The 57,306-nt window shown below is 72.2% G+C and carries 49 protein-coding genes and 3 pseudogenes (2 of these 52 running past the window's edge); 36 read left to right on the top strand and 16 right to left on the bottom strand.

Annotated elements, in window-relative coordinates; translation table 11 throughout:
* Positions 1-32, top strand: partial view of a geranylgeranyl reductase family protein gene (locus OO54_RS07575; protein ID WP_017239449.1) — the final stretch only. The gene continues 1,255 nt to the left of window position 1, outside the view; the window shows 32 of its 1,287 coding nt (coding positions 1,256-1,287); its start codon lies off the left edge, out of view; it ends in the stop codon at positions 30-32.
* 39 nt (positions 33-71) lie between these two features.
* Here the strand turns inward: OO54_RS07575 and OO54_RS07570 are convergent, their stop codons facing one another.
* A complete protein-coding gene (locus OO54_RS07570) occupies positions 72-1,004 on the bottom strand; it encodes a hypothetical protein (RefSeq protein WP_033202061.1) in 933 nt (310 codons plus the stop codon).
* Positions 1,005-1,041: 37 nt separating this feature from the next.
* Entirely contained in the window at positions 1,042-1,455 is a 414-nt protein-coding gene (locus OO54_RS07565) for a hypothetical protein (protein WP_017239451.1), read from the bottom strand.
* A gap of 254 nt (positions 1,456-1,709) precedes the next feature.
* Between OO54_RS07565 and OO54_RS07560 the strand changes: the two genes are divergently transcribed.
* The 3 genes from OO54_RS07560 to OO54_RS07550 are packed head-to-tail and all read left to right on the top strand — an operon-like array spanning position 1,710 to position 5,178.
* On the top strand, positions 1,710-3,107 hold the full coding sequence (locus OO54_RS07560; RefSeq protein WP_033202060.1) for a peptidoglycan-binding domain-containing protein: 1,398 nt from the start codon (positions 1,710-1,712) through the stop codon (positions 3,105-3,107).
* Positions 3,104-3,880 carry an ABC transporter ATP-binding protein gene (locus OO54_RS07555; RefSeq protein WP_033202059.1) on the top strand — a complete coding sequence of 259 codons (777 nt, stop codon included), beginning with the start codon at positions 3,104-3,106 and terminating at the stop codon, positions 3,878-3,880. The genes OO54_RS07560 and OO54_RS07555 overlap by 4 nt, the downstream gene beginning before the upstream one ends.
* A complete protein-coding gene (locus tag OO54_RS07550) occupies positions 3,877-5,178 on the top strand; it encodes an ABC transporter permease (RefSeq protein ID WP_051786765.1) in 1,302 nt (433 codons plus the stop codon). The genes OO54_RS07555 and OO54_RS07550 overlap by 4 nt, the downstream gene beginning before the upstream one ends.
* A 69-nt stretch (positions 5,179-5,247) precedes the next feature.
* Here the strand turns inward: OO54_RS07550 and OO54_RS07545 are convergent, their stop codons facing one another.
* Positions 5,248-6,105: a C40 family peptidase gene (locus OO54_RS07545; RefSeq protein ID WP_033202058.1), complete on the bottom strand. Its 858-nt coding sequence runs from the start codon at positions 6,103-6,105 to the stop codon at positions 5,248-5,250.
* A gap of 668 nt (positions 6,106-6,773) precedes the next feature.
* On the opposite strand from OO54_RS07545, the gene OO54_RS07540 reads away from it, so the two are divergent.
* From OO54_RS07540 to OO54_RS07465, 16 genes are all read left to right on the top strand, one after another.
* Positions 6,774-7,133 (top strand): NADH-quinone oxidoreductase subunit A, encoded by a 360-nt coding sequence (locus OO54_RS07540; RefSeq protein ID WP_019888619.1) that lies wholly within the window; start codon positions 6,774-6,776, stop codon positions 7,131-7,133.
* A 17-nt stretch (positions 7,134-7,150) separates the two neighbouring features.
* Positions 7,151-7,705 (top strand): NuoB/complex I 20 kDa subunit family protein, encoded by a 555-nt coding sequence (locus OO54_RS07535; RefSeq protein ID WP_017239455.1) that lies wholly within the window; start codon positions 7,151-7,153, stop codon positions 7,703-7,705.
* Entirely contained in the window at positions 7,702-8,433 is a 732-nt protein-coding gene (locus tag OO54_RS07530) for an NADH-quinone oxidoreductase subunit C (protein ID WP_033202057.1), read from the top strand. Before OO54_RS07535 ends, OO54_RS07530 begins: the two co-directional genes overlap by 4 nt.
* The gene (locus tag OO54_RS07525; RefSeq protein WP_033202056.1) at positions 8,433-9,755 is read left to right on the top strand and encodes an NADH-quinone oxidoreductase subunit D; all 1,323 of its coding nucleotides are present in this window, start codon (positions 8,433-8,435) and stop codon (positions 9,753-9,755) included. The genes OO54_RS07530 and OO54_RS07525 overlap by 1 nt, the downstream gene beginning before the upstream one ends.
* Positions 9,752-10,492, top strand: coding sequence for an NADH-quinone oxidoreductase subunit NuoE (gene nuoE / locus OO54_RS07520; protein ID WP_033202055.1), 741 nt, complete (start codon positions 9,752-9,754; stop codon positions 10,490-10,492). The genes OO54_RS07525 and nuoE overlap by 4 nt, the downstream gene beginning before the upstream one ends.
* The gene (gene nuoF, locus OO54_RS07515; RefSeq protein ID WP_193384184.1) at positions 10,489-11,841 is read left to right on the top strand and encodes an NADH-quinone oxidoreductase subunit NuoF; all 1,353 of its coding nucleotides are present in this window, start codon (positions 10,489-10,491) and stop codon (positions 11,839-11,841) included. The genes nuoE and nuoF overlap by 4 nt, the downstream gene beginning before the upstream one ends.
* Positions 11,838-14,333, top strand: a complete 2,496-nt coding sequence (locus tag OO54_RS07510) for an NADH-quinone oxidoreductase subunit G (protein WP_033202054.1) — start codon at positions 11,838-11,840, stop codon at positions 14,331-14,333. Before nuoF ends, OO54_RS07510 begins: the two co-directional genes overlap by 4 nt.
* Positions 14,330-15,694 (top strand): NADH-quinone oxidoreductase subunit NuoH, encoded by a 1,365-nt coding sequence (gene nuoH / locus OO54_RS07505; protein WP_033202053.1) that lies wholly within the window; start codon positions 14,330-14,332, stop codon positions 15,692-15,694. The genes OO54_RS07510 and nuoH overlap by 4 nt, the downstream gene beginning before the upstream one ends.
* Positions 15,669-16,265 (top strand): NADH-quinone oxidoreductase subunit NuoI, encoded by a 597-nt coding sequence (nuoI, locus tag OO54_RS07500; protein ID WP_033202052.1) that lies wholly within the window; start codon positions 15,669-15,671, stop codon positions 16,263-16,265. The genes nuoH and nuoI overlap by 26 nt, the downstream gene beginning before the upstream one ends.
* Positions 16,262-17,089, top strand: coding sequence for an NADH-quinone oxidoreductase subunit J (locus OO54_RS07495; RefSeq protein ID WP_033202051.1), 828 nt, complete (start codon positions 16,262-16,264; stop codon positions 17,087-17,089). Before nuoI ends, OO54_RS07495 begins: the two co-directional genes overlap by 4 nt.
* Positions 17,086-17,385 carry an NADH-quinone oxidoreductase subunit NuoK gene (nuoK, locus tag OO54_RS07490; protein WP_017239464.1) on the top strand — a complete coding sequence of 100 codons (300 nt, stop codon included), beginning with the start codon at positions 17,086-17,088 and terminating at the stop codon, positions 17,383-17,385. The genes OO54_RS07495 and nuoK overlap by 4 nt, the downstream gene beginning before the upstream one ends.
* Before the next feature lie 10 nt (positions 17,386-17,395).
* Positions 17,396-19,291, top strand: a complete 1,896-nt coding sequence (gene nuoL, locus OO54_RS07485; RefSeq protein WP_033202050.1) for an NADH-quinone oxidoreductase subunit L — start codon at positions 17,396-17,398, stop codon at positions 19,289-19,291.
* Positions 19,292-19,296: 5 nt separating this feature from the next.
* Complete coding sequence (locus OO54_RS07480; RefSeq protein ID WP_033202049.1) at positions 19,297-20,868, top strand: NADH-quinone oxidoreductase subunit M; 1,572 nt, start codon at positions 19,297-19,299, stop codon at positions 20,866-20,868.
* Complete coding sequence (gene nuoN / locus OO54_RS07475) at positions 20,865-22,514, top strand: NADH-quinone oxidoreductase subunit NuoN (protein ID WP_033202048.1); 1,650 nt, start codon at positions 20,865-20,867, stop codon at positions 22,512-22,514. Before OO54_RS07480 ends, nuoN begins: the two co-directional genes overlap by 4 nt.
* A 182-nt stretch (positions 22,515-22,696) precedes the next feature.
* On the top strand, positions 22,697-23,641 hold the full coding sequence (locus tag OO54_RS07470; protein WP_033202047.1) for a helix-turn-helix domain-containing protein: 945 nt from the start codon (positions 22,697-22,699) through the stop codon (positions 23,639-23,641).
* A 42-nt stretch (positions 23,642-23,683) separates the two neighbouring features.
* Complete coding sequence (locus tag OO54_RS07465; protein WP_033202046.1) at positions 23,684-24,505, top strand: dioxygenase family protein; 822 nt, start codon at positions 23,684-23,686, stop codon at positions 24,503-24,505.
* Here OO54_RS07465 and fahA read toward each other — a convergent pair whose 3' ends face one another.
* Positions 24,506-25,732 carry a fumarylacetoacetase gene (gene fahA, locus OO54_RS07460; protein ID WP_033202045.1) on the bottom strand — a complete coding sequence of 409 codons (1,227 nt, stop codon included), beginning with the start codon at positions 25,730-25,732 and terminating at the stop codon, positions 24,506-24,508.
* A 293-nt stretch (positions 25,733-26,025) separates the two neighbouring features.
* On the opposite strand from fahA, the gene OO54_RS07455 reads away from it, so the two are divergent.
* On the top strand, positions 26,026-27,360 hold the full coding sequence (locus tag OO54_RS07455) for a COG1361 family protein (RefSeq protein ID WP_033202044.1): 1,335 nt from the start codon (positions 26,026-26,028) through the stop codon (positions 27,358-27,360).
* A 59-nt stretch (positions 27,361-27,419) separates the two neighbouring features.
* On the opposite strand, the gene OO54_RS07450 is transcribed toward OO54_RS07455, so the two are convergent.
* Positions 27,420-29,417 carry a CocE/NonD family hydrolase gene (locus OO54_RS07450; RefSeq protein WP_033202043.1) on the bottom strand — a complete coding sequence of 666 codons (1,998 nt, stop codon included), beginning with the start codon at positions 29,415-29,417 and terminating at the stop codon, positions 27,420-27,422.
* Between the two features lie 60 nt (positions 29,418-29,477).
* Positions 29,478-29,750 (bottom strand): annotated as a pseudogene (locus tag OO54_RS44940) (peptide MFS transporter); the annotation flags it as partial.
* Between the two features lie 198 nt (positions 29,751-29,948).
* On the opposite strand from OO54_RS44940, the gene OO54_RS07440 reads away from it, so the two are divergent.
* Both OO54_RS07440 and OO54_RS43345 read left to right on the top strand, forming a co-directional pair.
* Positions 29,949-30,959, top strand: coding sequence for a polyprenyl synthetase family protein (locus OO54_RS07440; RefSeq protein WP_033202041.1), 1,011 nt, complete (start codon positions 29,949-29,951; stop codon positions 30,957-30,959).
* Positions 30,960-31,113: 154 nt separating this feature from the next.
* Positions 31,114-32,286 (top strand): annotated as a pseudogene (locus OO54_RS43345) (LolA family protein); the annotation flags it as partial.
* Here OO54_RS43345 and OO54_RS07435 read toward each other — a convergent pair.
* Positions 32,287-33,387, bottom strand: a pseudogene (locus OO54_RS07435) (M28 family metallopeptidase); the annotation flags it as partial.
* A gap of 225 nt (positions 33,388-33,612) precedes the next feature.
* On the opposite strand from OO54_RS07435, the gene OO54_RS07430 reads away from it, so the two are divergent.
* A complete protein-coding gene (locus OO54_RS07430) occupies positions 33,613-34,719 on the top strand; it encodes a hypothetical protein (RefSeq protein WP_033202040.1) in 1,107 nt (368 codons plus the stop codon).
* Positions 34,720-34,840: 121 nt separating this feature from the next.
* Here the strand turns inward: OO54_RS07430 and OO54_RS07425 are convergent, their stop codons facing one another.
* Positions 34,841-35,299, bottom strand: a complete 459-nt coding sequence (locus tag OO54_RS07425; protein WP_033202039.1) for a VOC family protein — start codon at positions 35,297-35,299, stop codon at positions 34,841-34,843.
* Positions 35,300-35,528: 229 nt separating this feature from the next.
* On the opposite strand from OO54_RS07425, the gene OO54_RS07420 reads away from it, so the two are divergent.
* The gene (locus OO54_RS07420) at positions 35,529-36,182 is read left to right on the top strand and encodes an NADPH-dependent F420 reductase (protein ID WP_033202038.1); all 654 of its coding nucleotides are present in this window, start codon (positions 35,529-35,531) and stop codon (positions 36,180-36,182) included.
* Here OO54_RS07420 and OO54_RS07415 read toward each other — a convergent pair.
* Complete coding sequence (locus OO54_RS07415) at positions 36,125-36,772, bottom strand: DUF4291 domain-containing protein (RefSeq protein ID WP_033202037.1); 648 nt, start codon at positions 36,770-36,772, stop codon at positions 36,125-36,127. The genes OO54_RS07420 and OO54_RS07415 overlap by 58 nt on opposite strands.
* Before the next feature lie 154 nt (positions 36,773-36,926).
* Between OO54_RS07415 and OO54_RS07410 the strand changes: the two genes are divergently transcribed.
* Entirely contained in the window at positions 36,927-37,244 is a 318-nt protein-coding gene (locus OO54_RS07410; RefSeq protein WP_033202036.1) for a DUF6401 family natural product biosynthesis protein, read from the top strand.
* 93 nt (positions 37,245-37,337) lie between these two features.
* Here OO54_RS07410 and rarD read toward each other — a convergent pair whose 3' ends face one another.
* Both rarD and OO54_RS07400 read right to left on the bottom strand, forming a co-directional pair.
* Positions 37,338-38,291: an EamA family transporter RarD gene (gene rarD, locus OO54_RS07405; protein WP_418953282.1), complete on the bottom strand. Its 954-nt coding sequence runs from the start codon at positions 38,289-38,291 to the stop codon at positions 37,338-37,340.
* Positions 38,292-38,446: 155 nt separating this feature from the next.
* Positions 38,447-39,313, bottom strand: coding sequence for an NmrA family NAD(P)-binding protein (locus tag OO54_RS07400; protein WP_033202034.1), 867 nt, complete (start codon positions 39,311-39,313; stop codon positions 38,447-38,449).
* A gap of 100 nt (positions 39,314-39,413) precedes the next feature.
* Here OO54_RS07400 and OO54_RS07395 point away from each other — a divergent pair, with 100 nt between their 5' ends.
* From OO54_RS07395 to OO54_RS07380, 4 genes are all read left to right on the top strand, one after another.
* Positions 39,414-39,830 (top strand): winged helix-turn-helix transcriptional regulator, encoded by a 417-nt coding sequence (locus OO54_RS07395; RefSeq protein WP_200146756.1) that lies wholly within the window; start codon positions 39,414-39,416, stop codon positions 39,828-39,830.
* A gap of 65 nt (positions 39,831-39,895) precedes the next feature.
* Positions 39,896-40,762 (top strand): hypothetical protein, encoded by an 867-nt coding sequence (locus OO54_RS07390; RefSeq protein WP_234439522.1) that lies wholly within the window; start codon positions 39,896-39,898, stop codon positions 40,760-40,762.
* Positions 40,759-43,014, top strand: coding sequence for a bifunctional serine/threonine-protein kinase/ABC transporter substrate-binding protein (locus OO54_RS07385; RefSeq protein ID WP_051786763.1), 2,256 nt, complete (start codon positions 40,759-40,761; stop codon positions 43,012-43,014). Before OO54_RS07390 ends, OO54_RS07385 begins: the two co-directional genes overlap by 4 nt.
* 3 nt (positions 43,015-43,017) lie before the next feature.
* Positions 43,018-45,198, top strand: a complete 2,181-nt coding sequence (locus tag OO54_RS07380; RefSeq protein ID WP_033202032.1) for a bifunctional serine/threonine-protein kinase/ABC transporter substrate-binding protein — start codon at positions 43,018-43,020, stop codon at positions 45,196-45,198.
* A 50-nt stretch (positions 45,199-45,248) separates the two neighbouring features.
* Here the strand turns inward: OO54_RS07380 and OO54_RS07375 are convergent, their stop codons facing one another.
* From OO54_RS07375 to OO54_RS07365, 3 genes are all read right to left on the bottom strand, one after another.
* On the bottom strand, positions 45,249-46,310 hold the full coding sequence (locus OO54_RS07375; RefSeq protein WP_033202031.1) for a 2-oxoacid:ferredoxin oxidoreductase subunit beta: 1,062 nt from the start codon (positions 46,308-46,310) through the stop codon (positions 45,249-45,251).
* Positions 46,303-48,240: a 2-oxoacid:acceptor oxidoreductase subunit alpha gene (locus OO54_RS07370; RefSeq protein ID WP_026058265.1), complete on the bottom strand. Its 1,938-nt coding sequence runs from the start codon at positions 48,238-48,240 to the stop codon at positions 46,303-46,305. Before OO54_RS07370 ends, OO54_RS07375 begins: the two co-directional genes overlap by 8 nt.
* Positions 48,241-48,509: 269 nt before the next feature.
* On the bottom strand, positions 48,510-49,169 hold the full coding sequence (locus OO54_RS07365; protein ID WP_026058266.1) for a response regulator transcription factor: 660 nt from the start codon (positions 49,167-49,169) through the stop codon (positions 48,510-48,512).
* 218 nt (positions 49,170-49,387) lie between these two features.
* On the opposite strand from OO54_RS07365, the gene OO54_RS41410 reads away from it, so the two are divergent.
* Positions 49,388-50,665: a pentapeptide repeat-containing protein gene (locus OO54_RS41410; RefSeq protein WP_157856436.1), complete on the top strand. Its 1,278-nt coding sequence runs from the start codon at positions 49,388-49,390 to the stop codon at positions 50,663-50,665.
* Between the two features lie 62 nt (positions 50,666-50,727).
* Here OO54_RS41410 and OO54_RS07355 read toward each other — a convergent pair whose 3' ends face one another.
* Positions 50,728-52,011, bottom strand: a complete 1,284-nt coding sequence (locus tag OO54_RS07355) for a sensor histidine kinase (protein ID WP_033202030.1) — start codon at positions 52,009-52,011, stop codon at positions 50,728-50,730.
* 331 nt (positions 52,012-52,342) lie between these two features.
* Positions 52,343-53,524: a sensor histidine kinase gene (locus OO54_RS07350; protein ID WP_033202029.1), complete on the bottom strand. Its 1,182-nt coding sequence runs from the start codon at positions 53,522-53,524 to the stop codon at positions 52,343-52,345.
* Between the two features lie 135 nt (positions 53,525-53,659).
* Here OO54_RS07350 and OO54_RS07345 point away from each other — a divergent pair, with 135 nt between their 5' ends.
* The 5 genes in view from OO54_RS07345 to OO54_RS07325 are tightly spaced (at most 2 nt apart) and all read left to right on the top strand, a layout consistent with a single transcriptional unit that may run on beyond the window.
* Positions 53,660-54,088 (top strand): NADH-quinone oxidoreductase subunit A, encoded by a 429-nt coding sequence (locus OO54_RS07345; protein ID WP_017239492.1) that lies wholly within the window; start codon positions 53,660-53,662, stop codon positions 54,086-54,088.
* Positions 54,079-54,654 carry an NADH-quinone oxidoreductase subunit B gene (locus OO54_RS07340; protein ID WP_017239493.1) on the top strand — a complete coding sequence of 192 codons (576 nt, stop codon included), beginning with the start codon at positions 54,079-54,081 and terminating at the stop codon, positions 54,652-54,654. The genes OO54_RS07345 and OO54_RS07340 overlap by 10 nt, the downstream gene beginning before the upstream one ends.
* Positions 54,651-56,201: an NADH-quinone oxidoreductase subunit C gene (locus tag OO54_RS07335; protein WP_037944289.1), complete on the top strand. Its 1,551-nt coding sequence runs from the start codon at positions 54,651-54,653 to the stop codon at positions 56,199-56,201. Before OO54_RS07340 ends, OO54_RS07335 begins: the two co-directional genes overlap by 4 nt.
* Complete coding sequence (locus tag OO54_RS07330; protein WP_033202028.1) at positions 56,198-57,166, top strand: complex I subunit 1/NuoH family protein; 969 nt, start codon at positions 56,198-56,200, stop codon at positions 57,164-57,166. The genes OO54_RS07335 and OO54_RS07330 overlap by 4 nt, the downstream gene beginning before the upstream one ends.
* A 2-nt stretch (positions 57,167-57,168) precedes the next feature.
* Positions 57,169-57,306, top strand: the beginning of a protein-coding gene (locus tag OO54_RS07325; RefSeq protein WP_033202027.1) for a NuoI/complex I 23 kDa subunit family protein. It continues 432 nt past the right edge of the window; the window shows 138 of its 570 coding nt (coding positions 1-138); it begins with the start codon at positions 57,169-57,171; its stop codon lies off the right edge, out of view.

Below are 57,306 nucleotides of genomic sequence, written 5' to 3'. Positions count from 1 at the left end.
ACGGCCTGTCGAAGGTCGCGCCGAAGGCCTGAGTCCGGGGCCGCCGTGCGCGGTGGCGGCGGCCGGGCCGGTCAGCCGTTCCGCGCCGCCGCCAGCCTGATCCGGGTGTCGAGTTCGGACCTCGTCCGGGTCAGGGTCTCGGCGTGCTGCTCGACGGCGCGCTCCTGGAACCCGACCTCGGCGGCGTACCAGACGCCGACGAGGCGGGTGCGTTCCTTGCAGGCCACGTCCTGCACGGCGGCGGCGACGGCCCGCGGGCCGCCGGCCGCGTCCGCGGACAGTCCGAGGTCCTGCTGCGGGCTGACCGGGTCGTCGGTCCGGTAGCCCTTCTCCGCCATGCAGCGCGACCACTGCTCGACGGCCTTCGCCACCCGCGCGTCCTGCCGGGCCCGGGAGAAGGCCTCCGCTTCGAGGCGGAAGACGAACAGGGCGTCGACGGCGCCCTCCCGGGGCGCGTACATCCGCAGGAAGCCCTCGCGGCCGCAGCCGCCGACGGGCACCTTCACACCGTTGACCCTCCTGCCGCTGTCGGTCCGTTCCGACTCCGCCAGGCTCATCGGTATCCGGCCTTCGACCGGCGGTCCGCCCAGGGCCAGTTCGCCCGCGGGGCCGAGGTCCTGCGCCGGGGCTTTGCCCGGCGGTCGCGCGCCGCCGCGCGGGGCGTAGCCGTACCGGGACGCGGTCAGGGCGTCGGTGAGCCCGTAGCGGGAGGCGGTGCCGGCGCCGGCCGGCCGGGGCTGCTCCGGCGGCCGGTACGCGAAGCCGAACCGCTTCATGCAGTCGGCGGTGAGCAGGGCCTGTGCCCGCTCGATGCCCCGGCTCTCCTCGTCGGTGGGCTTGTAGCCGTCCAGCGGGTACGTGAGCCGCGCCGCGTCCGTCACCGCGGCCGGTGCCGCGGGGGCGGCCGGGGTGACGGGCCCGGTCTCGCCGGGGGCGCAGGCGGTGAGGAGCACCGCGCCCAGCAGGAGGAGGGCGGCGGAGGTGTGCGGGGCGCGGGGGCGCATGGGCTCTGCTCCGGTGGGCTGGCGAACGGCGTTGGGGTCAGCGGGCCTTGTAGTGGTACGCGGAGGAGACCTGGTTCTTGAACGTCAGGGAGGCGTTGCCGTAGTAGCCCGCCGGGATGCTGCCCTCGATGCCGCCGGCGTACGAGCCGGTGTACACGAACCAGACGACCCGGTCGCGGTTGAAGTACGAGGCGGCGTTGTTGTCCACGATCTCCCCCTGGCCGGAGCCGTAGCCGGGGAAGCGGTCGTCGGCGAGGTTGGAGTCGGCCAGGTACAGGTCGAAGACCGATCCCATCAGGGAGGAGTTGTAGAACAGGCCGAACTCGCGGTACTCCAGCTCGCCGTCCTTGTTCGCGGCCGCGGCGGTGCCGCCGCCGGCCAGGACGCCCGCGCCGAGGGCGGTGAGGGCGATCGCCGTGCTGATGGCGCGCCGGACGAGCGTGCTCTGCATGCCGTTGCCTTTCGGGGCGGGGACCGGGGCGAGGGGGGAGCGGGGTACGGGGCGGAACCGTGTGGCGCGTGGGGCCCGTGCGGGCCGATTGAGAAGTACACGTCATGAAGGGGTTCCGGTCTACGGCCCTTCGAGCCAGAGAATCCAAACCATCGGGCCCACAACTGGCGTGATTTCACTGTCTGTTGATCTCGCCACGGAGCCTCCCCGGGAATGGCTAGGGTTCGCGGGACCCTCCCCGGAAGGACCGCACGATGAGACGCCCCCTGGCCGCCCCGCTGCTCCTCGCCGCCCTCGTCGTCGGGGCCGTGTTCCTCACCGGCGCCGGCGTCGTCGCCGGGACGCTCGTCACCTCCCCGGCGCAGCTCGCCGCGAACGCCGCGCCACCGCCGCCCGACGTGCTCACGGCGCCCGTCGAACACCGCGTGCTCCACGAGACCGTCGTCCTGCGCGGGACGGTCGTCGCCGGGCAGACCGTGCGGGTCGCACCCCCCGCCCCCGGCGGCGAGGGCGCGTCCGTCGTCACCAAGGTGCCGTTCGCCACCGGCGCGACCCTCCGCCCCGGACAGGTCGTCCTGGAGGTGTCGGGCCGCCCCGTCGTCGTACTGAAGGGCCGGCTGCCGGTCTACCGCGACCTGAGGCCCGGCGCGACCGGCGACGACGTCGCCCAGCTCCAGGACGCGCTGGCCGCCCTCGGACACGACCGGGGCGACGACCCCCGGGGCACCTTCGGCGCCGGGACCAAGGACGCGGTGACGGACTTCTACTCCGCCGCCGGGTACGTCCCCCGGCCGGCCGTGGCCGACGACGGGGCCGCCGTCGACGGCGCCAGGGCGGCGGTGACCGCCGCCGAACGGGCCGCCGAGGACACCCGGGACGCCCTGCTCGACAACCGCGACGCCACCCGGACGAAGGACCTCCGCAAGGCTCGCGGCCGGGCCGCCGCCGACCTGGCCGACGCCCGGACCGCGCTGGCCCGTGCACGGGCGGCCGCCGGACCCATGGTCCCGGCCGGAGAGGTCGTCTTCGTGGAGCGCTTCCCCGCCCGGGTCGCCTCCGTCGGCGTCGTGCCCGGCTCCCCGGTGACGGGCTCCCCGATGACCCTCTCCTCCGGACGGCTCGTGGCCCAGGGCCACCTCCACGACCACCAGAAGGGCATGGTCCGGCCCGGGCAGAAGGTGCGGATCCTGGACGAGGAGACCGGCGACGAGGTCACCGCCGACGTCGTGACGGTCGCCGACCGGGCCACCCCGCGGCACACCGGCCCGCCGGGGGACGCCGGCACCGGCGGGGGAGGGGGCGACGCCGAACAGCCGCCCGGCGACGTCCCCGTCGGCTACCTCCTCACCGCCGCGCCCGGCGAGGACCTCCCACCCGGCCTCGCCGGCCGGGAGGTCCGGCTGACGGTCGAGGCCGCCTCCACCGACGGCGAGGCCCTCGTCGTCCCCGTCACCGCCGTGTCCGCCGGCGCGGACGGCCGCACGGTCGTCACCGCCGTCCGCGCCGACGCCCGCCAGGACCGCGTCGAGGTGCGCACCGGCACCCTCGGCGACGGCTACGTGGAGGTCGTCCCGCTCGCCGCGGGCCGCCTCGCGGCCGGCGACGAGGTCGTGACCGGCGTGGCCCCCGCCGTGCCCCGGGAGACGCCGTGATCCGGTCCGTACGGGAGCGGGCGCGCCGGACACGGCGGCCGGACCCCGCGACGGGCGGCCCCACGGCCGCCGAGGTCCCCGTCGTCGAGTTCCGCGGGGTCGGCCTCACCTACCCCGGGCCACCGCCCGTCCAGGCCCTGAGCCCTTGCGAACTCACCATCCGTAGGGGTGAGTTCGTGACCGTCGTCGGTCCTTCGGGCTCCGGCAAGTCCACCTTCCTCAACGTCATGGGCCTCCTCGACACCCCCACCGAGGGCACCTACCTCCTCGACGGCGTCGACACCGGTGCCCTCCGCGACGGCGACCGCACGGCGCTGCGCGGCCGCCGCATCGGCTTCGTCTTCCAGGCGTTCCACCTGATCCCGCACCGCAGCGCCGCGGAGAACGTCATGCTCTCGGCGGTGTACACGGCGGTGCCCCGTGCCGAGCGCCGCGCCCGGGCCATGGACGCCCTCGACCGCGTCGGACTCGCCGACCGGGCCGACGCCCTCCCGGCCCGGCTCTCCGGCGGGGAGCGCCAGCGCGTCGCCGTCGCCCGCGCCCTCGCCGGCCGTCCGTCGCTGCTGCTCTGCGACGAACCGACGGGCAACCTCGACTCCGACAACGCGGACGCGGTCCTCACGCTCCTCGACGGACTCCACACCTCCGGCATGACCGTCGTCGTCATCACCCACGACCGCGACGTCGCCGCCCGCGCGGACCGCACGGTGACCATCCGGGACGGCGTACTCGACGAACACCTCCGACCGGCACGGGAACGGACCACCCGGTGAAGCCCGCCCGGACCCGCCTCCCGCGCCCCCGGACCCGCCTCCCGCGCCCCCGGACCCGCCTCCCGCGCCCCCGGACCCCCCATCTCGTCGAGCCGTCCCGCTTCGCGCCCGGCGACGTCCTCTCCGAAGCCGTCGCCGGCATGCTGCGCCGCCCCGGACGGTCGGCGCTGACCGCGCTCGGCACGGTCCTGGGCGTCGGTGCCTTCGTCGCGGTCCTCGGGCTGACGGCGACGGCGTCCTCGCGGATCGACGCCCGGTTCGACCTTCTGACCGCCACCGAGGTCACCGTCGAGGACATCGCCCGGGAGCGGGACGAGTTCGCCGGCCCCGGCTTCCCCGCCGACGCGGACGCCCGGATCGGGCGGCTCGGCGGGGTCACGGACGCGGGCGTCCTCTGGACCGTCCGGCTCGCCCCGGGCACCACCGTCCGCGCCGCGCCGGTCGGCGACGGCGCGGACGGCGAGCCGGTCGACGTCGTCGCCGCCTCGCCCGGTGCCCTGCGCGCCGCCGTCCCCCGGCTCGCCCAGGGCCGCCTGTACGACGAGTTCGCCTCGTCGACGGCGCAGCCGGTGGCGGTGCTGGGGGCCTCGGTCGCCGCCCGGCTCGGCATCACCACCCTGGAGACGCGGCCCGCGGTGTTCATCGGGGACGAGCCGTTCGTGGTGGCGGGGATCGTCGACGACGTACGGCGCCGCGCGGACGTCCTGATGTCGGTCACGGTGCCGCGGACCACGGCCGAGCGGCTGTGGGGCCCGCCGGAGAGCGGCGCGGCGACGATGCTCGTCGCGACGGAGACAGGAGCCGCCCGGCAGATCGCGGCCGAGGCGCCGGTCGCCCTCCGCCCGGACCACCCGGAGTACCTCAGGGCGGTCCCGCCGCCGGACCCGAGGACCCTCCGGGCCGGAGTCACCGGCGACCTCGACCGGCTGTTCCTGCTGCTCGCCGCGGTCTGTCTGGTGATCGGGGCGGTCGGCATCGCCCACACCACCCTGGTCGCCGTCCTGGAGCGGACCGGCGAGATCGGCCTGCGCCGTGCACTGGGGGCCAGGAGCCGCCACATCGCCGTCCAATTCCTGGCGGAATCAGGCGTTCTGGGCGGTGTCGGCGGGCTCGTCGGCGCGGCGACGGGAGTCTGCGCGGTGGTCGGGGTGGCGCTGTTCCGGCACTGGACCCCGGTCCTCCATCCCGCGACCGTGGCCGCGGCCCCGGCGATCGGCCTCGCCACCGGCCTGCTGGCCGGCCTCTACCCGGCGGTGCGGGCCGCCCGGACCGAGCCCGCGGAGGCGCTGCGCCACTGAGCCGCGCACGACGAAGGGCCGTCTCTCCCCCGAGGAGTGACGGCCCTTCGTCGTACGGCTGCGGAGCGGTCAGAGGATGCGGACGGCGCCCGAGGGCATGTCCCAGTCCAGGGAGCGCTCGACCACACCGGTGGAGGAGTTCTGCGCGCCGACGTACTTGCCGCCGCCGACGTAGATGGCGACGTGGTACGAGCCGCTGCGGCTGCCCCAGTAGAGGATGTCGCCCGGCTGGAGGTTGCTCAGGGAGACGGACGTGCCCATGCTCGACTGCTGGTACGAGATGCGGGGCAGGTCGATGCCGGCCTGGCGGTACGCGGCCTGGACGAGGCCCGAGCAGTCCCAGGAGTTGGGGCCGGTGCCGCCGGTGACGTAGGCGTCGCCGACCTGGGCGCGGGCGAAGGCCACGATCGCGGCGGCGGAGCCGGAGGGAGCCTGCGTCTGCTCGTTCGTCGAGGAGCCGCCGGTCGAGTCCGAGGAGTCGTCGCCGGTGCTGGTGAGCTGGGTGCGCACGCTGTCGCGGGACGCGCGGGCGGCCGCGTCCTTGCGCTCCTGCTCGGCCTTGGCGCGGGCCTTCTCGGCGCGCTCGGCCTCGGCCTTGCGGTCCGCCTCGGCCTTCGCCGTCCTGGCGTCCTTGGCGGCCTTCTGCAGGGCCAGGTTCTCCTGGGTCTGGAGGCTCTGGTCGAGGGCCTCCTGCTGCGACGCCTCGGCGGAGGCGGCGACGGCGCTCGCGAGGCCGGCGCCGGCCTCGAGCGAGCCCAGGGTGGGCATTTCGATGGTCTCGGTCACCGGCTCGGCATTCGCCGGCCCGGCAGCACCGGCCACCGCGATGGTGCCGAGGACGCCACCGGCAACTCCTGCCCGCAGGGCGAGTTTCGAGGCGCTGCGGCGGGGCTTCCGGTGGCTGGGTATGTGAGCGGTGTGGGACATGGGAACAACCGCTATCAGGGGTTCGTGGTTCCCATCAAGAAACGTGGGTTGCGCCACAGTTACGTTCGGAACCGCTCAATCCGCTTCTCTGTCGCCCTTATTGACGCCGTAACGGGCAAATCGGGCACGGCCCATCTGGCCCTTGATCACGGGTTTTCATTGAAACGCCCGAATTGCCCGACGCTTACCACCTCTTGACGCCGATGGCCAAGCCCCGCTTTTTCGTGACCTCCACGGTGTGGCGCAGGTCACATCTCCGTCTCACGGACGCTCGTGAACGCGTGCACGCGTCCATCTCCGTACGCCGGACCCCTCGACCGGGCGACGGGCGGTTCCTTTATCACCCGTACGCGTCCATCACCAATTTGCTTGCATGGGACATCGCTTGATAGTGCGGCACCCCCTCCGAGCAGCGACTTCCGGTCCGGATGTCACATCTGGTGATCACCTGGGCGCTTCGCGCGACAAGATCACCGCTCATCCGACTTCATGATCCTTCGTCAGGTGGTGGAGATCACAAACTCCTTGCCGTACCCCGTGTCGCAGATCACAGAGGGGCGGGCATAAGATGCGGGGCAGCCGGGCTTGTGAACTGCCTCACATGGGGGCGATCTTTCACACCGGCGGTGCGGTCCAACGGTCAAGGACGACTGGAAGGAGCGAGGAGCGTGAATGCGTACGCGCCCGTCCTCGTGCTCGGTGCCCTGGGTGCGGGGTTTGCGATCTTCTCCGTGGTCATGGCCACGCTTATCGGGCCAAAGCGGTACAACAGGGCAAAGCTTGAGGCGTACGAGTGCGGCATCGAACCGACGCCCACTCCCGCCGGAGGCGGTCGCTTCCCGATCAAGTACTACCTGACGGCGATGCTCTTCATCGTCTTCGACATCGAGATCGTCTTCCTCTACCCCTGGGCCGTCACCTTCGACGCCCTGGGGCTTTTCGGGCTCGTGGAGATGCTGCTCTTCGTGCTCACCGTCTTCGTCGCCTACGCGTACGTGTGGCGGCGCGGCGGCCTGGAATGGGACTGAGGGGCTGAGGGGCACCTATGGGACTCGAAGAGAAACTCCCGAGCGGCTTTCTGCTGACGACGGTCGAACAGGCCGCGGGCTGGGTGCGCAAGGCGTCCGTGTTCCCCGCGACATTCGGCCTCGCCTGCTGCGCCATCGAGATGATGACCACCGGAGCCGGCCGGTACGACCTGGCCCGCTTCGGCATGGAGGTCTTCCGCGGCTCACCGCGCCAGGCCGACCTGATGATCGTCGCCGGACGGGTCAGCCAGAAGATGGCACCCGTCCTGAGGCAGGTCTACGACCAGATGCCCAACCCCAAGTGGGTCATCTCCATGGGCGTCTGCGCGTCCTCGGGCGGCATGTTCAACAACTACGCGATCGTGCAGGGCGTCGACCACATCGTGCCGGTCGACATCTACCTGCCCGGCTGCCCGCCCCGCCCCGAGATGCTGCTCGACGCGATCCTCAAGCTCCACGAGAAGATCCAGGGCTCCAAGCTCGGCGTGAACGCCGAGGAGGCGGCCCGCGAGGCGGAGGAGGCGGCGCTCAAGGCGCTGCCGACCATTGAATTGAAGGGTCTGCTCCGGTGAGTGACGAAACTCCGAACCCCGAGAAGGAGCTGAGCGCGCAGAACCTGCCGGGCCAGCGCGGGGACCACGGCGAGGAGGTACGCCTCCAGCGTGGCATGTTCGGCGCGAACAACGGCGGCGACACCACGGGATACGGCGGCCTCGTCCGCTCCGTCCGCCTCCCCGGCCCGGCCGTCCGCCCGTACGGCGGCTGGTTCGACGAGGTCGCCGACGAACTCGAAGGCGCCCTCGAGGAGCAGGGACTGCTTCCCGAGAACGCCATCGAGAAGACGGTCGTCGACCGCGACGAGCTCACCTTCCACATCGAGCGCGAGCACCTCGTCCGCGTGGCCCGCACCCTGCGCGACGACCCGGCGCTCCGCTTCGAGCTCTGTACCGGCGTCTCCGGCGTCCACTACCCCGGTGACAAGGGCCGCGAGCTGCACGCCGTCTACCACCTGCGCTCGCTCACCCACGGCCGGCTGATCCGCCTGGAGGTCTCGGCCCCCGACGCCGAGCCGCGCATCCCGTCGCTCGTCGCCGTCTACCCGACGAACGACTGGCACGAGCGCGAGACGTACGACTTCTTCGGCATCGTCTTCGACGGCCACCCCGCCCTCACCCGGATCATGATGCCGGACGACTGGCAGGGCCACCCGCAGCGCAAGGACTACCCCCTCGGCGGCATCGCGGTCGAGTACAAGGGCGCCCAGATCCCGGCTCCGGACCAGCGGAGGTCGTACAGCTGATGTCCACCTCAGAAGCGTCTCCCCGCGAGACGACCGAAGGCACCGTCTACACGGTGACCGGCGGCGACTGGGACGAGGTCGTCCAGTCCGCGGCCAAGGCCGACGACGAGCGGATCGTCGTCAACATGGGCCCCCAGCACCCGTCCACCCACGGCGTGCTCCGCCTCATCCTGGAGATCGACGGCGAGACCGTCACCGAGGCCCGCTGCGGCATCGGCTACCTCCACACCGGCATCGAGAAGAACCTCGAGTACCGGACCTGGACGCAGGGCACCACCTTCGTCACGCGCATGGACTACCTGACCTCGTTCTACAACGAGACGGCGTACTGCCTGGGCGTGGAGAAGCTCCTCGGCATCACCGGGCAGATCCCCGACCGGGCCACCGTCATCCGGGTGCTCCTCATGGAGCTCAACCGGCTCTCCTCGCACCTGGTGTGCATCGCCACCGGCGGCATGGAGCTCGGCGCCACCACGATCATGATCTACGGCTTCCGGGACCGCGAGATGATCCTGGACCTGTACGAGCTGATCACCGGCCTGCGCATGAACCACGCGTTCATCCGCCCCGGCGGCCTCGCCCAGGACCTCCCGCCCGGCGCCGTCGACGCCGTGCGCGAGTTCGTGAAGACCATGAAGAAGAACCTGCCGGAGTACGACAAGCTCGCCACCGGCAACCCCATCTTCAAGGCCCGCATGCAGGACGTCGGCTACCTCGACCTCACCGGCTGCATGGCCCTCGGCGCCACCGGACCGATCCTGCGCTCCGCGGGCCTCCCGCACGACCTGCGCAAGACCGACCCGTACTGCGGCTACGAGGACTACGACTTCGAGGTCCCCACCACCGACACCTGCGACTCCTACGGACGCTTCCTCGTCCGCCTGGAGGAGATGCGCCAGTCGCTTCGGATCGTCGAGCAGTGCCTCGACCGCCTGGAGCCCGGCCCCGTCATGGTCGGCGACAAGAAGATCGCCTGGCCCGCGCAGCTCGCGCTCGGACCCGACGGCCTCGGCAACTCGCCCGACCACATCGCGAAGATCATGGGCACCTCCATGGAGGCCCTGATCCACCACTTCAAGCTGGTCACCGAGGGCTTCCGGGTCCCCGCCGGACAGGCGTACGCGGCCGTCGAGTCCCCCAAGGGCGAGCTCGGCGTGCACGTCGTCTCCGACGGCGGCACCCGCCCCTTCCGGGTCCACTTCCGCGACCCGTCCTTCACCAACCTCCAGGCCATGGCCGCGATGTGCGAGGGCGGCCAGGTCGCCGACGTCATCGTCGCCGTCGCCTCCATCGACCCCGTGATGGGAGGCGTCGACCGATGACGGAGAACGTCAGCCTGGGGATGCCCCGGCTCCCCGCCCCCGCGTACCCCGCAGAGGTCCGCGCCCGCCTGACGGAGGACGCCCGGGAGATCATCGCCCGCTACCCGGACTCCCGCTCGGCGCTCCTGCCGATGCTGCACCTCGTGCAGTCGGAGGAGGGCCACGTGACCCGCACCGGCATGGCGTTCTGCGCCGAGACCCTCGGCCTCACCACCGCCGAGGTCACCGCCGTCGCCACCTTCTACACGATGTACCGCCGCAAGCCCTCCGGCGACTACCAGGTCGGCGTCTGCACCAACACGCTCTGCGCGGTCATGGGCGGCGACGCCATCTTCGAGGAGCTCAAGCAGCACCTCGCGGTCGGCAACAACGAGACCACCGACGACGGCAAGATCACCCTCGAGCACATCGAGTGCAACGCCGCCTGCGACTTCGCGCCGGTCGTGATGGTCAACTGGGAGTTCTTCGACAACCAGACCCCCGCCTCCGCCAAGCAGCTGGTGGACGACCTGCGGGCCGGCCGGACCGTCGAACCCACCCGCGGGGCCCCGCTCTGCACCTTCAAGGAGACCGCCCGCATCCTCGCCGGCTTCCCCGACGAGCGCCCCGGCGCCGTCGAGGCCACCGGCGGGGCGGGCCCCGCCTCCCTCGTCGGCCTGCGTCTGGCCAAGGGCGAGCAGCCGCACCACCGAATCGTCCACCCGCGTGGTGAGACCTCCGGTCAGGAGGGGGAGTGATGACCTTGGCCGCCGAGATCGACAACAGCAGCCCCGAGAAGCTGCTCGCACCCGTCCTCTCCGCCTTCTGGGACCAGCCCGACTCCTGGACCCTGGCGACCTACGAGCGCCACGAGGGATACCAGGGGCTCAAGCGGGCCCTCGCGATGAGCCCCGACGACCTCATCGCGTACGTCAAGGAATCCGGGCTCCGCGGACGCGGCGGCGCCGGCTTCCCCACCGGCATGAAGTGGCAGTTCATCCCGCAGGGCGACGGCAAGCCGCACTACCTCGTCGTCAACGCCGACGAGTCCGAGCCCGGCACCTGCAAGGACATCCCCCTCCTCTTCGCCAACCCGCACTCCCTCATCGAGGGAATGATCATCGCCTGCTACGCGATCCGCTCCGAGCACGCGTTCATCTACCTGCGCGGCGAGGTCGTCCCCGTCCTGCGCCGCCTCCACGAGGCCGTCCGCGAGGCCTACGCGGCCGGCTACCTCGGCCGGAACATCCTCGGCAGCGGCCTGAACCTCGAACTCACCGTGCACGCCGGCGCCGGCGCGTACATCTGCGGTGAGGAGACCGCGCTCCTCGACTCCCTCGAAGGGCGCCGCGGCCAGCCCCGGCTGCGTCCCCCCTTCCCCGCGGTCGCCGGTCTGTACGCCTGCCCCACCGTGGTGAACAACGTCGAGTCCATCGCGTCCGTTCCCGCGATCCTCAACCGGGGCAAGGAATGGTTCACCTCGATGGGCAGCGAGAAGTCCCCCGGCTTCACGCTCTACTCGCTGAGCGGGCACGTCGCCTCGCCCGGCCAGTACGAGGCACCCCTCGGCATCACCCTGCGCCAGCTCCTCGACATGAGCGGCGGCATGCGCCCCGGCCACCGCCTCAAGTTCTGGACCCCCGGCGGCTCCTCCACCCCGATGTTCACCGACGAGCACCTCGACGTGCCCCTCGACTACGAGGGCGTCGGCGCCGCCGGCTCCATGCTCGGCACCAAGGCGCTCCAGTGCTTCGACGAGACCACCTGCGTCGTCCGGGCCGTCACCCGCTGGACCGAGTTCTACGCCCACGAGTCCTGCGGCAAGTGCACCCCGTGCCGCGAAGGCACCTACTGGCTCGTCCAGTTGCTCCGCGACATCGAGGCCGGCCGCGGACAGCTGTCCGACCTCGACAAGCTCAACGACATCGCCGACAACATCAACGGCAAGTCGTTCTGCGCCCTCGGCGACGGCGCCGCCTCGCCGATCTTCTCCTCGCTCAAGTACTTCCGCGCGGAGTACGAGCAGCACATCACCGGCCGGGCCTGCCCCTTCGACCCGGCCAAGTCGACCGCCTGGGCGGACAACCACAAGGAGGTGACCGCATGACCGTCATCGCGTCCACTCCCAGTGGCGGCGGCAGCGCGCCGGTGTCGCCCGGGGCCCCCGGCCAAGACATGGTGACGCTGACCATCGACGGCGCCGAGATCTCCGTCCCCAAGGGGACGCTGGTCATCCGCGCCGCCGAACAGCTCGGCATCGAGATCCCGCGGTTCTGCGACCACCCGCTCCTCGACCCCGCCGGCGCCTGCCGCCAGTGCATCGTCGAGGTCGAGGGGCAGCGCAAGCCCATGGCGTCCTGCACCATCACCTGCACCGACGGCATGGTGGTGAAGTCGCAGCTCACCAGCCCCGTCGCCGAGAAGGCCCAGCACGGCGTGATGGAGCTGCTGCTCGTCAACCACCCGCTGGACTGCCCCGTCTGCGACAAGGGCGGCGAGTGCCCCCTGCAGAACCAGGCCATGTCCCACGGACAGGCCGAGTCCCGCTTCGAGGGCGTCAAGCGGACCTACGAGAAGCCGGTCCCGATCTCCACCCAGGTGCTGCTCGACCGCGAGCGGTGCGTGCTCTGCGCCCGCTGCACCCGCTTCTCGAACCAGGTCGCCGGCGACCCGATGATCGAACTGATCGAGCGCGGCGCGCTCCAGCAGGTCGGCACCGGCGAAGGCGACCCCTTCGAGTCGTACTTCTCCGGCAACACCATCCAGATCTGCCCCGTCGGCGCCCTCACCTCCGCCGCCTACCGCTTCCGTGCCCGCCCCTTCGACCTGGTCTCCTCGCCGTCGGTCTGCGAGCAGTGCGCCGGCGGCTGCGCCACCCGCACCGACCACCGGCGCGGCAAGGTCATGCGGCGGCTCGCCGCCGACGACCCCGAGGTCAACGAGGAGTGGATCTGCGACAAGGGCCGCTTCGGCTTCCGGTACGCACAACAGCGCGACCGGCTCACCACCCCCCTCGTCCGCGACGCCGAGACCGGTGAACTGGAGCCCGCCTCCTGGCCCGAGGCCCTGGAGGCCGCCGCCCGCGGTCTCGTCCGCGGCCGCACCGGCGTCCTGACCGGCGGCAGGCTGACCGTCGAGGACTCCTACGCGTACGCCAAGTTCGCCCGGGTCGCCCTCGACACCAACGACATCGACTTCCGGGCCCGGATCCACTCCGGCGAGGAGGCCGACTTCCTGGCCTCCGCCGTCGCCGGACGCGGCCGCGACCTGGACGGCACGGGCGTCACGTACACCTCGCTCGAAGCGGCGCCGACCGTACTCCTCGTCGGCCTGGAGTCCGAGGAGGAGGCCCCCGGCGTCTTCCTGCGGCTCCGCAAGGCCTGGCGCAAGCACGGCCAGAAGACCTACGCGGTCGCCGCCTTCGCCACCCGCGGCCTGGAGAAGTCCGGCGGCACCCTGCTGCCGGCCGCCCCCGGCACCGAGACCGAGTGGCTGGACGCCCTGACCTCCCGGGTCGGCCTGGACGGCGACGGCCTCGCCGCCGCCGAGGCCCTCCGCCGGGAAGGCTCCGTCATCGCCGTCGGCGAGCGCCTCGCGGGCGTACCCGGCGCGCTGACCGCCGCCCTGCGCGCCGCGACCGCCACCGGCGCCCGGCTCGTCTGGATCCCGCGCCGCTCCGGCGAACGCGGAGCCGTCGAGGCGGGCGCCCTCCCGACGCTGCTCCCCGGCGGCCGGCCCGCGACCGACCCCCGCGCGCGCGAGGAGGTCGCCGCCGCCTGGGGCGTCCGCGAACTCCCGCACCGCTACGGCCGCGACACCGGCCAGATCGTGGAGGCCGCCGCCACCGGCGAACTCGGCGCACTGCTCGTCGCCGGCGTCGACGTGACCGACCTGCCGGACCCGGCACGCGCGCGCGAGGCCCTCGACGCGGCCTTCGTCGTCTCCCTGGAGCTGCGGCCCGGCGAGGTCACCGAGCGGGCCGACGTGATCCTCCCGGTCGCCGCCGTCGCCGAGAAGGCCGGCACCTTCCTCAACTGGGAGGGCAGGGCACGGCTCTTCGAGGCCGCGCTCAAGCCCGAGCAGATGACCAGGCCGCTCGCGCCGAGCGACGCCCGCGTGCTCCACATGCTGGCCGACGCCCTCGACGCCCACCTCGGCCTGCCCGACCTGCGGTCGGCCCGCCGGGAGCTGGACCGGCTCGGCGGCTGGACCGAGGAGCGGGCCGGCGAGCCCGCCGAACCCGGCCAGGCCGCGCCCCGGCCCGGCGACGGCGAGGCCGTCCTCGCCGGACACCGCCTCCTGCTCGACCTCGGCAGGCTCCAGGAGGGCGACACCGCTCTCGCCGGCACCCGGCACGCCGCCGTCGCCCGGCTCTCCGCCGTCACCGCCGCCGACACCGGCGTCAAGGACGGCGACGTCCTGGAGGTGGCCGGCCCCGCCGGCTCCGTGGCGCTCCCGCTCCAGGTCACCGAGATGCCCGACCGCGTCGTCTGGCTCCCGCTCAACTCGACCGGCCGCGGCGTCCTCTCCGACACCGGCGCCCACCCCGGCGACCTGGTCCGCATCGGCCCGGCGACCCCGCAGGAGGTGCAGGCATGACCGCGAACGTCCTGGCGGCCGAAGACCTGTCCATGTTCGGCACGGACCCCTGGTGGCTCGTCCTGATCAAGGCCGTCTTCTGCTTCGCCTTCCTGATGGTCACCGTGCTCTTCTCCATCGTGTGGGAGCGCAAGGTCGTCGCGTGGATGCAGCTGCGCATCGGCCCCAACCGGCACGGCCCCTGGGGCATGCTGCAGTCCCTCGCGGACGGCATCAAGCTGATGCTCAAGGAGGACGTGATCGTCCGGCGGGCCGACAAGGTCGTGTACGTCCTCGCCCCGATCATCGCCGCGATCCCCGCGTTCATGGCGATCGCCGTGATCCCCTTCGGCCCGGCCGGCAACGAGGTCTCGATCTTCGGCCACCGGACCGCGATGCAGCTCACCGACCTGCCGATCGCGATGCTGTACGTCCTCGCGGTCGCCTCCGTCGGCATCTACGGCATCGTCCTCGCGGGCTGGTCGTCCGGCTCCACGTACCCGCTGCTCGGCGGGCTCAGGTCGTGCGCGCAGATGATCTCGTACGAGATCGCCATGGGCGCGGCCTTCGCCTCCGTCTTCCTCTACTCCGGGTCGATGTCGACCTCGAAGATCGTCGAGGCGCAGGCGGACCGCTGGTTCGTGATCCTGCTGCCGGTCTCGTTCATCATCTACATCGTCACGATGGTCGGCGAGACGAACCGCGCCCCCTTCGACATGCCGGAGTCCGAGGGCGACCTCGTCGGCGGCTTCAACACCGAGTACTCGTCCATCAAGTTCGCGATGTTCATGCTCGCCGAGTACGTGAACATGGTGACGGTCTCGGCCGTCTCGGTGACCCTCTTCCTGGGCGGCTGGCGGGCCCCGTACCCCGTCTCCACCTTCTGGGAGGGCGCGAACCACGGCTGGTGGCCGATGCTCTGGTTCGTCCTCAAGGTGCAGCTGCTGCTGTTCTTCTTCATCTGGCTCCGCGGCACCCTGCCCCGCGTCCGCTACGACCAGCTGATGAAGCTCGGCTGGAAGGTCCTCATCCCGGTCTCCGTGGTCTGGCTGATGCTGGTCGCCACCGTCCGGGCGATGCGGAACGAGAACATCGCCTTCTCGAACATCGTCCTGTACGTGGCCGGAGCCGTCCTCGGACTGCTGCTGCTCTCCTTCCTCGTGGACCTGTTCCGCGACCGGAAGGCGAAGGCCGCCACGGCAGCCCCCGAGACCGCGCGGGCCTTCGACGCGATGGCCGGCGGCTTCCCCGTACCGCCCAAGCCCGGGCAGTCCCTGCCGCCCGTGCCGCGGCGCAGGCCCCGGCACGACCGGGACCTCGTTGTCAGTGGCGCCCCCGATACTGCTACTGCGAGTGATGGAAAGGAGACGGACGGTGTCTGACTTCCAGAACCCGGTGGCCGGTTTCGGCGTGACCTTCAAGGCCATGTTCAAGAAGCGGCTGACCGAGCAGTACCCGGAGCAGCAGAAGACGACGGCGCCCCGCTTCCACGGCCGGCACCAGCTCAACCGTCACCCCGACGGTCTGGAGAAGTGCGTCGGCTGCGAGCTGTGCGCCTGGGCCTGTCCCGCCGACGCCATCTACGTGGAGGGCGCGGACAACACGGACGAGGAGCGCTACTCGCCCGGCGAGCGCTACGGCCGCGTCTACCAGATCAACTACGCCCGCTGCATCCTGTGCGGCCTGTGCATCGAGGCGTGCCCGACGCGCGCGCTGACGATGACCAACGAGTTCGAACTGGCCGACTCCTCCCGCGAGAACCTGATCTACACCAAGGAGCAGCTCCTCGCGGGTCTCGAGGAGACCATGGTCGACTCGCCGCACGCGATCTTCCCCGGCATGACCGAGCAGGACTACTACCGGGGCCTCGTCACCGAGGCCGCGCCCGGCACCGTCCAGCAGGTCGCCGTCTCCAAGGGCGAGAAGGGCGAGCCGGAGGGGGCGGAAGCATGAGCGCCAACCTCGCCGCCTACGCCACCTCTTCCGGTGAGGCCTTCCAGTTCTGGGTCCTCGGCACCGTCGCCGTCGCCGGCGCCCTCGCCACGATCCTGATGAAGAAGGCCATGCACAGCGCCCTGTCGCTGGCAGGCACGATGATCGTCCTCGCGGTCTTCTACCTCGCCAACGGCGCGTACTTCCTCGGCATCGTCCAGATCGTCGTCTACACCGGCGCGATCATGATGCTCTTCCTCTTCATCGTCATGCTGGTCGGCGTCACGGCCGCGGACTCGCTGAAGGAGACCATCAAGGGGCAGCGCTGGTGGGCCGCCGCCTGCGGCCTCGGCTTCGGCATCCTGCTCATCGCCGGCATCGGCCAGGCCTCGCTCACCGAGTTCGCCGGCCTCGGCGCCGCCAACGCGGCGCACGGCGGGAACGTCGAGGGCCTCGCCGCCCTCATCTTCACCAAGTACGTCTTCGCCTTCGAGATCACCGGCGCGCTCCTCATCACCGCCGCCGTCGGCGCGATGGTGCTCACCCACCGCGAGCGCACCGAGCGGGCCCGCACCCAGCGCGAGCTCTCCGAGCAGCGCGTGCGGGAAGGCAAGCACCTGCCGCCGCTGCCCGCACCCGGCGTCTACGCCCGGCACAACGCCGTGGACATCGCCGGTCTGCTGCCCGACGGCACCCCGTCGGAGCTCACCGTCATCTCGACCCTGCGCAAGCGGGGCCAGGTCCGGGACGTGTCCACCGAGGCGATGGCCGACCTCAAGGCCCTGGAGCAGCGCTCCGAGGAGCGGCTCGGCCGGGACCGGGACGAAGAGGAGGCCACCCGGTGAATCCCGTCAACTACCTGTACCTCGCGGCCCTGCTGTTCACCATCGGTGCGGCCGGGGTGCTGATCCGGCGCAACGCGATCGTGGTCTTCATGTGCGTCGAGCTGATGCTCAACGCCTGCAACCTCGCGTTCGTCACCTTCTCCCGCATGCACGGCAACCTCGACGGCCAGATCATCGCGTTCTTCACGATGGTCGTCGCCGCCGCGGAGGTCGTCGTCGGGCTCGCGATCATCGTGTCCGTCTTCCGTGCCCGCCACTCGGCCTCGGTCGACGACGCCAGCCTGATGAAGCTGTGAGGGGCTGACCGTGGAAAATCTCATTGCGCTGCTCGTCGGGGCGCCCCTGCTCGGAGCGGCGGTGCTGCTCTGCGGCGGACGTCGGCTCGACAAGTCCGGGCACTGGCTCGGCACGCTCCTCGCGGCCGTCTCCTTCTTCATCGGCCTCGCGCTCTTCGCCGACATGCTCGGCAAGGGCGCCGAGGACCGGGCCATGCACCAGCGGCTCTTCACCTGGATCTCCGTCGACGGCTTCCAGGCGGACATCGCCTTCCAGCTCGACCAGCTGTCGATGACGTTCGTCCTGCTGATCACCGGGGTGGGCACGCTCATCCACGTGTACTCCATCGGCTACATGGAGCACGACGAGCGCCGCCGCCGGTTCTTCGGCTACCTCAACCTGTTCGTCGCGGCGATGCTGCTGCTCGTCCTCGCCGACAACTTCCTGCTGCTGTACTTCGGCTGGGAGGGCGTCGGCCTCGCCTCGTACCTCCTGATCGGCTTCTGGCAGCACAAGCCCACCGCGGCGACCGCCGCGAAGAAGGCCTTCCTGGTCAACCGGGTCGGCGACATGGGCCTCTCGATCGCGATCATGCTGATGTTCACCACCTTCGGCACCTTCGCCTTCGGGCCGGTGTTCGCGGCGACGGACGAGGCGAGCGAGGGCAAGCTGACCGCGATCGGTCTGATGCTGCTCCTCGCGGCCTGCGGCAAGTCGGCCCAGGTGCCGCTGCAGTCCTGGCTCGGGGACGCGATGGAGGGCCCGACGCCGGTCTCGGCCCTCATCCACGCGGCGACCATGGTCACCGCCGGCGTCTACCTGATCGTCCGCTCCGCCGACATCTTCAACGCCGCCCCGGACGCCCAGCTGGTCGTCACCGTGGTCGGCGCGGTCACGCTCCTCTTCGGTGCGATCGTCGGTTGCGCCAAGGACGACATCAAGAAGGCGCTCGCCGGTTCGACGATGTCGCAGATCGGCTACATGATCCTGGCGGCCGGCCTCGGCCCCATCGGGTACGCCTTCGCGATCATGCACCTGGTGACCCACGGCTTCTTCAAGGCCGGGCTGTTCCTCGGCGCCGGTTCGGTCATGCACGGCATGAACGACGAGGTCGACATGCGCAGGTACGGCGGCCTGCGGAAGTACATGCCGGTCACCTTCGCCACCTTCGGCCTCGGCTACCTCGCGATCATCGGCTTCCCCGGCCTGTCCGGCTTCTTCTCCAAGGACAAGATCATCGAGGCGGCCTTCGCCAAGGGCGGCACCGAGGGCTGGATCCTCGGCTCGGTCACCCTCCTCGGCGCGGCCATCACCGCGTACTACATGACCCGCGTGATGCTCATGACCTTCTTCGGCGAGAAGCGCTGGCAGCCCGATGCCGAAGGCCACGCGCCGCACCCGCACGAGTCGCCGAAGTCCATGACGATCCCGATGGTCCTGCTGGCCTTCGGGTCCGTGTTCGCGGGCGCGTTCTTCGGCATCGGCGACCGGTTCGTCGCCTGGCTGGAGCCGGTGACGAACTTCGAGCACGGCCACCCGCCGATCAGCGCCGGGGCCATCACCGGCGCCACCGTCGCCGTCATGGTGATCGGCGTCGGCATCGCGTACCTCCAGTACGGACGCCGGCCCGTGCCGGTGGTCGCCCCGCGCGGTTCGCTCCTCACCCGGGCCGCCCGCCGCGACCTCCTCCAGGACGACTTCAACCACGCCGTGTTCGTCACGGGCGGCACGCACCTCACCCGCTCGCTCGTGTACGTCGACCACACCCTGGTCGACGGCGTCGTCAACGGCACCGCGGCCTCCGTCGGCGGACTCTCCGGCCGACTGCGCAAGCTCCAGAACGGCTACGCCCGCACGTACGCGGTCTCCATGTTCGGAGGTACTGCGGTGCTCATCGCCGCGACCCTGCTGATGAGGGCGGTGTAACTGACATGTCCTTCCCGCTCCTTACGGTCACGGCAGCGGTTCCGGCGGTCGGTGCCATCCTCACCGCCGCCGTCCCCGCGGCCCGCCGGACCGCCGCCAAGTGGCTGGCGCTGCTGGTCTCGCTCGCCACGCTGGTGCTCGCCGCCGTCGTCTTCGCACGGTTCGAGCCCGGCGGCGACCGGTACCAGCTCACCGAGTCGCACGCCTGGATCAAGGACTTCGGCGTCCGCTACGAACTGGGAGTGGACGGCATCGGGGTGGCGCTCATCGCGCTCACCGCGCTGCTGATCCCCTTCGTCATCCTGGCCGGCTGGCACGACGCCGACCCCCTGGAGACGAAGTCCTCGCGCTGGCGGCCGACCCAGGGCTTCTTCGCCCTGATCCTCATGGTCGAGGCGATGGTGATCCTCTCCTTCGAGGCCACCGACGTCTTCCTCTTCTACATCCTCTTCGAAGCCATGCTCATCCCGATGTACTTCCTCATCGGCGGCTTCGGCGACCGCGCCCACGCGGGCTCCGACGAGAACGCGGCGGCCCAGCGCTCGTACGCGGCGGTCAAGTTCCTGCTCTACAACCTGGTCGGCGGCCTCATCATGCTGGCCGCCGTCATCGGGCTCTACGTGGTCGCGGGGAACTTCTCGCTCACCGAGATCGCCGAGGCGCGGGCCAACGGCTCGCTGGAGATGGCGACCAGCACCGAGCGGTGGCTGTTCCTCGGCTTCTTCTTCGCCTTCGCGGTGAAGGCCCCGCTCTGGCCGCTGCACACCTGGCTGCCGAACGCGATGGGGGAGGCGACCGCCCCGGTCGCCGTCCTCATCACCGCCGTCGTCGACAAGGTCGGCACCTTCGCGATGCTCCGCTTCTGCCTCGGGCTCTTCCCCGAGGCGAGCAAGTGGGCCACTCCGGCGATCGTCGTCCTCGCGCTGATCAGCATCGTCTACGGCGCGCTGGTCGCCGTCGGTCAGCGGGACATCAAGCGCCTGGTCGCCTACGCGTCGATCTCGCACTTCGGCTTCATCATCCTGGGCATCTTCGCGATGACCACCCAGGGCCAGTCCGGCGCCACGCTCTACATGGTCAACCACGGCATCTCGACGGCCGCCCTGATGCTCGTCGCCGGCTTCCTGATCTCCCGGCGCGGCTCGCGGCTCATCGCCGACTACGGCGGCGTGCAGAAGGTCGCCCCGGTGCTCGCCGGCACGTTCCTGATCGGCGGCCTCGCGACCCTGTCGCTGCCCGGACTCGCCCCGTTCGTCAGCGAGTTCCTCGTCCTGGTCGGGACGTACGCCCGGTACCCGGTGGCCGGCATCATCGCCACCACCGGCATCGTCCTCGCCGCGCTCTACACCCTCGTCCTGTACCAGCGGACGATGACCGGGCCGGTGAAGGAGGAGGTCCGGACGCTGCCGGACTTGCGGCCGCGCGAACTCGCGGTCGTCATCCCGCTCATCGCCGTGCTGATCTTCCTCGGGGTCTTCCCGAAGCCGCTGACGGATGTCGTCAACCCGGCGGTGCAGCACACCATGTCCGACGTCCAGCAGAAGGACCCCACACCCGAAGTGGAGGCGGCCAAGTGAGTGCAACGGCTGTCCACAGCCTGTGGACGACGGCTGCCGAGCCGATCGCCAAGATCCCGGCGCCCCACATCGAGTACACGCAGCTCGCGCCCGTGCTCATCGTGATCGGCGCCGCGATCGTCAGCGTCCTCGTCGAGGCCTTCGTGCCCCGCAAGGGCCGCTACCTCGGCCAGGTCTTCCTGTCCGTCCTCGCCCTCGCCGCCGCCTTCGCCGCCGTCGTCGGCCTGGCGGCGGGCGGCTACGGCACCACCAAGGCCCACATCGCGGCCATGGGCGCCATCGCCGTCGACGGGCCCGCCCTCTTCCTCCAGGGCACCATTCTCCTCGCCTCGATCGTCGCGATCTTCACCTTCGCCGAGCGCAGGCTCGACCCGGCCGACCACGGCCACAAGGTCGACTCCTTCGCCGCCGAGGCCGCCGCCGTCCCCGGCAGCGAGCAGGAGAAGGCGGCCGTCAAGGCCGGGTTCACCACCACGGAGGTCTTCCCGCTCGCGCTGTTCGCGATCGCCGGCATGCTGGTCTTCCCGGCGGCCAACGACCTCCTGACGCTCTTCGTCGCCCTGGAGGTCTTCTCCCTCCCGCTGTACCTGCTCTGCGCCGTCGCCCGCCGCAAGCGGCTGATGTCGCAGGAGGCGGCCGTCAAGTACTTCCTGCTCGGCGCGTTCTCCTCGGCCTTCCTGCTCTTCGGGATCGCCCTGCTCTACGGCTACGCGGGCTCCGTCTCGTACGCCACCATCGCCGACGTCGTGGACGGCTCGATCGCCTCCGTCGACCCGGCGCTCGCCGACACCATGGGCAACGACGCGCTGCTCCTCATCGGCTTCGCCATGGTCCTCACGGGGCTCCTCTTCAAGGTCGGCGCCGTGCCGTTCCACATGTGGACCCCGGACGTCTACCAGGGCGCCCCGACCCCGGTCACCGGCTTCATGGCCGCCGCGACCAAGGTCGCCGCGTTCGGCGCGCTGCTCCGCCTGCTGTACGTGGTGCTGCCGGGTCTCACCTGGGACTGGCGGCCGGTCATGTGGGGCGTCGCGATCGTCACCATGCTGGGCGGTGCGATCGTCGCCATCACCCAGACCGACATCAAGCGGCTCCTGGCGTACTCGTCGATCGCGCACGCGGGCTTCCTGCTCGCCGGTGTCATCGCGGCCACGCCGACCGGCATCTCGTCCGTCCTCTTCTACCTGGGGGCGTACTCGTTCGTGACGATCGGCGCGTTCGCCGTCGTCACCCTGGTCAGGGACGCGGGCGGCGAGGCCACGCACCTCTCCAAGTGGGGCGGTCTCGGCCGCCGTTCGCCGCTGGTCGCGGCGGTCTTCGCGGTCTTCCTGCTCGCCTTCGCCGGCATTCCGCTGACCTCCGGGTTCTCCGGCAAGTTCGCCGTCTTCTCGGCGGCGGCGGAGAGCGGCGCGGGCGCGCTCGTCGTGGTCGGTGTGATCTCCTCGGCGATCGCCGCGTTCTTCTACATCCGGGTGATCGTGCTCATGTTCTTCAGCGAGCCGAAGGCGGACGGCCCCACGGTCGCCGTGCCGTCGGCGCTGACGACGCTCACCATCACCGTGGGCGTGGCGGTCACGCTGGTGCTCGGTCTCGCGCCGCAGTACTTCCTCGACCTGGCGAACCAGGCGAGCGTGTTCGTCCGGTAGACGCGGTCGCACGGCGGAGGGGCCCGGCTCGCTGCGAGCCGGGCCCCTCCGCCGTGTTCGGGGGAAGTCCGCCTTGATCGCCAGTGGTGGTGCCGCACGCGGGGGTGACCCATGGGAGGTGCCGTGCCATCGTGGAAACCACCCGAATGGTCTGTACCAGTCGTCGAGAGGGAAGCGGCCCGATGCGTGGCACCACCGTCTTACCCGGCACCCCCTGCGCCGCCCCGAAGGCCGGCGACCCGCCCATGCACCGCCTGGAACTGCGCCTGCCCGACGACGTGCCCTTCGCCGCCGGAAGCTTCGACGCCGTCGGCCCGCTGTCCCGGGCCGCCTTCCCGCACCGGCACACCTTCCACGAGATCGTCCACGTCACCTCCGGCACCGGCACGCACGTCGTCGACCTGGCCCGCTGGCCGCTGAGCCCGCCCCACCTGGGCGTCGTCCTGCCCGGTCAGGTGCACCGCTGGGAGGACGCCGAAGACCTCGACGGCACCGTCGTCCTCTTCACCGAGGACTTCCTCCTCGACCACCCCGGCGACCGGGACCTCCTCCGCCGCCTCGGCGAACGCCCCTGGCACACCCTCGACGGCCCCACGCACGCGCGTACCGCCCGCCTGATGGCCGAACTCGTCGAGGAGTACCGGCACGGCGCCGACGGCTTCGCGACCGTGCTGCGCTCCCTGCTGCACGTCCTCCTGGTCCGTACGGCACGACTGCCGGGTCCCGGGCAGGCCGGACCGCCGCCCGCGGGCCCCCCGCCGGGCAGGGCCGCGGCCGTCGCCGAGGAGTTCGCCCGCCTGACCGCCCGCACCGGAGCGGAGGGCAGGACCGTGCGCGAGTGTGCCGAGCTGATCGGCGTCACCCCCGGCTATCTCGCCGAGGCCGTCCGGGCCGCCACCGGCCGCACCCCCGGCGACCTCCTGCGCGCGGCCCGCACCCGGGAGGCCCAACGGCTGCTGGTCGGCACCGGCCTGTCGATCCGTCAGGTGGCGGCCAGAGTCGGCTTCGACGACCCCGCCTACTTCTGCCGCTTCTTCCGCCGCGAGACCGGACGGAGCCCGGGGGACTTCCGAAAACACCATGACCGCCGCGCTCCGTCCCTCGAAGGCGACGGGCCCCGCCCCTAGGTTCGTGCCGATCCCCCAGCCCCCCACCTTCGAGGAGCAGGCATGGACAACGAGACCGGCACCGGGCACGTCACCCGCAAGGCGGTGCTGCGCGCCGCGTTCGCGGCCGGCATGGCGGCCCCCGCGGTCCTCATGGGCGTTCCCGCGCTCGCCCGCACCCTGACCACGGCCGACGCGCCGCCCGCGCTCACCCCCGCGTGCGACGACGGCGACGACCCCACCCCGCCGCAGACCGAGGGCCCGTACTTCAAGCCGAACTCCCCGCTGCGGACCAGCCTGGTGGACGCCGGCACCCCCGGTGTCCGGCTCACCGTCAGCGGCTACGTCTTCGGGCTGGCCTGCAAGCCGCTGTCCGGCGTCCTGCTGGACTTCTGGCAGGCCGACACCAACGGCGCCTACGACAACTCCGGATTCCGTTTCCGCGGGCACCAGTTCACCGACGCCGGCGGCGCCTTCAGGCTCACCACGATCGTGCCCGGCCTCTACCCGGGCCGCACCCGGCACATCCACGTCAAGCTCCAGGCCCCCGGCCGCCCGGTGCTCACCACCCAGCTGTACTTCCCGAACGAACCCCGCAACAACACCGACACCATCTTCGACCCGCGGCTGCTCATGACCGTCCGGGACACGGGCGGCGGCCGGGAGGCGGCGTTCGACTTCGTCCTGAACGTGCCGCAGGACCCGGGGCCGACGCCGACCCCGACGCCCACGGGCGCCCCCGGCGGCACCTGGGCCGCCGGGACCGCCTACCGGGCGGGCGACACCGTCACGTACGGCGGCCCGGGCTATGTGTGCCTCCAGGCGCACACGGCCCAGGCCGGCTGGGAGCCGCCGAACGTCCCCGCCCTCTGGCGGGTCCGGTAGCTACGCGGACGGAAGGATCCGGCCCCGGACCTCGCCCAGCGCCACGCGGGTGCCGTCCGGGCCCGGAGCCCAGGCCGTCAGGACGACCTCGTCGCCGTCCTCCAGGAACGTCCGCTTGCCGCCGGACAGTTCGAGCGCGTCCCGGCCGTTCCAGGTGAGCTCCAGGAGCGAACCGCGCTGGTTCGTCTCGGGCCCGGAGACGGTGCCGGAGCCGTACAGGTCGCCGGTGCGCAGCGAGGCGCCGTTGACCGTCATGTGGGCCAGCTGCTGGGCCGCCGTCCAGTACATGGAGGAGAACGGCGGCTCGGAGACGACCTCGCCGTTGATCTCCACCGTGATCCGCAGGTCGAAGCAGCCCTGCTCCTCCGCGTCCGCGTCGTCCAGGTAGGGGAGCAGCGGCAGGTCCCGCGCGGGCGGCGCGGTCCGGGCGGCGTCCAGCGCCTCCAGGGGCGTCACCCAGGCGGAGACCGAGGTCTGGAAGGACTTGCCGAGGAACGGGCCGAGCGGCACGTACTCCCAGGCCTGTACGTCCCGCGCCGACCAGTCGTTGAGCAGCGTCAGACCGAAGACGTGCTCCCGGAAGTCGCCGAGCGGCACCGGGCGGCCGAGCTCCGACGGGGTGCCGACGAGGAAGCCGACCTCCGCCTCGATGTCCAGCTTGATCGACGGGCCGAACACCGGAGCCGGGTCCGACGGGGCCTTGCGCTGGCCCGAGGGGCGCACGACGTCGGTGCCGGAGACCACGACCGTGCCCGCGCGACCGTGGTAACCGATCGGCAGGTGCTTCCAGTTGGGGGTGAGCGCGTCGCCGTCGGGGCGGAAGATCCGGCCCACGTTCGTCGCGTGGTGCTCGCTCGCGTAGAAGTCGACGTAGTCCGCGACCTCGTACGGCAGGTGCAGCGTCACCGCGTCCAGCGGGTGCAGCAGCGGCTCGACGTCCGCCCGGTGCGCGGGCACGGTCACCCACGCCGTGAGGGCCCGGCGCACATCGCGCCAGGCGGTCCGCCCGGCCGCGAGCAGCGGGTTCAGGGACGGCTGCGCGAGCAGGCTCGCGTACGGGGAGCCGAGGGCGTGGGCGGCGGCGCCCGCGTCCAGCACGTACCCGCCGATCCGGACGCCGAGCCGGCGCCGGCCGGGCTCGTCGGCGGTGGAGAAGACGCCGTACGGGAGGTTGTGCGGGCCGAAGGGATCGCCCTCGGCCAGGTCGAGCGGGCTGTGCTCGGACATCTGTGCGTGCCTCGCTTTCCAGGTGTGTGGGGGACACGTTACGGGCCGCGCCGCCGCTCGCGGATGACATGGATCACACAGAAAGTGCGGCCTCCGTGGGCAACTGTCGGGTTTTGACCGGTATATGGGTGGGGTGGGCCTCGAACGTCGCCGTGAGCTGCGGAAACGGAGCTCCGGGCCAGGGCCTCCGCGCTTTACGATCACGCCAGCGACGCGCCGCGTGATGTCTCCGCAGGCGCACGCCCCGACACCACACTTCGCACTCTTTCTCTGACCAGGAAAAGGTCCGCAACGTGAAGATCCGCCGCATTCTCGCGACCGCAGTGGCCGCCGCCGTGACCACCCCGGCGCTGTTCCTCTCCGCCGCGCCCGCCTTCGCCGACACCAAGCCGGCCGCCCCGCAGTCGCAGAAGCCCTCGTCGCACGAGGACGACATCGACGACGAGATGCCGTCGATCGAGGAGCTCAAGGCCGCCGTCGCCGTCGCCCAGAAGGCGTACGACGAGGCCGTCGCCGAGCACGACAAGGCCGAGGCCGCTTTCAAGGCCCTCGACAAGCCCGACAACCCGCTCGTGGTCAAGGTGGCCGACGCGAAGAAGGCCGTCGAGGCCGCCGCCGCTGCCAAGACCACCGCCGACGAGGAGCTGGCCAAGGCCGTCCAGGCCGAGAAGGACGTGCTGGCGAAGCCGGACGCCACCGAGCAGCAGAAGACGGACGCCGCCGCTGCCGTCACCGCCGCGAAGAAGACCGCCGACGACGCCGCCGCGGCGAAGAAGACCGCCGACGAGGAGCTGGCCAAGGCCGTCACGGCCCGCGACGACGCCCGCATCGCCGCAGCGGGGCTGGCCGAGCTCGCCAGGAAGGTCAAGGTGGCCGCCAAGAAGGACCTCGAAGACGCCAAGGAAGACCTGGCGATCGCCGAGGAGATCGAGGGCGAGTGCAAGGTCGACGACGCCGTCGACGTCACGCTCAGCGGCCCGAAGACGGTCACCGCCGGTCAGCCCGCCGTCTTCTCGCTGCGCGTCACCAACACCTCCGACCGCGCCCTGGACGTCGTCGATGCTTTCGCCAACGCCGTGCGGCTCCCGAAGCCCGACGAGGTCATCGACGACGAGACGGTCCTCGACGGCCGCCTCATCCCGATCGAGTGGTCGTCCTCCGACGTCCTGGAGTGGACGCCGATCACGGACAAGTACGAGTCCATCGAGGTCGGCCGGCTCGCCAAGGGCGCCTCGTACGACGTGAAGCTGCGCCTCACGGTCGCCGCCGACGCGCCCGCCGGCCGGGGTGTCGCCTTCGCGTACGCCGAGTACGAGAACGAGGACGGCTCGTGCGGCTTGGGCGAGGACTACCCGGACGTCGAGTTCGCCATCCTCGCGGCCAAGGGTGACAAGCCGAAGCCGACCCCGTCGCCGTCGACCACCACGCCTACCCCGGCGCCCTCCACCGGCGGGAACCACAACACCACCCAGCAGGGCGGTTCGTCGAACACCCCCGTGAAGGGCTCGCTCGCCGCCACCGGCGCGAACGACACCCTGCCGCTGGGCATCGCCGCCGCCGGAGCCGTCGCCCTGGGCGCCGGCGCGCTGGTCGTCGCCCGCCGCCGCAAGGCGGGCGCGGACGCGTAAGCGCACGACGTGAGGAAGGGCCCGCACCCCGGGAAAGGGGTGCGGGCCCTTCCGCGCGTTCAGCCCGCCGTGCGCGGAATCGTCTCCTCCCAGGTGCGGTGGAAGACGACCTCGCCGCCCTCCTTGCAGACCAGCTCGTTCACGGTGAAGAAGGCGTCCGCGTCGCAGGAGATCTCCGAGCGGGTGTCGACCGCGCAGTCCCAGGCGAGTTCGGGCCGGCGCAGCCGGATCGACCACTCCGAGCGGGTACGGGCGGACAGCGGCCCGCCCTCGTCGATCGTGTACGTCTCCACGGCGTCCTCGGTGAACTCCAGGCCGTCGGGGTACACGCGCGTGCCGCCGTACTTCGGGTCGACGTCGAGCCGCCACTCGCCCTTGGCGACGTCCCGGACCACCACCCGCTCGGGACGCGGCTCCTCCAGGGTGCGCGGATAGGCGACGCCGAGCGGCTCGGACTGCTCCGGCTCCTCCCATTCGACGGCGTCCTCGGTGTGCGCGCGCACCGGCAGCGTGAGGTTCGAGCCCGCCGGGTCGAGGGTGAAGCCGGCCGCGTCCGGCTGCGGCCAGATCCACGGCCAGTACGTGGAGGACACGGCGAGCCGGACCCGGTGGCCGGGCGGGAAGGTGTGCCCGATGCCGTTCAGCTCGAAGACGAAGCTCTCCGTCTCGCCGATCTGCGCCTCCACGGCCCGGTCGCGGCCGTAGCGGGCGGAGAAGTTCAGCGCGCCGCGGGTGACGAGGGTGGACGAGCCGTCCGGGGCGATGTCGCAGAGCCGGGCGATCACCTGCCCGGTGGGGGCGTCCGTGCGCAGGGCGAGGCTGACGGACGGGCGGCCGAGGATCTCGATCGGGCCGCCGTCCTCGGGCACCGGGAAGTCGAAGCACGCCGAGTGGGCGTCCTCGTCGCGCTGGTCGGGCGGCAGGTCGGCGTCGTTGCCGAAGGGGAAGAAGCGGCCCGCGTCGATCCCGGTCTGCTGGGGCGAGTCGACGACCACGGGCACGCCCTGGAAGCCGTACGTGACGGGGGTGACGTTCGGGGAGGGCCAGGAGGGGTCGGCGACCCAGCGGCCCGGGAGCTCGTCGTAGACGGTGGCGGGCGGATGCGACTCGCTGATCCAGGAGCGCAGCAGCGGTTCGGCCATCACGTCGTTCTCGACGCCCTTGAGGTGGTGGTCCCACCAGCGCAGGGTCTCCTGGAGGAAGCCGATGGCGGGGCCCGGCGGCAGGCCGCGGTCCGGGTAGTGGTGGGACCAGGGGCCGATGATCCCGCGCACCCGGTCCTGGGGGAGGTGCCGGGCGAGCCGCAGGACGGTGTCCCGGTACGGGTCGTGCCAGCCGCCGACGGCGAGGACGGCGGCGCGGATGGCCCCGTAGTCCTCGCAGACGCTGCCGTGCTTCCAGTACGCGTCCCGGGTCTGGTGGCGGAGCCAGGTGTGGATGAGGGGCTCGACGGTCTCCAGGCGCCTCAGCCACATCGCGCGCCACTCCTCGCCGACGTACTGCGGGTCCGGCGGGCGGGCGACGAAGGCGAGCATGGTGGCGGCCCAGGCGTGCATGTCGACGCCGAGGACCGAGCCGCCCATGTAGTGGACGTCGTTGTCGTAGCGGTCGTCGGTGGAGCAGACGGTGACGATCGCCTTGAGGGGCTCGGGGGCGAGGGCGGCGACCTGGAGCGAGTTGAAGCCGCCCCACGAGATGCCGAACATGCCGACCTTCCCCGTGCACCAGGGCTGTTCGGCGAGCCAGTTCACCACGGCGACGCCGTCGGCGAGCTCGACCGCGTCGTACTCGTCGCCGGGCAGGCCCTCGCTGTTGCCGTGGCCGCGGACGTCGACGCGCACGGAGGCGTAGCCGTGTCCCGCGTACCAGGGGTGGCGCTGCCAGTCGCGGGGCGCGGTCCAGTCGGTGAGGCGGTACGGCAGGTACTCCAGAAGGGCCGGCACGGGGTCGTCGGTGACCGGGCGCCACACGCGCGCGTACAGCCTGGTGCCGTCCGGGAGGGGGATGCGGACGTCCTCGTGGCGGGTCTCGTACGGGAAGTCGGTACGGATCTTCATCACGGCTCCCTAGTGGACGGGGTGCATGGTGCGGCGCAGCCAGGGCGCCAGGGCGATCACGGCGAGGCCGACGGCGACGGCCACGGTGCCGTAGACGGCGGAGCAGGCGGGTGCGGAGACCGGAGCGGCGGTGCCCGGGGCCATGCCGCCGCCGTCGGCGGCGGCGGCGAGGTACAGGACGAGGATCGCCTGCATGCCGAGGAACGAGAACCGCTCCCGGACCTCCAGGCCCGAGAGGCTCAGCAGACCCCGTGGCTGCCCGAGGAAGGCGCGGTCGTCCTCGGGGGGAGGCCGCTCACCGTTCGTGTCGGTATCGATCGCTGTTCGGGACAAAACGCCTACTCCTGGTCGTATCAGCTGATCACGAACATACCGGGGGTGACGGGAAGGCGCCCACGGTGATCGAAAGGTGACCGGATACGCTGGCTTGAGTGATTCCAGAGACACATCGACAATCCATGTGATCGTCAACAGTCCGTGTGAACAATCCGTGTGATCGTCAGCAGGCGTCAGCAGACAGGAGACCCCCTCGTGACCGTCGTCGGGCCGTTCGGTCTTAGCGTGCGGGACCAGGCTCTTGAGGCCGATGTCCAGACCGGTTTGGCGGCTGTGGAGGCGGGCCTCCTGGACGCCACCAAGAGCGATGTCCCCTTCATCACCGAGGCCGCGCAGCACCTCGTGCTCGCCGGCGGCAAGCGGTTCCGCCCGCTGCTCGTGATGCTCGCCGCCCAGTTCGGCGACCCCTACGCGCCGGGCGTCGTGCCCTCCGCCGTGGTCGTCGAGCTCACCCACCTGGCCACGCTCTACCACGACGACGTCATGGACGAGGCCGACGTCCGGCGCGGTGTCGACAGCGCCAACACCCGCTGGGGCAACTCGATCGCCGTCCTCACGGGTGACTTCCTCTTCGCCCGCGCCTCGCACACGCTCGCGGACCTCGGCCCCGAGGCCGTACGGATCCAGTCCGAGGCGTTCGAACGCCTCGTGACCGGACAGATCCTGGAGACGGCCGGCCCGACGGACGGCCGCGACCCCGTCGACCACTACCTCGACGTCCTCGGCGGCAAGACCGGCTCCCTCGTCGCCGTCTCCTGCCGCTTCGGCGCCATGATGTCCGGCGCCGACGACAGCGTCGTCGACACCCTCACCCAGTACGGCGAGCGGCTCGGCGTCGCCTTCCAGCTCGCCGACGACGTCCTCGACATCGCCTCCGACTCCCACGAGTCCGGCAAGACCCCCGGCACCGACCTCCGCGAGGGCATCCCCACCCTGCCCGTCCTGCACCTGCGGGCCGCGGCCGCCGCCCACGGACGCCCCGAGGACGTCGAGCTCGTCGCGCTCGTCGACGGCGACCTCACCGACGACGACCGGCACGCCGAGGTACTCCGCCGGCTGCGCGCCCACCCCGCCCTGGAGCAGGCCCGCCGCGACACCGTGAGGTACGCCGAGGAGGCCCGCGCCATGCTCGCGCCGCTCCCCGACGGCTACGCCAAGGCGGCCCTCGCCGAGATGTGCGACGCCGTGGTCCACCGCGCGGGATAGCCCGCAAGGTCCACCGCGCGGGGTAGCCCGTCTCAGGGTCGGGTCATCCCGAAGCAGTACGCCAGGTTGATCCCGGGGTCTGACGATTCCGGGCTCCAGGTTTGGTCAGATGGAGGCATCGACCACACCAGGGCGCACGGAGGTAGCGGAGACCATGGCAGCGAACGAAGCCCGTAGCGAGACCCGTCGCAAGGCGAGCCGGTACGTCGTCCCGGTCGCGGTGGCCGGAGTGGCCGCGGCGACCATCGGCCTCGTCCCGGCGCTCGCGGCGTCCGGTGACCCGGACCTGCCCGAGATCACGGCCCAGCAGCTCATCGAGAAGATCGCGGCCTCGGACACCCAGACCCTGTCCGGCACGTTCAAGGTCTCCACCGACCTCGGCCTGCCGTCCCTCGGCGGCCTGGCCGGCCTCGGCGGCGGCTCGGGCTCCGGGTCCGCCGACCCCGCGGAGAAGCTCACCGAGCTCGTCTCCGGCACCCACACGCTGCGCGTCGCGGCGGACGGCCCCGACCGCCAGCGGCTCACCCTGCTCGACGGCTCCGACGAGTACAGCCTGATCCACAACGGCGACGACGTCTGGGCCTACGACAGCAAGTCGAACGAGGTCTTCCACGAGAAGGGCGAGTCCGGCGCCCCCGAGGCCGGCAAGGAGCTCCCGGGCACGCCCAAGGAGCTCGCGGACGAGGTCCTGAAGGCCGCCGGCGACACCACCTCCATCACCGTCGGCGGGACGGCGAAGGTGGCCGGCCGGGACGCGTACCAGCTGGTGATCAAGCCGAAGCAGGCCGGTTCGACGGTCGAGTCGGTGAAGATCGCGGTGGACGCGGCGAACGGCACCCCGCTGAAGTTCACCCTCTCCTCGGTCCAGGGCGGCAAGCCGGTCGTCGACGCGGGCTTCACGAAGGTCGACTTCGCCAAGCCGGCCGCCTCGGAGTTCACCTTCGAGGCGCCGAAGGGCGCCAAGGTGACCGAGGGCGCGGCGGAGGAGGGCGCGGACGCCGACCGCCCGGGTGAACTGCCGGAGGGTCTCAAGGGCTTGGAGGGCGCCTTCCCCGGCCTCGACGGCAAGGACGGCGGGGTGAACGTCATCGGCGAGGGCTGGACGACGATCGCGAAGCTCGACACGGGCGCGCCCGCGCCCGGGACCGACGAAGCGCCGAAGGAGATCCAGGGCTTCCTGGACTCCCTCGGCGACGAGGTCACCGGAAAGTTCGGCTCCGGCACCGTCTTCAAGACGAAGCTGGTGAACGCGCTCCTCACCGACGACGGCAAGGTCTACGTCGGCGCGGTCACCAAGGACGCGCTGGTGGACGCGGCCAACGCCGGCACCGCGGTAGGTGTGGACGATGTCCACGCCGACGGCGAGGTTGCTCGGGGCGTTGCCGGTGCGGCCGGTGACGTTGACCGTCGAGGTGACCGCGGCGCCGTTGTCCGGGATGGAGACGTCCGCGGAGTTCTCGAAGACCGTGCCGGTCGGCGGCGTGGTGGTCCCGGACAGCGTCCAGATCGCGTGCGCGACGGCGTCGCTGTTGCGGTCGAGGGCGGTGTCGTTGATGTTCGCCGTGGTGTCGCAGGACGAGTGGTAGCAGCGGTCGAAGGCCTGACCGGAGGTGCCGCCCCACTTCTGGGCCTGCGCGGCCGTCTTGATGTAGTCGGCGCCGGTGAAGAGGCCGCCGACCGGGATGCCCACGTTCTTGAACGGGGCGTGGTCGGAGCGGCCGTCGCCCTCGGTCTCGATCTCCGTGGAGACGCCGAGCCCGGCGAAGTAGTCCTTGAAGGTCTGCTCGATCGTCGGGTCGTCGTCGTAGACGAAGTAGCCCGGGTTGGGCGAGCCGATCATGTCGAAGTTCAGGTAGCCCTTGATCTTCGAACGCTCGGTGCTCGGCAGGTTGTTGACGTAGTACTTCGAGCCGATGAGACCGAGCTCCTCCGCGCCCCACCAGCCGAACCGCAGGTGCTTGGTGGGCTGGTAGCCGGCGCGGGACACGGCGAGGGCCGTCTCCAGGACGGCGGCGGAGCCGGAACCGTTGTCGTTGATCCCGGGCCCCGAGGAGACCGAGTCGAGGTGCGAACCGGCCATCAGGACCTGGTTCGGGTCACCGCCCGGCCAGTCGGCTATCAGGTTGTAGCCGGTGGCGCCGCTGGAGGTGAAGGTCTGCAGGGTCGTGGTGTAGCCGGCGGCGTCCAGCTTGGCCTTCACGAAGTCGATCGACGCCTTGTAGCCGGTACGGCCGTGGGCGCGGTTGCCACCGTTGGCGGTGGCGATCGACTGGAGGTCCGCCAAGTGCTGCTTGACGTTGGCCAGCGGGATGTCGGGCGCGGCGGCGGCCGCCTGCGACCCGGCGGAGGCGGTCCCGGTGAGGCCGCCGAGCGCGAGCGCCGCGAGGGCGGCGACCGCGGTGACGCGTCTGGGCACGGAGATGTTCATCTGTGGGGGCTCCGGATTCCGAACGGGGATGGGACGGAACGTGCGAGACGCCTCGGGCTTGGGTGCCACGAGGCGCTGGAGCTGTGCGAGTGCGTGTGCGGTGTTCAGTTGTTCTGCTGTGCGTGCTGAATGTTCAGTGAGAGTTTGACTCCGCGTCAAGAGCGGAAACCGGTCAGCCTCGTTCGCTCAGCGGACAGGGCATGATCATGACCTACGCTGCTGCCCGTGGACGGAATAGACCTCGGAAACGGAATCGTCGGCGCCATCCTCGGAGTCGTCTTCGCGACCCTCTTCCAGCAGTGGACGCAGGACCTGTGGTTCAAGGCCCGCCGCCGCTCCGCCGGCGTCGTGCGCAGCCTCACCTACCGGCAGGAACAGGGGCGCGCCTGGGCCACCTTCTCCCTCGGTCCGCTGCACACCCCCGCCCTCATCGTCGAGGGCGACGGCGACCGGGCCATCGCCGCCGAATCCGTCCACGTCCAAGTGCTCGACGGCGAAGTCGAACTGCCCGAGGAGATGGCGGGCTGGCGCACCGAGATCGAGGACGAGGAGAACCGGGCCGCCGAAGCCGGCGAGCGCCGGCCCGTCTGGAACGGCCCCCGGTACGCCGTCGAGTCCCTGGAGGTCAGCCGTACCGCCCTCGACGAGCAGTCCGAGGTCCACCTGCGGCTGAAGCCCACCGACTACTACACCTTCCTCGCCGCCCAGCAGCTCGACCGGCGCTTCCCGGACGGCACCACCCCGCGCGGCCGCTACCTCGACCCGGACGCGCCGCTCACCGCGCCCGGTTTCCTCCAGTGCAGCTTCGCCGCCAACGTCGCCGTCGTCACCGCCGACCACCTGCTGGTCGTGAGCCGCCGCAGCGAGCGCGTCCGCATGGCACCCGGCCTCTGGAACTCCTCCGTCAACGAGGGGCTCTCGCGCCACATCGACTCCGCCGGACGCAACGCCCCCGACCTGCACGCCGTCGCCCGCAGGGGCATGCGCGAGGAACTGTCGATCGAGCCGCACGAGTACTCGCTCGTGCTGCTCGCCTTCGTCCTCGACGTCGGCAAGCGTCACTGGAGCGCCCACTTCTACGCGCGCCTGAACGACCTGACGGGCGACCAGCTCCAGGCGCGGATGAGCAGGGGCGTCGCCGACCGGTGGGAGCACGACACGATCGAGTACGTCCCCTTCCGCACCACCGACGTCACGCGCCACCTCCTGTCCCCGGAACGCCGCCACCGCTGGGCCCCGCTGGCCCCGTCCCTCTTCCACCTGGCCCTGGTCCACGTGCACGGCAGGGCGTCGGTCGAACGGGCGGAGGCCCAGGTCGTACGGCGGGCCTGAAGCCCGTCGGCCGGGCCCGTCACGCGGCGGCTCGGGGGCTCGGTGGCTTGGTGGCTCGGGGGCTCGGTGGCTCGGCGCGTCGGCGGCTCGGCGGCTCGGCGGTTCAGGCCATCGGCCCTGCTCAGTGCACGCAGAACTCGTTGCCCTCGGGGTCGGCCATGACGACCCAGGAGCCGGAGGGCTCGTCGACGCGGCGGAGGACCTTCGCGCCGAGGGCCCCGAGCCGGTCGACCTCGGCGTCGCGGGTGCCGGGGGCCGGGTGGAGGTCGAGGTGGAGACGGTTCTTGGTGGTCTTCGGCTCCGGGACCCGCTGGATCAGCAGGCGCCGGCCCAGGCCCCCGCCCGTCACCGGGTCGTGAGGATCCTCCGGATGGCGGACGGCGGCGAGGTCGCGCCAGCCGAGCCGGGTGCGGTCCGTGCCCTCGTGCAGGGTGATCGTCGCCTCGGCCGGGGCGGCCCCGAGGTCGAGGAGGCGCCGGATGTGGGCGTCGTGGTCCTCCTCCAGGTAGCCGAGGGCGGCCGCCCAGAAGGAGGCCTGCGCGTGCGGGTCGGCGGCGTCGAGTACGAGCTTCCAGTGCATCGCTGTCACATGACCGGTTATAACCGACACCGTGCCAGGCAGAGGGGCAACCGGGCCCCGTACACCGCGAACTGGCGCCGGGCCAGGAGCCCGGCGCCCGCGCCCCTCCGGGGACGGAGCGGACGGCGCACGCGCCCGCCAGGACGTAGGGTCGGGCTCCGGGAGCCGCCGGTGCACACGCCCGGCTCCCGGAGCCGCCGGTGCACACGCCCCTAAGGAGCGCACGTACATGCAGATCGCCGTACTGGGAACGGGCGAGGTCGGTCGTCGCCTCGCCACCAAGCTCGTCTCGCTCGGCCACGAGGTCACGATGGGCTCCCGCACCGCGGACAACGCCGAGGCGGTGAAGTGGGCGGAGGAGCACGGCGGCGGGCACGGCACGTTCGCCGACGCGGCCGCGGCGGGCGAGCTGGTGGTGAACGCGACCGGCGGGCTCGTCTCGCTCGCCGTCCTCCAGGCCGTGGGCGCCGACAACCTGCGGGGCAAGGTCCTCGTCGACGTCTCCAACGCGCTCGACTTCTCCGAGGGCTTCCCGCCCAAGGTCGTCTCGCCCGACGGCCGCAGCATCGCCGAGCAGCTCCAGAAGGCGTTCCCGGAGGCTCGCGTCGTCAAGACGCTCAACACCATGACCAACACGGTGATGGTCGAGCCCGGCCGGGTCCCCGGCGCCCACAACGTCTTCGTCGGCGGCGACGACGAGGCGGCGAAGACCGTCGTCGCCGGCCTGCTCGGCTCCTTCGGCTGGCCGGCCGACCGGATCATCGACCTCGGCGACCTGTCGAGCGCCCGCGCCACCGAACAGCTCCTGCCGCTCTGGCTGCGGCTCTACGGCGTGCTCGGCACCGGAGACTTCAACTTCACGGTCTCCGTCGCCGGTTCCTGAACGACCAGGTGGTCCAGGAGGCCGTCGGGCACCGGATACGGCTCCTCGCGGGGGAGCAGCCGGCCCGCGGCCTCCGTGTCGCCGGCCCGGACGAGGGCGTGGACCTCGTGCGCGAGCGCGGTCACGTCGGTGACCGCGACCGTCCACTCGTCCGCGTACGCGCGGGAGGCCTCGCCCGAGAGCCCGAGCTGGAGCGACCGGTACGGCAGCGGCCGCAGGCGCACGTCACGCTCCGGGTCCCACTGGACGCGCGCCGGCGCCTCGTGCAGCCGGCGCTTCCAGGACTCCTGGTCGGCGTGGAAGCCGCGGACGTAGTGCGACAGGCAGGCGTTCCGCAGCGCCCATGCGAAGCCCTCGCGCGTGATCTCGACGGCGAGGACCGTCTCCTGGCCCTCCTTCGTCCCCCAGCCGGAGCGGTACATCATCCACAGGAACGAGGGCTTGATCCACGTCATCCGGTCCCGCTTCCAGGCGGCCGGAAAGCGCCCGTCCCGGGCCGCCGGCAGCCCGATCGCGGGCGGGTAGGCCTGGTAGACGGTGACGGTGTCCGGGGTGTGGAGCGCCCGGATCCGGTACTTCGGTTCTTCCATGCACCCCAGGGTGCGGGGCGGGCGACGGCCTGGGCCACCGGATTTCCGGGCCTGACACCGGCCGCGCCCGGCTCTCGTATCGGCCTCGGAGGTGCCCGCCGGCTGCGACCAACGTCACGGCCGGGGCGCCTCCGCGCACACCTAATGTGGAGGGATGAACGATTCGCCCGGCTGTCCGCTGATCGGCGTCGCCGCCGCGTACATGCCCCGGCTCTCGGAGACGACCTCCGACCCGGGGCTCGCGGCCGCCGTCGACCAGCACGCCGCAGCCGTGCGGGAGGCGCTGGTCCCGGCCCAGCGGGGCCGCCGGAACCGGTCCCTGCGGCGCGAGGAGCTCGGCGACTACGTCCTGGGGTTCACCGACTGGCTCGCCGAGGCACGGTGGACCGAGCCCGTCGGCCACGACTTCGCGACCCTGCGCCTCTTGGCCGTCTGCTGGCTGATCCGCGAGCACGACCTGCTGGCCGCCTGAGCCTCGGGCCCACCGGGGCCGGGCTCCGGTCGGGCGGGGCGACTCCCGGACCGCCGGTACGAGCGGCCGGTCCGGCGGGCCCGCCGCCCGGGATCAGCTCCCGGCCCGGGCCGGCGGGACGGGGGCCGGCGCGCCGGCCCCGCTCGCGGCGGCCTCGCTCGCGGCGGCCTCGATCGCCTCGGCCGCCGCCGTGGCCTTCGCCGCCTCGACCTCGATCCGGCTGCGCCGGGCCGTGCGCAGGGCGTCCCAGGTGAGGATGGTCAGGGCCAGCCAGACCAGGGAGAAGCCCGCCCAGCGCTCCGCCGGCATCGCCTCGTGGAAGTAGACGACCCCGAGGAGGAACTGGAAGGTCGGCGCCAGGTACTGGAGGAGGCCGAGCGTCGACAGCGGTACGCGGATGGCCGCCGCACCGAAGCAGATCAGCGGCAGCGCCGTGACGACGCCGGTGGCGACGAGCAGCGCGGTGTGGCCCCCGCCGTGGGCACCGAAGGCCAGGTCGCCCCGCGTACCGAGCCAGATCAGGTAGCCGAGCGCGGGCAGGAACTGCACGGCGGTCTCGGCGGCGAGCGACTCCAGACCGCCGATGTTGACCTTCTTCTTCACCAGGCCGTAGACGGCGAAGGAGAAGGCCAGGGTGAGCGAGATCCACGGCGGACGCCCGTACCCGATCGCGAGGACGAGCACGGCCGAGAAGCCGACGCCGACGGCCGCCCACTGCGCGGGGCGCAGCCGTTCCTTCAGGACGAGGACGCCGAGGGCGATGGTGACGAGCGGGTTGATGAAGTAGCCGAGGGAGGCCTCGACGACGTGGCCCGTGTTGACGGACCAGATGTAGAGGCCCCAGTTCACCGTGATGACGGTGGCGGCCAGGGTGATCATGCCGAGCTTGCGCGGGCTGCTCATGAGCTCCCGGACCCAGCCCCAGCGGCGCAGCGCGAGCAGCGCGAGCCCGACGAAGGCCAGCGACCACACCATCCGGTGGGCGAGGATCTCGATCGCCCCGGCGGGCTTCAGGAGCGGCCAGAAGAGCGGGACCAGGCCCCACATCCCGTAGGCGCCGATCCCGTAGAGCAAGCCTGCTCGTCCTTCGTCATCCGTCTTCACCGGACCTCCTGCCCTGCCCCGCGCCGTGCTGTCCTGTCGAAGGTAGCGCCGCGCGGGGCGGGTTGTCATGCCCGTACCGCGATACGGTCATGACCGCGTTACGCGGAGGCCAGCGCCTCCTTGATCGTCACGGCGATCGGGGTCGTCGGCCGGCCGATCAGCCGCGCCAGGTCGCCGGTCTGCCGGGCGAGCGCCCCGTGCTCGACGGCCCGGTCGACGTCCACCAGGATCTCGGCGAAGACCCGCGGCACACCGGCGCCGGTGAGGATCTCCAGGTGGGTCTCGGCGGGGACGTTGCTGTACGCGACCTCCCGGCCGGACTGCGCCGCGACCTCGGCCGCGTACTCGGCCAGCGACCAGGCGGTGTCGCCGCTCAGCTCGTACGCCCTGCCCAGGTGCTCCTCGGCCGGACCGGTCAGCACGGCGGCCGCGGCGGCGGCGTAGTCGGCGCGGGCCGCGGAGGCGATCCGGCCCTCGCCGGCGTTGGCGACGACGGCCCCGTGGGCCAGGACCGGCGCGAGGTTGGCGGTGTAGTTCTCCGTGTACCAGCCGTTGCGGAGGAAGGTGTGCGGCAGGCCGGAGGCCAGGATCAGCCGTTCGGTCTCCTTGTGCTCGGCCGCCAGGTCGAAGTCGGCCTCGTCCCCGCCGAGGACGCCGGTGTACGCGAGCTGGGCCACGTCCGCCGCCCGCGCCGCGTCGACCACCGCGGCGTGCTGCGCCACCCGCTGCCCGACCTCGCTGCCCGAGATCAGCAGCACCCGGTCGCCCGCCCGGAAGGCCTCCGCCAGCGTCTCGGGCCGGCTGTAGTCGGCGATCCGCAGCTCCACGCCCCGCTCCGCGAGGTCGGCCGCCTTCTCCTCGTTCCGGACGACGGCGGCGACGGACGCGGCGGGGACGGCGGTGAGGAGGGCGTCGATGACGAGACGGCCGAGCCGGCCGGTGGCTCCGGTGACGACGATGCTCATGGCGAGACTTCCTTTTCCCGTGGGGTGCGATGGGCGATGCACTCACCGTAGGACGGGCGCTAACCTTTCGTAAGTACCCACTTTGAAGTAAGGTACTGGTATGGGAGTAAGTGGAGTGGACGAACCGAAGAGCCTCCTCGCCGACGTCGACGGCGCCATGTGCCCCGCCCGCCTCGTCCTGGAGCACGTCACCAGCCGCTGGGGCGTCCTGATCCTCATCGCGCTGAGCGAGCGCTCGTACCGTTTCAGCGAGCTCCGCCGACGCGTCGGACGCGTCAGCGAGAAGATGCTCACCCAGACGCTCCAGACCCTGGAGCGCGACGGCTTCGTCCACCGCGCCGCCCAGCCCGTCATCCCGCCCCGCGTCGACTACAGCCTCACCACCCTCGGCGAGGAGGCCGCACGCCAGGTCCGGGAACTCGCCCAGTGGACCGATCACCGCGTCCCGGAGGTCGAGCGGGCCCGCGCCCGCTACGACGAGGCACGTCGCGAGCGTGCCACGGATCGGTCCCAATGATGTTGTAAGTGGGGCGAGTTGTCGGTGCCTCGCCGTACGATCTGCTCACTGTTCGTGGGGAAACCGTGAGTGACCGTGGGGGAACTGTGGCGTACGGGGACCGAAGACTGCTGCGCGCCTGCTGCACCGTACTGGTGGGCGGGCTGATCGCGACCGGCTGCGCCGGCGCCGGCGACGACCAGCGAAAACCCGAGGGCAAGGGGAGCACGAGCACGACACCGGTGCCCACCGGGGCGTCGACCACCGCCCCGGCTCCCACCCCGACCGCGCTCGACTTCACCCCGGACCCGAAGCGCGCGCCGAAGACCGAGGCCGAGGCCCGGCGCCTCGCCCTCGCCGTCGTCGCCGGGCCCGACGCCTGGGCCCCCGGCTACGTCAAGCGCACCCCGTACCTCAGCGACCCGGACTACTGGCCCGTCCTCGGCGCCAACTGCTCCTGGGAGACGGGCACCCGCCCGGCGAGCGTCCTCGCCAGCGTCACCGCCTACAGCGAGGTCCCCGCCACCGGCGGCAAGGGCGTCCTGCGGGTCGCCGCCACCGTCACCGTGCACCGCACCGAGTCGGACGCCGACTGGGAGATGGCCTCGACCCTCGAAGAGGCGCTGAACTGCCCCGACCAGAAACTGCGCGATGGCGAGCGCGTCACCGGGCTCATGTCGCTCGGCAATCCCTTCGGCGTCGGAGGCAACGCCACCGCCCACGACGCGCTCCGCGAGGGCGGCTCGTACCTCAACGACGCCGTGAAGGGGAAGCAGTTCTACAGCTGGTACCAGTCCAGGCTCGGCCAGATCACCGTCGCCACCGTCGTCAAGGGCGCCCCCGGCTACCAGGAGATGAGCGACGCCACGAGCATCGGCACCTCCCAGGCGCAGGTGCAGGCCCTCGTCACCATGCTCCAACGCGCCGAGGATCAGCTGGAGGTCCAGTCGTGAGCACCGCCACCCCGCAGCCCGACCCCCGGCGCCCCGAACCCGGCGCCCTCCAGCCGCTGCTGCCCTCCGACCCTTCCGCGATCGCCGGCTACCGCCTCCTCGGCCGCCTCGGCGCCGGCGGCATGGGCGTCGTCTACCTCGGCCGCACCGCCGCCGGCGAACTCGCCGCCGTCAAGGTCACCCACGCCGACCAGGCCGACCAGCCCGACTTCCGGGCCCGCTTCCGCCGCGAGGTCGAGGCCGCCCGCCGGGTCTCCAGCCCCTGGGCCGTCCCCGTCACCGGCGCCGACCCGGACGCCCCGGAACCGTGGATGGCCACCGCCTTCGTCGCCGGCCCCTCCCTCGGCGAGGCCGTCGCCGCCCACGGCCCGCTGCCCGAGCGGAGCGTCCGCCTCCTCGGCTGGTCCGTCGCCCGCGCCCTCGCCGCCGTGCACGCCGCCGGGCTCGTCCACCGGGACGTCAAACCCGGCAACGTCCTCCTCGCCGTCGACGGGCCCCGCCTCATCGACTTCGGCATCGCCCGCGCCACCGGCGAGACCGCGCTCACCGCCACCGACATGGTCGTCGGCACCCCCGGCTTCCTCGCCCCCGAGCAGGCCGAGGCCCGCACCGACGCCATCGGCCCGCCCGCCGACGTCTTCGCCCTCGGCTGCCTCCTCGCGTACGCCGCGACCGGACGCCCGCCCTTCGGCACCGGCGCCGTCGACGCCCTCATGTACCGGACCGTCCACGACGAACCCGACCTCACCGGCGTCCCCGAAGGGCTGCTCGACCTCGTCCGCGAGTGCCTCGCCAAGGACCCCGCCGCGCGCCCCACCGCCGCCGAGATCGGCGTCCGGCTCGTCGAGGACCGGCCCGGCGACGGCGCCGAATGGCTGCCCGCCCCCGTCGTCCGGACCATCGCCGAACGCTCCGCGCGGATGCTCGCCCTCCCCGAGATCGACGCCACCGAGGCGGGCACCGGCACCGCACCGGCCGCGCCCCCGAAGAGCAGACGGAACTTCCTGCTGCTCGCATCCGGCGCCGCCGTCCTGGCCGTCGGCGGCGGCGCGGCGGCCGTCTGGGCCGGGCTCGGGGACGACGACGGGACGGACGGCAAGGGCGACGGCAAGAAGCCCGTCCCGCCCCGCACCCAGTGGACCATCGGCGTCCTCGCCGACCTGTCCGGGCCCGCCAAGGAGATCGGCCTGGCCCAGGAGCGCGGCGCGCGCCTGGCCGTCGAGCAGTTCAACGCCCGCAAGGACAAGCCCTTCACGCTCGGCCTCAAGGTCGTCGACGACCGCGGCGACGCGCCCCGGGCGCTGGAGAGCGCCAAGACCCTCACCACCGACCCCGGGGTCCTCGCCGTCCTCGGCCCCACCACCGACGCCGTCGGCCAGGCCGTCCTGCCAGCCTTCGAGGAGGCCGGCATCCCGCTGATCACGGTCTCGGCCGGGTACAACCTGCTCACCCTGCGGGCGGGCAGCACACCGAACGAGACGTTCCTGCGCGCCATCCCCAACCACATCAGCGCGGGCACCCACCTCTCCTTCGCGGCCACCCTGCTGCCCGAGATCCGCCGCCCCGGGGTCCTGGAGGACCGGACCGAGGACCACTACAGCTGGCAGGTCACCGGCGGCGTCCGCTTCGGCTTCGGACAGGCCGGCATCGCCCCGCATTTCCGGGTCGTCCCCGCCCACGCCGACGCGCGCGCGTACCGCCGGGTGCTCGGCGAGATGATCGACTCCGGCATCGACGCGTACGTCCACTGCGGTGTCACCGAGACCGCCGTCCACGCCGCCCGAGCCCTCACCGAACTCGGCTTCGCCGGACCGAGGTTCACCGGCCAGGCCGTCTTCGGCCAGGACTTCGTCAAGCAGGCCGGGGCAGCCGCCGAGGGCTGGTTTGTGTGCGCGCCCGTCGCCGACCCCGCCACGCAGAAGACGGCCGCCGCCTTCACCGCCGCCCATCGCAAGCGGTTCGGGACGGCGCCCGCGTACTACGCGGGCGAGTCGTACGACGTCGTCACGATGACGATCGAGCAGCTGAAGGCCCAGGCGAAGGCCGGCGGCAAGCCCGCCCGCAAGGGCCTGTGGGCAGCGCTGCGCAAGCAGAAGTACACCGGCGCGATGGGCGGTTACCACTTCAACGAGTTCGGCGACCTGGGGATGGGCGGCACCTTCGTCTTCGCGGTGCAGAACGGCGCGTACAAGCCGATCGGCTCAGCGCCCCTGCTGCCGAACAAGCCCGAGAAGAACGACAAGAAGGCCTGACCCGTGCAGCCGCTCCGCAAGGCCGACCCGTCGACCCTCGCCGGATACCGGCTCCTCGGGCGGCTCGGCGCCGGCGGCATGGGCGTGGTCTTCCTCGCCCGTTCCGCCGGCGGGACGCTCGCCGCGCTCAAGCTCATCCGCGCCGAGCACGCCGCCGACCCCGGCTTCCGGGAACGGTTCCGCCGCGAGGCCCGCGCCGCCGAGCGCATCACCGGCCGCTGGGTCGTCCGCGTCCTCGGCGCCGACCCGGAGGCCCGTGAACCCTGGCTCGCCACCGAGTACGTGCCCGGGCCCTCGCTCGCCGAGGCCGTCGCCCTGCACGGCGCCCTCCCCGAGCCGACCGTCCGGGCCCTGGGCGCCCGGCTCGCCTCCGCCCTCGTCGACATGCACGAGGCCGGGCTCGTCCACCGCGACGTCAAGCCCGGCAACGTCCTCCTCGCCCTCGACGGGCCCCGCCTCATCGACTTCGGCATCGCCCGCTCCGCCGGAGCGACCGCCCTGACCGCCACCGACGCGATGATCGGCACCCCCGGCTTCCTCGCTCCGGAACAGGCCCGCGTCACCGGCGCGGGCGAGGTCGGCCCGGCCAGCGACGTCTTCTCGCTGGGCTGCGTCCTCGCGTACGCCCTCACGGGCGAACGGCCCTTCGGCGCGGGCGCGGTGGCCGCCGTCGTCTACCGCACCGTCCACGAGGAACCCGACCTCGACGGCGTACCCGACACCCTGATCCCGCTGGTCGGTGCCTGCCTCGCCAAGGACCCGACGGCCCGGCCCACGGCCGCCGAGGTGCAGGCGGCCCTGGGCGCGGCCGACGGCCCCGCGGGCGACTGGCTGCCGCCGGGCCTGCCCGCGCTGATCGCCCAGCGCTCCACCCGCGCCCTCGACCTGCCCGTCGCCGAGCCGACCCTCCTCACCCACCCCGAGCAGCCGACGGGCCTCTCACGGCGCCGCCTCCTCATGGCCGGCTCCGCCGCGGCCGTGGCGGGCGCCGGCGGCCTCACCGCCTGGCTGCTCACCCGCGACCCGGGCGGAACGGGGACGGGGATGGGAAACGGCACCCCCCTCGCCTCCTACACGATTGGCGTCCTCACCGACCTGAGCGGCCCCACCAGGACCTACGGCCAGGGGCAGGAGCGGGGCATCCGGCTGGCCGTCGAGGAGTTCAACGCCCTCCCCGACCGGCCCTTCGACATGCGGCTCCGGGTCGAGGACGACGGGGGGCGGCCGGAACGGGCCGAGGCGGCCGCCGTCGCACTGCTCAAGGATCCGCGGCTGGTCGGCGTGCTCGGCCCGGCGTCCACGGCGACCGCCATCGCGGCGGGAGACGCGCTCGCCGCCCGGGCCATGCCGCTGGCGAGCGTCATCGCCGACGTGCCGGCCGGCCAGATCAAGGGCCAGGAGTCCAAGATCAGCTACTTCCAGCCGCGGACCATCCAGGACATGATGACCGTACCCTTCGGCCGCCTCCTCACCGAGCGCGGGGCCGTCAGGACCGCCGTCGTGGAGGACCGCGCCGCCGGGCGGTACAGCTGGCTCGCGGTCAAGAACATGACCGACTACCCGCCGTCCGGGGAGAAGGGCGGGGTGACGACCTCGCACCCCGTCGAGGCGGACAGCGAGGACTTCGGCCCCGCCGTACGGGCGGCCCTGGCGACCGACCCGCAGGGAGTGATGTTCGCGGGGAGCTCCCCGCGCCGGGCCGCGCTGTGTGCCAGAGCCCTGCGCGACCAGGGGTACCGGGGGCTGTGCGGCAGCGTCGAGCTCGTGCTCCAGCCGGAGTTCCTCACCGTCGCCGGCCCGGCCGCCGAGGGCTGGTACTTCGGCACGGGCTTCGTGGACCCCGACGGGATCCCGGCGGCACGCCGGTTCGCCGCCGCCTTCCGGAAACGCTGGGGCGTCGCCGCCACGACGCCCGTCGACCGGTTCGCCACGGAGGCGTACGACGTCGCCAACTGGGCCATCGGTGCTGTCCGCACAGCGGTCGCGAACAACGCCGGGGAGGTCGCCGCGAGCGTCCGGAACACCCTCGTGCAGGCCCCGTACAAGGGGATCGCCAAGACGTACCTGGTCGTCACGGACAAGAGCAAGCCCATCGCCCTCGTCGGGCTCTTCCTCTGGCAGGTGAAGGGCGGAGTGCCGCGCTTCCTCGGTCAGTTCGAGGAGGCGGCCGCGAAGGCCACCTGAAAGGGGCCCGGCCGTTCGCACGGCCGGGCCCCTGACGCCGTACGGGCGCGTCAGCCGACGACCGTCCAGGTGTCGTTGCCCGCCAGGAGCTGCCCCAGGTCGCCCTTGCCGTGCCGCTCGACGGCCGTGTCGAGCTGCTCGGCCATCAGCGTGTCGTAGACCGGCCGTTCGACCGATCGGAAGACGCCGATGGGGGTCTGGTGCAGGGTGTCGGGGTCGGCGAGGCGGGAGAGGGCGAAGGCAGTCGTCGGGGTGGCGGCGTGGGCGTCGTGGACGAGGACGCGGGAGGCGTTCTCGTCGGTGACGGTGACGACCTGGAGGTCGCCGGTGACCGGGTCGCGGACGACGCCCTTACCGCCGTCGGCGCCGAAGCGGATCGGCTGCCCGTGCTCCAGCCGGATCACGGCCTCCTCGGCCTGGTCCTTGTCCTTGAGGACCTCGAAGGCGCCGTCGTTGAAGATGTTGCAGTTCTGGTAGATCTCGACGAGCGCCGTGCCGTCGTGGTCGGCTGCCTGGCGCAGCACCTCGGTGAGGTGCTTGCGGTCGGAGTCGACCGTACGGGCCACGAAGGAGGCCTCGGCGCCGAGCGCGAGGGAGACCGGGTTGAAGGGGGCGTCGAGCGAGCCCATCGGGGTCGACTTGGTGATCTTGCCGACCTCGGAGGTGGGGGAGTACTGGCCCTTGGTGAGGCCGTAGATCCGGTTGTTGAACAGCAGGATCTTGAGGTTGACGTTGCGGCGGAGCGCGTGGATGAGGTGGTTGCCGCCGATGGAGAGGGCGTCGCCGTCGCCCGTGACGACCCACACGGACAGGTCGCGGCGCGAGGTGGCGAGGCCGGTGGCGATGGCCGGCGCGCGGCCGTGGATGGAGTGCATCCCGTAGGTGTTCATGTAGTACGGGAAGCGGGAGGAGCAGCCGATGCCGGAGACGAAGACGATGTTCTCCTTCGCCAGGCCGAGCTCGGGCATGAAGCCCTGGACGGCGGCGAGGACGGCGTAGTCACCGCAGCCCGGACACCAGCGGACCTCCTGGTCGGACTTGAAGTCCTTCATGGTCTGCCGCGCCTCGGCCTTGGGCACCAGGCTGAGCAGGGTCTCCGTGGGCTCAGGCATCGATGGCCTCCTTGAGGGCGGCGGCGAGCTGCTCGGCCTTGAACGGCATGCCGTTGACCTGGGTGTGGCTGCGGGCGTCGACCAGGTACTTCGCCCGGACGAGGGTGGCGAGCTGGCCCAGGTTCATCTCGGGGACGACGACCTTCTCGTACCGCTTCAGGACCTCCCCGAGGTTCTTCGGGAAGGGGTTCAGGTGGCGCAGGTGGGCCTGGGCGATGGGCTTGCCGGCGACCCGGAGGCGGCGGACGGCCGCCGTGATCGGCCCGTACGTGGAGCCCCAGCCGAGGACCAGGGTGGCGGCGCCGTCCGGGTCGTCGACCTCGACGTCCGGGACGTCGATGCCGTCGATCTTGGCCTGCCGGGTCCGGACCATGAACTCGTGGTTGGCGGGGTCGTACGAGATGTTGCCGGTGCCGTCCTGCTTCTCGATGCCGCCGATGCGGTGTTCGAGGCCCGGGGTGCCGGGGACGGCCCACGGGCGGGCGAGGGTCTCGGGGTCGCGCTTGTACGGCCAGAAGACCTCGGTGCCGTCGTCGAGGGTGTGGTTCGGGCCGGTGGCGAACAGCGTCCGCAGGTCGGGGAGCTCCTCGACCTCCGGGACCCGCCAGGGCTCGGAGCCGTTGGCGAGGTAGCCGTCGGACAGCAGGAAGACCGGGGTGCGGTAGGTGAGCGCGATCCGGGCGGCCTCCAGGGCCGCGTCGAAGCAGTCCGCCGGGGTCCTGGGGGCCACGACCGGGACCGGGGCCTCGCCGTTGCGGCCGTACATGGCCTGGAGGAGGTCGGCCTGCTCGGTCTTGGTGGGCAGACCGGTCGACGGGCCGCCGCGCTGGATGTCGACGATCAGCAGCGGCAGCTCCAGGGAGACGGCCAGACCGATGGTCTCGGACTTGAGCGCCACGCCGGGGCCGGACGTCGTCGTCACGGCGAGGGAGCCGCCGAAGGCCGCGCCGAGCGCGGCGCCGATGCCGGCGATCTCGTCCTCGGCCTGGAAGGTGCGCACGCCGAAGTTCTTGTGCTTGGACAGCTCGTGCAGGATGTCCGATGCCGGGGTGATCGGGTACGAGCCGAGGTAGAGCGGCAGGTCGGCCTGGCGGCCGGCGGCGATCAGCCCGTAGGACAGGGCCAGGTTCCCGGAGATGTTGCGGTACGTGCCGGTGGGGAAGGCGCGGGTCGCGGGGGCGACCTCGTAGGAGACGGCGAAGTCCTCGGTCGTCTCGCCGAAGTTCCAGCCGGCCCGGAAGGCGGCCACGTTGGCCTCGGCGATCTGCGGCTTCTTCGCGAACTTCTGCCGCAGGAAGGTCTCGGTGCCCTCGGTGGGGCGGTGGTACATCCAGGACAGCAGCCCGAGCGCGAACATGTTCTTGCTCCGCTCGGCCTCCTTCCGGGACAGGCCGAACTCCTTCAGCGCCTCGATCGTCAGCGTCGTCAGCGGCACCGGATGCACGTGGTACGCGTCCAGGGAGCCGTCTTCCAGCGGCGAGGTCGCGTAGCCGACCTTGGCCATGGCGCGCTTGGCGAACTCGTCGGTGTTGACGATGATCTCGCCGCCGCGCGGCACGTCCCCGATGTTGGCCTTCAGCGCGGCGGGGTTCATCGCGACCAGCACGTTCGGGGCGTCGCCCGGCGTCAGGATGTCGTGGTCGGCGAAGTGCAGCTGGAAGGACGAGACGCCCGGCAGGGTCCCGGCGGGTGCCCGGATCTCGGCCGGGAAGTTCGGCAGCGTGGAGAGGTCGTTCCCGAAGGACGCCGTCTCCGAGGTGAACCGGTCACCCGTGAGCTGCATGCCGTCACCGGAGTCGCCCGCGAAGCGGATGATCACGCGGTCGAGACGGCGCACTTCCTTCTCGGTGCCGTGGTGCGACGTCGCCGGGGCGCTGCGCTGCTCCCCGAGCAGGGCCTCACCGGCCTCGCTACTGACCTGGCTGGTCACTGAACTGGACCTCCCTCGCGGCAAGGGGACTCTCCGCCGGAGGCGGGAGAAGGCTCGGGACGCGGCTGGTGGATCACCGGCCGTCCCGAGGCCCACCCTACGACGGCAGGGAGGGCCCTCCCGGGACTTCTCGTATGACGGACCTCTTTTTGAGATGCCCTCTTGCCCTCAATCGTCACGTTCTGTCGCCACCCGGAGTGTTCTGGAATGTCATATTCCGTCTCATCCCTTGGGTCTAGGACCAGGCTATCTGACAGAGTGTCAGATGATCAGGACTTCAGATACGTCAACACCGCAAGTACCCGGCGATGATCACCGTCACTCGGGGAAAGCCCCAGCTTCAGGAAAATATTGCTGATGTGCTTCTCCACCGCGCCGTCGCTCACCACCAGCGCCTTCGCGATCGCCGAGTTCGTCCGGCCCTCCGCCATCAGGCCCAGGACCTCCCGCTCGCGCGGCGTCAGGTTCGCCAGCACGTCCTGCTGACGGCTCCTCCCCAGCAGCTGCTGCACCACCTCCGGATCCAGGGCCGTACCGCCACCCGCGACCCGCACGACCGCGTCCACGAACTCCCGGACCTCCGCGACCCGGTCCTTCAGCAGATACCCCACACCCCTACTGGAACCGGCCAGCAGTTCGGTGGCGTACTGCTCCTCCACGTACTGCGACAACACGAGCACACCCAGTCCCGGGTACTCCTTCCGCAGCCGCACCGCCGCCCGCACCCCCTCGTCCGTGTGCGTCGGCGGCATCCGCACGTCCGCCACCACCACGTCCGGCAGCGCGCCCTCGCCCGCGAGGCCGGCGACCGTCTCCACCAGCGCGTCGCCGTCGCCCACCCCCGCGACGACCTCGTGCCCCAGATCCGTCAGCAGCCGCGTCAGCCCCTCCCGCAGCAGCACCGAATCCTCCGCGATGACCACCCGCACCCGCTCCACCACGTCCCCCATCCCCCATTCCCCATCACCGACAAGACCCCCAGCATCCCACCGCCCCACCCCGCCGCGTTGCGGCCCCGCGCCCCCGTCCCGTCGCGGGCGGCCGTTCCGCCGGGGCGGAAACGCCCACGCTCCGCCATCTACGTCGATCGGGTGCACAGGCGGTGTGGCGCCGGGCCGTCGCGGGCCCGGTCGACTCCGATGGACGGGTGACGGGACGAACGCGCGGCGAAGGACCGACTCGGAGCGCGTACCTCCGCGAGGTGCGGCGGGGGCGCCGCCGCCGCGGTACGGGCGCTCCCGAGGCAGGCGGCCGCGTCCGGTCGCAGTGGCCCGTGCTCGCGGTGGCCGTCCTGCCCGGTCTGGCGGCCTTGGTGGCGCTGCTCTTCACCTGGCGGGAGGTGCGCGTCGCCGAGCAGGGCCAGCTCACCAACCGGTTCAACGACGCGATCACCAATCTCGGCTCCCCGTCGCTGGACGTGCGCTTCGGCGGCATCTACGCGCTGGAGCGCATCATGCAGGACTCTCCACGCGACCAGCCCAGGATCGTCCTCGTCCTCTCCGCGTACGTGAGGCGTCACGCGAGCGTTCCCGCGACCGGCTTCGTGAAGGAGCCGACGGAACCGCGGCCAGGGCAGGAGGCGCTCGCCGCCCGCCGTCCGCCCACCGACGTCGAGGCCGTGGTGAACGTGCTGGCCCGTCGCTCCCCCGCTCGCGACGGGGACGCGCCGGTGGACTGGAGCGGGGCGGACCTGCGGGGGCTGTTCCTCTCCACCTGGAACGTCAAGGACATCGCGAAGGTCCCCGAGGGCGGGGCCCTCCCCGACGGGCGTGCCCCGTTCGGGTACGTGAACGTCGAAGGGGCGGATCTGCGCCGCGCCACGCTGCTGGGGGTGGATCTGAGAAGCGCCTTCGCCGCCGAGGCCAATCTGAGCGGGGCGCAACTCGTGCGATCCGACCTCCGAGACGCCGACCTCACGTTCGCGGACCTCTCCGGCGCGAACATCGTGGACACGAACCTCACCCGTGCGGATCTCAGTGGCGCGATCCTGCGGGAGGCGTCCCTGACGCGACCGGACACGGCCGTGCGCCTGAAACCGAACGACCTGTCCCGCGCCCTGCTCTGGGACGCGGACCTCACCGGGGCCGACCTCACCGGCGTGGACCTGACAGAGGCGGTCCTCGTCGACGCCGACCTGACGGGCGCGTCCCTGGTGACCGCCCGCCTGCGCGGTGCGAAATTCAGCACCTCGGACACGTCTCTCCAGGCGAGGATCACTTCCGGCACCGTCACGGAAAGCGCGAACCTCACCGACGCCGATCTGACGGGAGCCGACCTCACGGGGGCCGACCTGCGCAAGGCCAACCTGACCGGAGCGACCCTGAACGGAGCCGACCTGACCGACGCGGACCTGCGGGGGGCACGGCTCACAGGCGTGACACTCGAAGGCGCCAGGACGAAAGGGGCTCGCGGTCTGCCGACCTAGCGCCTGCGAAGGACGGATCCAGCGCAAGGTCGGGGCACGGGGGCGGGCCCGGGCGAGAGGGGCTACGAGCGCCAGGGGAGTTCGGCGGTGATGACGGTGGGACCGCCGGCGGGCGAGTCGACCGCGAGGACCCCGTCGACCGCGCCGACCCGCTCGGAGAGCCGCGAGAGGCCGCCCCCGGCCGCCGCCGCCCCGCCGACCCCGTCGTCCCGCACCTGGAGCATGAGGCGGTCGTCGGCGCGCCAGACGTCGACGGAGGCGCGCCGGGCGTGCGCGTGCTCGGTGACGTTGCGGAGGAGTTCGGAGACGGTGAAGTAGGCGATGCCCTCGATGGCGGGGACGGGGCGGGCGGGGAGGTCGACGTCCACCGACACGGGAACGGCGCACCGGGAGGCCACGGCGGAGAGGGCCGCGTCCAGCCCGCGGTCGGTGAGGACGGCGGGGTGGATGCCGCGGGCGAGGTCGCGCAGCTCCTTGAGGGCGAGCTTGACCTCGCCGTGCGCCTCGTCGACGAGGACCGCCGCCGCCCGCGGGTCCTGGGCGAGCTTCTCCTTGGCGAGCCCCAGGTCCATGGCGAGCGCGGCGAGCCGGGCCTGCGCGCCGTCGTGGAGGTCGCGCTCGATGCGCCGCAGGTCCGCCGCGGCGGTGTCGACGACGACGCCGCGGTCGGACTCCAGCTCGGTGACGCGGGACGCGAGCCGGGACGGTCCGAGCAGCCCGGAGACGAGGAGCCGGTCGACGGAGACGAGGCCGCGCAGCACCCAGGGCCCGAGGAGCACGAACACGAGCCCGATCAGGCTGGTCACGGCGATCTCGAAGGGCGCGTCGAGGTAGAAGGAGTGGGTGGCGTCGCCGTACAGCTGGATCCCGTCCTGCCCCACCCAGGTGGGGAAGACCCACTGCCACAGCGGGTACGTGAAGAGGCTCCAGCCCCATGTCCACAGCGCCACCGTCACGGAGAACGAGAACACCGCCCACGGCATGTGGAGGATCGCGTACAGCAGGTGCCGCCACGACGCGCCGCTCTTCAGCATCGCCCCCATCCACGAGAACGCACCGCCGGTGCGGCCCCGCACCGGTTCCGGCGCGGCCACGTCGAGACCGAGCAGACCGCGCGCCCGGGCCCGCTCCACCGCGCCGAAGCCCCGGCACATCGCCAGCGCCCCCGCGAGGATCGGTACCCCGAGGAACGTGATCAGCAGCCCGGCCCCCGCCGAGACGAGGGAGACGGACAGCGCGAACCAGCAGACGCTGAGCGGCAGCCCGATCAGCACGTACCCGAAGGCGCGCCAGGTGCGCGCCTCGAACGGCGCTCGGATCGCGGCGGGGAGGCGGTGGGAGGCCATCGCGGTGTTCCTTCTCTGCTCGGAGGGAGCGGGGCTCGGAGGCGGCGGGCGGTACGTGTTCCAGGGTTCCGTCCCGCGGCCCGCCGGACCATGAGGCGAGTGGGCCTCCCCAGGCGGGGGTTTTCCCTACCAGGCGGCTACGGGACACCCGGGCGCCGCGCTCACGCCTTCGGCGGGGAGCACAGCCACGGCAGCTCCGCCGTGACCACGCGCCGGGCTCACGCCTTCGGCGGGGAGCACAGCCACGGCAGCTCCGCCGTGACCACGCGCCGGGCTCACGCCCTCGGCGGGGAGCAGAGCCCGGCAGCTCCGCCGTGACCACGCGCCGCGCTCACGCCTTCGGCCGGGAGCGCCACGGCAGCTCCGCGGTGACCGTCGTCGGGCCGCCCGCGGGGGAGTCGAGGACGAGGAGGCCGTCGACGGCGCCGAGGCGTTCGGCGAGGCCGGCGAGGCCGGTGCCGCCGTCGAAGCGCGCGCCGCCGGCGCCGTCGTCGCGCACCTGGAGGAGGAGCCGGTCGTCGGCCCGCCAGACGTCCACGGAGGCGGAGCGGGCCCGGGCGTGCTTGGAGACGTTCTGGAGGAGTTCGGAGACGGTGAAGTAGGCGATGCCCTCGATGGCCTCGGCCGGCCGCTCCGACAGGTCGACGGACACCTTCACGGGCACCGTGCAGCGCGCGGAGACGGAGGAGAGCGCGGCGCTCAGCCCGCGGTCGGTGAGGACGGCGGGGTGGATGCCGCGGGCGAGGTCGCGCAGCTCCTGGAGGGCGAGCTTGACCTCGCCGTGCGCCTCGTCGACCATCGCCGCGGCCGCCTCCGGGTCGTCGAGGAGCTTCTCCTTCGCCAGGCCGAGGCCCATGGCGAGGGCGACGAGCCGGGCCTGCGCGCCGTCGTGGAGGTCGCGCTCGATGCGCCGCAGGTCGGCCGCGGCGGTGTCGACGACGACGCCGCGGTCGGACTCCAGCTCGGCGATCCGCCGCTCCAGCTCGTCGGAGGGCGACAGCAGCCCCCGCACCATGCCGCGGTCGGCGTTGGACAGGCCGCGGGCGAGGAACGGCAGCACCGGCCAGAGGACGAACAGCGAGACCAGGGTGACGGTGAACGTCACGATCCCCCAGGGCAGCCGGATCAGCCCGTACAGCTGGGTCCGCCAGGCCACCGGGTCCTTGAGCGATCCCCACAGCCACGGGAAGAAGCCGCCGGCACGGGGCAGCGGGGACGGCTCCGGGATCCGGACCCCGAGCAGGCCGCGGGCCCGGGCGCGTTCCGAGCGGCCGATCAGGCGCGCGCCGCCGAGTCCGAGGGCGAGCAGCGGAAGCCCGATGACGGTGACCGAGAGGGCCACGCCGAGCAGGACGCTCACGACCGCGTAGACGAATCCGGCCAGCGCCGTGAACAGGTTGGCCAGGAGGTGGGCGACCTCCTTCCAGGTCTCCTTCCCGTAGGCGAGCCGGACCGGCGGACGGGAGGCATCGGCGGAGTCGGTGGACTCGACGTGATCAAGATCGGCGCTCATGGTCCCCAGAGTGCCGGTCCGGGGCCGCGCGATGCCATGGGGGAGGTGGGTGAGGGGGAGGGGGGATAACCCCACCCGCGACTGCTTACGGTCCCTTTAGCAGGGCCTAGACTCGCGTCCGTACAGAAGTGACTCATGAGACACCGAGACCGAGGGGCGGACGTGCGGGAACCGACCGTTGTCGCGGCCGACGCGGCGGACTACTTCCAGACGTACTCCGTCGTCGGCCTGCTCGCCGTCGTCGGCGTGCTCTTCGTCGCCGTGGCGTTCGGCGCCAACCGGCTGCTCAGGCCCGTCGTGCCGACGCCCGAGAAGCTCCTCACGTACGAGTGCGGTGTCGACCCCGTGGGGGAGGGCTGGGCCCACACCCAGGTCCGCTACTACGTGTACGCCTTCCTCTACGTCGTCTTCGCCGTCGACTCGATCTTCCTCTTCCCCTGGGCGACGGTCTTCGCGGCGCCCGGCTACGGCGCCACGACCCTGGTCGAGATGTTCGTCTTCCTCGGCTTCCTGGCCGTGGGGCTGCTCTACGCGTACAAGAAGGGCGTCCTGTCATGGACGTAACACCCCTGCCCTCCCCCGTGCCCGCTCCGAAGCTGGGGCCGCTCGCCCGCCTGGCCCCCGAGCCCATGAAGGTGGTCCTGAACTGGGGCCGCCGCTACAGCCTGTGGGTCTTCAACTTCGGCCTCGCCTGCTGCGCGATCGAGTTCATCGCCGCGTCGATGGCCCGGCACGACTTCATCCGCCTCGGCGTGATCCCGTTCGCGCCCGGCCCGCGGCAGGCCGACCTCATGATCGTCTCCGGCACGGTGACGGACAAGATGGCCCCGGCCGTGAAGCGGCTGTACGAGCAGATGCCCGAGCCGAAGTACGTCATCTCCTTCGGCGCCTGCTCCAACTGCGGCGGCCCCTACTGGGACTCGTACTCCGTCACCAAGGGCGTCGACCAGATCATCCCCGTCGACGTCTACGTGCCCGGCTGCCCGCCCCGCCCCGAAGCCCTGCTCCAGGGCATCCTCAAGCTCCAGGAGAAGATCGCCCGGGAGAACCTGGCGGAGCGGTACGCGACCGCCGCCTCGGTCTCCCAGCTGACCAGCCCCCTGGTCCCGCCGCCGGGAGGCACGGCATGAGCGCGTACGACTCCCTCCCCGGCTCCGTCACGGAGCTGTTCGGCGAGGAGGCGACGGCGGAGCACGCGTACGACCTCCTGACCGTCGACGTCCCGCCGGCCTCCTGGATCACCGCCCTCACCACCGCCCGCGACGAGCTGGGCTGCACCTACTTCGACTGGCTGAGCGCCGTCGACGAGCCGGGCACCGGCTTCCGCGTCTGCGCCCACGTGGTGTCCCTGGCCGGCGGCCGCCCCCGACGGCTCCTCCTCCGTACGACCGTCCCGCACTCCGCCCCCGCCCTCCCGACGGCCGTCGAGGTGTACGCGGGCGCCGGCTGGCACGAGCGCGAGACCCACGAGATGTTCGGCGTCGCCTTCACCGGCCACCCCCACCTCGTCCCCCTCCTCCTCCCCGAGAACTTCGAGGGCCACCCCCTCCGCAAGGACTTCGTCCTGGCGGCGCGGGTCGCGAAGGCCTGGCCGGGCGCGAAGGAGCCGGGCGAGTCCCACGACGGCGGCGGCCCCAAGCGCCGCCAGATGCTCCCGCCGGGCGTCCCCGACCCCAACGAGTGGGGCCCCCTCAAGGGCCAGCTCCCCCCGGCCCCCGCCCGCCCCGCCCGCGCCGCCGCCGGCGAACGCCCCGCCCGCCGCACCCGCACGGTCACGGAAGGCTCGGCCAGCCAGACGCCCGCCCCACCGACCCCGGAAGCCTCGGAAGCCTCGGGAGCCCCCGAGGCCCCGGCGGCCCGCCCGCCGCGCCGGTCCCGCTCGGTCTCCGAGGGCTCGGTGAGCCAGGCGGCTGCCCCGGAGTCGGCGACCCCGGAAGCCTCGGGAGCCTCGGGAGCCTCGGGAGCCTCGGGAGCCTCGGGAGCCCCGGGAGCCCCGGAAGCCTCGGGAACCCCCGAGGCCCCGGCGGCCCGCCCGCCGCGCCGCTCCCGCTCGGTCTCCGAGGGCTCGGTGAGCCAGGCGGCTGCCCCGGCGACTCCGGAAGCCCCCGAAGCCCTCGAGGCCCCGGCGGCCCGCCCGCCGCGCCGGTCCCGTTCGGCTTCCGAGGGTTCGGTGAGCCAGACGCCCGCGCCGGAGTCGGCGACCCCGGAAGCTCCGGGAGCCCCCGAAGCTCCGGTGGCCCGCCCGCCGCGTCGCTCCCGCTCGGCCTCCGACGGATCGGTGAGCCAGGCGACCCCGGAGCCGGGTACGACCCCGGAGCCGGGTACGGCCGCCGGACCCGGCAAGGCCGCCACCCCGCGGACGCGCAGTTCGGACGCTCCGTGGCACCACGCGCGCCCGGCGTTCGACGAGGAGCGGCCCACCCCGCCGCCCACGACGGAGCCGCCTGCCGAGGAGCCGCCCACGGCGGAACCGGCCACGGGCGGCGACACGACCGCCGAGCCCACCGAGCCGGCGGCGGGTGACGCCGAGCCCACCGCCGAGCCCACCGAGCCGGCGGCGGGTGACGCCGAGCCCACCGCCGAGCCCACCGAGCCGGCGACGGGTGACACCAAGCCCACCGCCGAGCCCACCGACCGCACCGACCCCACCGACCCCGCCGGAGGCGATCCCGCGTGAACGACGCTCTCGACGTCGCCCTCCGGCTCCTGGTCGTCTTCGCCGTGTTCCTCGTCCTGCCGCTCGTCGTCGGGCAGACGGAGCACAAGGTCATGGCGCACATGCAGGGCCGGCTCGGCCCGATGTACGCCGGTGGCTTCCACGGCTGGGCGCAGCTCGTCGCGGACGGGGTGAAGTTCGCGCAGAAGGAGGACGTCGTCCCGAAGGACGCGGACCGGCGGGTCTTCCAGCTCGCGCCGGCCGTAGCGCTGCTCCCGTATCTGCTCGTGCTCGTCGCGATCCCGATCGGACCGAGCGAGGGGGCCGTCGGCCGGGTCGTCGACGCGGGCATCTTCTTCGTGCTGGCCGTGATGGGCGTCGGGGTGCTCGGCAGCCTGATGGCCGGCTGGGCGTCGGCGAACAAGTTCTCGCTGCTCGGCGGCCTGCGGACGGCCGCCCAGCTCCTCGCGTACGAGCTCCCGATGCTGCTGGCCGCCGCCTCGGTCGCGATGGCCGCGGGCACCGTGTCGCTGCCCGGCGTCCTGAACGCCTTCGAGTGGTGGTGGGTGCCGTGGCAGATCGTCGGCGCGCTCGTCTTCTTCGTGGCGGGCCTCGCCGAGTTGCAGCGGCCGCCGTTCGACATGCCGGTCGCCGACTCGGAGATCATCTTCGGCGCGTACACCGAGTACACCGGTCTCCGGTTCGCGCTGTTCCTGCTCGCCGAGTACGCGGGCATCGTCGTCCTGTGCGGTCTCACCACCGTCCTGTTCCTGGGCGGCTGGCACGGCCCGTGGGGCGCCGACGGCCTCGGCTGGGTCTGGACGCTCCTCAAGACGGCCGTCCTCGCGTTCGTCGTGATCTGGCTGCGGGTGACCTACCCGCGGCTGCGTGAGGACCAGCTGCAGAAGCTGGCCTGGACGACGCTCGTCCCGCTCGCCCTGGCGCAGATCGCGCTCACCGGCATCGTGAAGGTGGCGATCCAGTAACCATGCCTCCCATCCCCGGCTCCGGCCTCGCCAAGGGCCTCGCCGTCACCCTCCGCACGATGACGAGGAAGTCGGTCACCGCGCAGTACCCGGAGGTGCAGCCCGAGCTGCCGCCCCGTACGCGCGGGGTCATCGGCCTG

Origin of the sequence: Streptomyces wedmorensis (genome assembly GCF_000716445.1) — a bacterium.
In the GTDB taxonomy this organism is placed as follows: domain Bacteria; phylum Actinomycetota; class Actinomycetes; order Streptomycetales; family Streptomycetaceae; genus Streptomyces; species Streptomyces wedmorensis.
This window is presented reverse-complemented; position numbering and strand designations above follow the sequence as displayed.

What these genes read in the sequence shown, in the direction of transcription:
- OO54_RS07335 (WP_037944289.1), top strand. Translation starts at nt 54,651, where the DNA reads ATGAGCGCGTACGACTCCCTCCCCGGCTCCGTCACGGAGCTGTTCGGC.
- OO54_RS07340 (WP_017239493.1), top strand. Translation starts at nt 54,079, where the DNA reads ATGGACGTAACACCCCTGCCCTCCCCCGTGCCCGCTCCGAAGCTGGGG.
- OO54_RS07510 (WP_033202054.1), top strand. Translation starts at nt 11,838, where the DNA reads ATGACCGTCATCGCGTCCACTCCCAGTGGCGGCGGCAGCGCGCCGGTG.
- OO54_RS07395 (WP_200146756.1), top strand. Translation starts at nt 39,414, where the DNA reads ATGGGAGTAAGTGGAGTGGACGAACCGAAGAGCCTCCTCGCCGACGTC.
- OO54_RS07425 (WP_033202039.1), bottom strand. Translation starts at nt 35,299, where the DNA reads ATGCACTGGAAGCTCGTACTCGACGCCGCCGACCCGCACGCGCAGGCC.
- fahA (WP_033202045.1), bottom strand. Translation starts at nt 25,732, where the DNA reads ATGTCCGAGCACAGCCCGCTCGACCTGGCCGAGGGCGATCCCTTCGGC.
- OO54_RS07570 (WP_033202061.1), bottom strand. Translation starts at nt 1,004, where the DNA reads ATGCGCCCCCGCGCCCCGCACACCTCCGCCGCCCTCCTCCTGCTGGGC.
- OO54_RS07565 (WP_017239451.1), bottom strand. Translation starts at nt 1,455, where the DNA reads ATGCAGAGCACGCTCGTCCGGCGCGCCATCAGCACGGCGATCGCCCTC.
- OO54_RS07400 (WP_033202034.1), bottom strand. Translation starts at nt 39,313, where the DNA reads ATGAGCATCGTCGTCACCGGAGCCACCGGCCGGCTCGGCCGTCTCGTC.
- OO54_RS07415 (WP_033202037.1), bottom strand. Translation starts at nt 36,772, where the DNA reads ATGGAAGAACCGAAGTACCGGATCCGGGCGCTCCACACCCCGGACACC.
- OO54_RS07470 (WP_033202047.1), top strand. Translation starts at nt 22,697, where the DNA reads ATGCGTGGCACCACCGTCTTACCCGGCACCCCCTGCGCCGCCCCGAAG.
- nuoI (WP_033202052.1), top strand. Translation starts at nt 15,669, where the DNA reads ATGGAAAGGAGACGGACGGTGTCTGACTTCCAGAACCCGGTGGCCGGT.
- nuoE (WP_033202055.1), top strand. Translation starts at nt 9,752, where the DNA reads ATGACGGAGAACGTCAGCCTGGGGATGCCCCGGCTCCCCGCCCCCGCG.
- OO54_RS07545 (WP_033202058.1), bottom strand. Translation starts at nt 6,105, where the DNA reads ATGTCCCACACCGCTCACATACCCAGCCACCGGAAGCCCCGCCGCAGC.
- nuoH (WP_033202053.1), top strand. Translation starts at nt 14,330, where the DNA reads ATGACCGCGAACGTCCTGGCGGCCGAAGACCTGTCCATGTTCGGCACG.
- OO54_RS07525 (WP_033202056.1), top strand. Translation starts at nt 8,433, where the DNA reads ATGTCCACCTCAGAAGCGTCTCCCCGCGAGACGACCGAAGGCACCGTC.
- OO54_RS07495 (WP_033202051.1), top strand. Translation starts at nt 16,262, where the DNA reads ATGAGCGCCAACCTCGCCGCCTACGCCACCTCTTCCGGTGAGGCCTTC.
- OO54_RS07420 (WP_033202038.1), top strand. Translation starts at nt 35,529, where the DNA reads ATGCAGATCGCCGTACTGGGAACGGGCGAGGTCGGTCGTCGCCTCGCC.
- OO54_RS07345 (WP_017239492.1), top strand. Translation starts at nt 53,660, where the DNA reads ATGAGACACCGAGACCGAGGGGCGGACGTGCGGGAACCGACCGTTGTC.
- OO54_RS07480 (WP_033202049.1), top strand. Translation starts at nt 19,297, where the DNA reads ATGTCCTTCCCGCTCCTTACGGTCACGGCAGCGGTTCCGGCGGTCGGT.
- OO54_RS07410 (WP_033202036.1), top strand. Translation starts at nt 36,927, where the DNA reads ATGAACGATTCGCCCGGCTGTCCGCTGATCGGCGTCGCCGCCGCGTAC.
- OO54_RS07350 (WP_033202029.1), bottom strand. Translation starts at nt 53,524, where the DNA reads ATGAGCGCCGATCTTGATCACGTCGAGTCCACCGACTCCGCCGATGCC.
- OO54_RS07535 (WP_017239455.1), top strand. Translation starts at nt 7,151, where the DNA reads ATGGGACTCGAAGAGAAACTCCCGAGCGGCTTTCTGCTGACGACGGTC.
- OO54_RS07355 (WP_033202030.1), bottom strand. Translation starts at nt 52,011, where the DNA reads ATGGCCTCCCACCGCCTCCCCGCCGCGATCCGAGCGCCGTTCGAGGCG.
- OO54_RS07450 (WP_033202043.1), bottom strand. Translation starts at nt 29,417, where the DNA reads ATGAAGATCCGTACCGACTTCCCGTACGAGACCCGCCACGAGGACGTC.
- OO54_RS07375 (WP_033202031.1), bottom strand. Translation starts at nt 46,310, where the DNA reads ATGCCTGAGCCCACGGAGACCCTGCTCAGCCTGGTGCCCAAGGCCGAG.
- OO54_RS07465 (WP_033202046.1), top strand. Translation starts at nt 23,684, where the DNA reads ATGGACAACGAGACCGGCACCGGGCACGTCACCCGCAAGGCGGTGCTG.
- rarD (WP_418953282.1), bottom strand. Translation starts at nt 38,291, where the DNA reads ATGTGGGGCCTGGTCCCGCTCTTCTGGCCGCTCCTGAAGCCCGCCGGG.
- OO54_RS07560 (WP_033202060.1), top strand. Translation starts at nt 1,710, where the DNA reads ATGAGACGCCCCCTGGCCGCCCCGCTGCTCCTCGCCGCCCTCGTCGTC.